This is a genomic window from Pseudomonas sp. RGM2987 (genome assembly GCF_022952855.1).
Taxonomy (GTDB): domain Bacteria; phylum Pseudomonadota; class Gammaproteobacteria; order Pseudomonadales; family Pseudomonadaceae; genus Aquipseudomonas.
The window spans coordinates 115,343-157,945 of sequence record NZ_JALJDX010000218.1 but is presented as its reverse complement, the minus strand read 5'-3'; the positions used below and the strand labels follow the sequence as shown (position 1 = coordinate 157,945).

The following is a 42,603-nucleotide window of genomic DNA, read 5'->3' as shown; positions in this document are numbered from 1 at the left end:
CGAAAGCGGTTTGTCAGACCCCGATTCGTCACTGACACACTGCTTTCGCGAGCAAGCCCGCTCCCACAGGTTTTTCAGTCGTGATGCACACCCGCGCGCTTGAGCATCTGCTTGCAGCGTTCCGACAGGTGGAACACCCGCAGATGCTTGCCGGCCTTGCCGTAGCGTTCACGCAAAGTCATGAGCGCGGCGATGGCCGAGTAGTCGACGAAGCTCAGGTGGCGGCAGTCCAGGGTCACCACGGGCGGGTCGTCGGCCGGGTCGAACTGGTTGAGGAACGGCGTCGTCGAGGCGAAGAACAAGGTGCCGTGCAGGCGATAGAGTTTGCTCCCATCGTTTTCAAGGTGCGTGTCGGCGTACAGCTCCCGAGCCTGTTGCCAGGCGAAGTTGAGGGCCGCGATGACGATACCGCAGAGCACGGCAATCGCCAGGTCGGTGAATACCGTGATGACCGTCACTGCGATGATCACCAAAACGTCATTGGCCGGCACCTTGTTGATCACCCGCAACGAGGCCCAGGCAAACGTCTGCTGCGCCACCACGAACATCACGCCCACCAGCGCCGCTAGCGGGATGCGCTCGATCAGCGGCGACAGGAACAACACGAACAGCAGCACCATGATCCCGGCCACCACGCCGGACAATCGCCCGCGCCCGCCAGAGCTCAAGTTGATCATCGTCTGGCCGATCATCGCGCAACCACCCATGCCGCCCAGTAGCCCGGAGGCCATGTTGGCGGCGCCCAGGGCCACGCATTCACGGTCCGGATAGCCGCGGCTCTCGGTGATTTCATCGGTCAGGTTCAGGGTCAGCAGGGTTTCCAGCAAACCCACCAACGCCATGATCACGGCATAAGGCGCGACGATCCGCAGGGTCTCCAGATTCCACGGGATGTCCGGCCAGGCAAGGCTCGGCAAGCCGCCGGCGATGTGGGCCATGTCCCCCAGTGTCCGGGTTGGCAAACCGAGCAGATACACCGCAAGGCCAACCCCGAGGATCGCCACCAGGGCCGGCGGCACGCTGCGGGTCAGGCGCGGCAACAGATAGACGATGGCCATGGTCAGCACCACCAGCCCGGCCATCAGGTACAACGGGCCGCCGCTCAGCCAGGTCTCGCCGTTCTTGAAATGCTCCAACTGCGCCAGCGCGATGACGATCGCCAGGCCGTTGACGAAACCGAGCATCACCGGATGCGGCACCATGCGTATCAGTTTGCCCAGCCGCAACAGCCCGAACGCCATCATGATCAGTCCGCCCAGCAGTACCGTGGCCAGCAGGTATTGCACGCCGTGCTGCACCACCAACGCCACGATCACCACCGCCATCGATCCTGCCGCGCCCGATACCATGCCCGGACGGCCGCCGAACAGGGCGGTCAGCGTGCAGATAATGAAGGCGCCATACAGCCCCATCAGCGGGTTGAGGTGGGCGACCAGGGCGAAGGCGATGCATTCGGGGAGCAAGGCGAAAGACGTGGTGAGGCCGGCGAGGACGTCGGCGCGAAGACGTGCTGGTTTCATGGTTTACCTGACTGGGCGCCGGTGGAGTGTCGGCTGCCGGGGAGTGGTGCAAAAGCAGAGGGCAATGGTACGGAAATTCCCCTGTGGGAGCGAGCTTGCTCGCGATAGCGGAGTGTCAGTCGACATCCGCGGTGAACGTCAGGCCGCAATCGCGAGCAGGCTCGCTCCCACAGGGGGTTGTGCCTGGAGACGAAAATTCAGTGGTGGATTTTCATCGGCGCTGTGTCGCGATGTCTGGCAGCGACAATTCTTGTCTGGGCACGAAAATAACTTTCAATGAGTTTGAGGATTTTCCGTGGAAATGTTTTATGAGTTTCACAACTCATAGATGTGACCCTGTTCGAGGAGTCCCGCATGGCACCTGCTTTCGGTTATTGGCTATTGGTCTACGCGGCCATTGCCATCATTGCCCTGATCGTTCTGATCGCCCGTTACCGACTCAATCCGTTCATCGTGATTACCCTGGTGTCCATTGGCCTGGCGCTATTGGCCGGCATGCCGCCGTCGGGTGTCGTAGGGGCTTACGAGGCGGGGGTGGGCAAGACGCTTGGGCACATCGCGCTGGTGGTGGCCTTGGGTACCATGCTCGGCAAGATGATGGCCGAGTCCGGCGGAGCCGAGCGCATGGCGCAGACGCTGATCGAACGCTTCGGCGAGCGCAACGCTCATTGGGCCATGGTCTGCATTGCGTTCCTGGTGGGGCTGCCGCTGTTTTTTGAAGTCGGTTTCGTGCTGCTGGTGCCCATCGCTTTCACGGTGGCCCGGCGGGTCGGGGTATCGATCCTCATGGTCGGGCTGCCGATGGTCGCCGGGCTGTCTGTGGTCCATGCCCTGGTGCCGCCGCATCCGGCGGCCATGTTGGCGGTGCAGGCGTTCCAGGCTTCGGTGGGGCAAACCTTGCTCTACGCGATCCTGATCGGAATTCCCACGGCAATCATCGCCGGTCCCCTGTATGCCAAGTTCATCGTGCCATGCATCCAGCTACCGGCCGATAACCCCCTGGAGCGGCAGTTTCTCGACCGCGAGCCGCGTGCGCGGTTGCCGGGTTTCGGCGTGACCCTGGGGACGATCCTGCTGCCCGTGGTGCTGATGCTGATCGGTGGCTGGGCCAACCTGATCTCCACGCCCGGCAGCGGTTTGAACCAGTTCCTGTTGTTTATCGGCAACTCGGTGATCGCCTTGCTGCTGGCGACCATCCTCAGTTTCTGGACCCTCGGTCTGGCCCAGGGTTTCAACCGCGAGTCGATCCTCAAGTTCACCAATGAATGTCTGGCCCCCACAGCCAGCATTACTTTGCTGGTGGGGGCCGGTGGCGGCTTGAACCGGATCCTGGTGGACGCCGGGGTCACGCAGCAAATCGTCGGGCTGGCCCAGGAATTCCAATTGTCGCCGCTGGTCATGGGCTGGCTGTTCGCCGCCTTGATGCGCGTTGCCACGGGCTCGGCCACGGTGGCGATGACCACGGCCTCGGGCATCGTCGCCCCCGTGGCAATCGGTCTGGGCTACCCGCACCCCGAACTGTTGGTGCTGGCCACCGGGGCCGGGTCGGTTATCTTTTCCCACGTCAACGACGGCGGCTTCTGGCTGATCAAGGAATACTTCAATATGACCGTTGCGCAAACCTTCAAGACCTGGACGGTGCTCGAAACGCTGATTTCCGTGGTCGCGTTCGGCCTGACCCTTGGGCTCGCGCGTTTGCTCTGAGCACAAGGCAACCAAACAGGAGCCGTCATGGACATCCTCTACCAGATCCGATCCCGCCAGGATTCCTTCAGCGCAGGCGAAGGAAGAATCGCCCGGCTGATGCTCGACGACGTAGGATTTGCCGCCTCCGCCAGCCTCGAAGACCTGGCCCAGCGCGCCGAAGTCAGCAGTGCTACGTTGTCGCGCTTTGCCCGGACCGTCGGCTGTCGCGACCTGCGGGACTTGCGTCTGCAACTGGCCCAGGCCAGCGGCGTCGGCCGCCGTTTTCTCGACCCGACGGGTGCCCCTGAACAGTCGGCGTTTTATGGGCAGATCGTCGGTGATATCGAGTCCACCCTGCGTCGGCATCTGTCGGCGTTCGAAGAGACACGGTTCGCCGATGCCGTGCGGATGCTCGGCAAGGCGCGGATGATCCATGCGTTCGGGCTCGGTGGCTGGTCGGCCTTGTGCAGCGAGGAGTTGCAGGTGCGCCTGGTGCGTTTCGGCTATCCGATTGCCGCATGCCGCGACCCGGTGATGATGCGCATCACTGCCACGTCGCTGAGCGAGCAGCATCTGGTCATCGCCTGCTCACTCACCGGCATTACCCCGGAACTGCTCGGCGCTGTCGAACTGGCCCGCAGTTACGGTGCGCCAATCCTGGCGATTACCCGCGCCGACTCACCGCTCGCCCGAATGGCCGATGTGGTGCTGCCCCTGCAAGGCGCCGAAACCTCGTTCATCTACAAACCCACGGCAGCGCGCTACGGCATGTTGCTGGCCATCGACGTGCTCGCCACCGAGCTGGCACTGGCGCACCCCGAAGACAATCAAGAGCGCCTGCGGCGGGTCAAACTCGCCCTGGACGACTACCGCGGCGGCGATGATGAGCTGCCGCTGGGAGACTGACATGCAGTACGACACTTTGATCCGCAACGCGCTGCTCATCGATGGCAGCGACACCCCCGGCTACCCTGCCGATGTCGCGATTCGCGCTGGCCGCATCGAGCGCATTGGCGATCTGAGCGACGCCCGCGCCGTTGAGGAAATCGACGCCGCCGGCCGTGTGCTGGCGCCGGGGTTCATCGATGTGCACACCCATGACGACACGGTGGTGATCCGCCAGCCGCAGATGCTGCCCAAGCTCAGCCAGGGCGTGACCACGGTGATTGTTGGCAATTGCGGCATCAGCGCCGCGCCGGTCAGCCTGCGGGGCGATCCGCCGGACCCGATGAACCTGCTCGGCCCTTCCCAGGCGTTCGCCTATCCGCGCTTCGACGACTATCGCGCGGCGGTGGAAACGGCCAGGCCAGCAGTCAATGTCGCCGCCTTGGTGGGCCATACGGCGTTGCGCAGTAACCACATGGACGATCTGTTGCGCACTGCCAGCGTGGGAGAAATCGCCGCCATGCGTCAGCAATTGCGCGAAAGCCTGGAAGCCGGAGCGCTGGGCTTGTCCACCGGCCTGGCCTACGCCAACGCGTTTTCAGCGTCCACCGATGAAGTCATGCAGTTGACCGAAGAGCTAAGTGCGTTCGGCGCGATCTACACCACCCACCTGCGCAGTGAATTCGAGCCGGTGCTCGAAGCCATGGACGAAGCGTTCCAGATTGGTCGGCACGCCCGAAGCCCAGTGATCATTTCCCACCTCAAGTGTGCGGGCGTCGGCAATTGGGGGCGTAGTCCTCAAGTACTCGCGGCGCTGGAAAACGCTGCAAGAAATCATCCGGTCGGCTGTGACTGCTATCCCTACGCGGCCAGCTCCTCGACCCTGGACCTCAAGCAGGTGACTGATGCCCATCCCATCACCATCACCTGGTCGAAGCCGCATCCGCAGATGGGCGGGCGCGACCTGATCGATATTGCCGCTCAATGGAACGTGTCACTGCTGGACGCGGCGCAGCGCCTGCAACCGGCCGGCGCGGTTTACTACGGTATGGATGAGGCCGACGTGCGAAAGATCCTCGCCCATCCGTTATCCATGGTCGGTTCCGACGGCCTGCCCGAAGATCCGTTTCCCCATCCTCGTTTGTGGGGGGCTTTCCCACGGGTGCTGGGCCATTTCAGCCGTGACGTCGGGCTTTTTCCGTTGCATACAGCCGTACACAAGATGACCGGGTTGTCCGCATCACGCTTCGGTCTGAAGGAACGTGGTGAAATTCGTGAAGGGCATTGGGCCGACCTGGTGCTGTTCAATCCACAGACCATTCGCGACGTCGCCGATTTCATCGAGCCGCAACGGGCTGCCGAAGGCATTGATGGCGTGTGGGTCAACGGCGTCCTGAGTTATGGCGAAGGCCAGGCGAATGGACGCAGGGGAGGGCGGTTCCTGGCGCGGGGAAGTCACGCGGGGTTATGAGTCAGTGTGGGGAGGGAGCTTGCTCCCGCTGGGGTGCGAAGCAGCCCCTGTGTTTACATCATCACACGGCAGGGGACGCTGGCGCGTCCAGCGGGAGCAAGCTCCCTCGCCACGGGTTCGTCGGAGTCTTCAAATGTGTTCCAGGCACAACTGCTCGCCAAGTCGTACACCTTTGCACGGCCACAGATCCAGGCCATGCCCTGGGGAAGCCAGGACATGACGGTGGTCGATCCGTTTGGGAATCGGTTGGTGTTTACTGATGCGATCAGTGCCTGAACCCGTGCTGCGCAGCAGATGCCCGGACAGCGATCCCCCATTGTCGTGAATGCTAGGCGGCCGCGTATCGACCCATTGACTGGTTGTATTGGTTCAGCCTGAACAGCAGTTCCCGTCCGTGTTGGATAGTTGCCCGAGTGGCGTGGATCTGCTGCTGCATCTGCGTACGGCGCAATGTCCGGGCGCCTGCCGTGTCGGTTCGATCGGTCATCTGGTCCAGGGTCCGGTTCAGCAGCCCTTTCGCGCCCGGGCCGTAAAACTCCTCCACCCCAAGCCGATCGAACGCAGCATTGATGGCGTTGGCGTCATGCTCCAGGTATCCGTCGAGCTCAAGCAGCGCATCGTTCAAGCGTTGGATTTTTTGTCCGGGAATTCCATTCGAGGTCTTGGTGGCTTGGGTAGAGGCTTCAAAGTTGGCGATCCATGCGCCCGGAACCCGAAGTACTTTGGTCAAGATGAAATTGGTCACCATCAACGATATTTTCTTTTGTCCGGTCGCTTCGCGCGGGTCCAGGTCTTTGATGGCCTTGCGGGACTTTGCGTTCAGGTCATAAAAGGCTGTCCGGCCTTCATGCTCGATATCGTCGGGGTCCAGTCGGCTGACTTGTGGGTAGACAGACTCAGGCAGATGTCGCGTCGCATCCAGTTTTCCGGCGAGGCTGTCGATGCCTGCTGCGGTGCCGCTCATGGCCGACCATGAGGCAATCAGCCCTGCCGGCGCCGCCAAGGCCCCTGCACCCAGCGATGCCGCGTTCTTGAAGGCGTTGTAGGCGTAACGCTGAAAGACACTTTTGGTGATGTCTTTTGTACTCATGCTGTTGTACAGCTGCTGGTTCAGCGTGCTGACCCGGTTGTTGACCTGGGACAGAATATTCGGATAAGCCGCTATCTCTTTCCTGATGTTGAACTCTTCTTTGTCATGGCCGTTCGGGTCGTTGTACCGCACGGGGTTATTACCCACCATGCAATATAAGTTCAGCCCGTCAATTGCCCCCGCCGGATCGGCACTGATCCAGCGTTGCAACCACGGCGCGTAGTAGCGCTGCCCGTAGTAATACAGTCCGCTGGCGTCGCGCTCCTTGCCGGAGTAACGAATGGTTCGATAGTCGGCTTCCACGGCTGAGCGGGACGCCGCCCACGCAGTGCCACCGTACGGCAGGTAACTTTCCTGGCTGATCAGCCAACCCTCGTCGTCGAGTTCCATCGTGCTGGACCCCAGGTGGTCGTCGAGGCTGTAGCGAAACGGGCTGGTCGCAATACCGGCCGGGCGGCCTTCAGTCCAGTGCAAATAGCGAACACTGCAACGACCGGCTTGCACGGTTATGACTTCCAGGCGCTCGTTAGGACGGGTGCGAATTTCCAGGCCCGGCAGAGAACGGGCTTCCCGGGTGTGCGTCACCGTCGCGGCCCGGGTGGTTTGTATCTTGCGAACCCGTTGCCCATCGCTGTCGTAGCAGTAACGTTCGGTGTCGTCGTGTCCGTCCTCACGGCGGACTAACGTCACCTTGGCCAGTTGATTGCGGGTATTCCACTCTAGCGCCCGGCCTGGACCGAGCGTCTGCTGGTTGCCGTTGTCGTCGAAACCAACCGTCACGTCGGGCGCTGAGTGGCCGGTATTCCAGGACGTGAGTCGATTACTTGTCGCGGCAACGTTGTAGGTCCGGGTGTAGTGATTGCGGTCGCGGACATGGCGCAGTTCGATCAGGTTACCGCCGGCGTCGTATTCGTAGTGTTCGGTAAACCTGAACAGCTGCCGGGCATCGAACGGTGCTCGGCTGAGCTTGGCAAGGCTGGGGTTGCCGGTCAGACCCGAGGATTCGCGCCCCGTCGCGCTGATCAGCTGATAGAGGCTGTCGTAGCTGAAAGTACTGATGGCGTCGACCCGCTGATTGCTGCCGAACTGCACCGGTTGGGCCCTGTCTTCAATTTGGGTGACGTTACCCACCGCGTCGTAGGTGTAGCGCAGATCCTGCAAGGTGCTGCCGGACACCGCCGCGCTGAGGGCGACCAGGCGACCACTGGCCGGGTCGAACGCGGCGCGACTGATGACGCCATTGCCCGCAGCCTGAGATTCGACCTGGCCAGATGCGTTGTAGACCAGGTCTTGTACTACGACTTTCTCAGCCGTAGCGCCTTTTAATTTCAAGCTCACGGCTTTGAGTTGGCCGGCGACATCAAACGCATAGCGCTGTTGGTGCTGCGCCGCATCCGCCTGCAGGATAGGCTGCCCCAACGCATCGTAGCGCCAGCTGGTGGCGTAGCCATTACCCGGTTCCAGCAGCCCGTCGCGGTCCTTTTCATCGGCCGGCCAATTGGGCGATGCGCAATCGACCAGGAAGTACCTGACCTGGCCAAGCGGTTTGCCACACAGCCCATAGTTGCTGATGGACAGGCAGCCCGCGCTGTCATCGTGACGGGTCAAGGCACCACAGAGATTGTAGGCCGCCGAGGTGGGCGAGCTGTCGCCGTAGCGCAGGCATTCGATCCGGCGCAGACCCTCTTGCGTCCCTTGTTCCTGGACCTCGATCGGCCGCAATTGATCGTCGTAGTGGGTGCGCCAGCGGTGCCCTCGCTGGTCCCAGCAACGCAGGATCTGGCCGGCATCACCCGGCAGGTTCAGGCGCCAGCCGGCGTCGAGGCTGTCTACCCGTAGGGGCTTGCCGGAGAAGCTGTAGACGGTGGTCAGGTTGGCTTGCGGTGCTTCGCCGGAGAGTCGGGGATCCCATTGCGCAACGGGGCGCCCGGCGAGGTCAAAGGCCTGACGGGTGATGCGCGCCTGGGTGGGGTCGTCCACGTGGCGCCGGCAGTAAGCGACTTGTCGCACGGACAATCCCCGGCTGTCGACGACATTGATTGTCGGCGCTTTACGATGCAGGCGTGGGGTCATGCCGCACCTCCGGTGGTCGGGTCATGTTCGGCCATGGTCTCTTCCAGGGTGTCGTTCTCGTCTTCGTCCAGGGTGTACCAGGCGTGACGGGTGTGCCGGCGCATGGGGGAGATGCCACTTTGACTGGCAAGCCGCGTGTGGGAGGGGCGGCCCAGCGGATCGTAGAACTGTCGGTCGCAATAACCGAACTGACGCAAGGACACGTCGTTTATGTAGCGATGCTGGTCGGCGAAGTAAGGACGGTAGAGGCGAATCGGTAAGCCGAGATTGTTGTATTCCACCCGCTCGCTGACACGCCAGCGCCTCGCAGCGGTTTGCTCCAGAGGTCGCTTGTCATTGAGCGTCAGCGCGCCTTGGGCGTCGACGACGTAGGCCATGCCTGGCTCGACCTGCTGCTTGCTTTGCAACGTACGCCCGAAGCCGTCGAAGCAGGTCAGGCTGATGCGGATCTGTTGTTGCGGGTCGCCGGGATAACGGTCGGCCACCAACGCTGCAATGTGCATCGGCTCACGTGCCGAGGCCTCTACTTCTTTTTGCAGTTTCAGGTCGTCGGCAGAGGGTGCTTGAAGCGCCATCAGGCGGATTCGGGCCGATGCACAGATGTGCCCGCTGGGCAGCAGGTCACCGTTGAGCACGCAGCGCGCCAACCAGTCGGTATCTGCCATGGCCGTACTGGACACGTGACCCATCCAGCTGAAGGGGGCGTAGTAGAGGGCGGTGGCGGCGTCCTGAAGGGCCTCTCTGCTTTGTTCAATCGCTTCGGTGGGACTGGTGAAGCGCGGCCGCTTGAACTGCGCGAGCGGCTTGAAACCTGCGGCGCTGTTGTACTCACTGCCGTAGAAGGTGCTGGCCAGCACCTGACCAAAGGCATCGACCAGACTTTCCTGGGTATTGCCATTGGGATCGGTAATGCGCCACGGCTGAAGTGAGCGGTAGTCGTGGTGCGCCCGGGTGACACAGCCGTCGGGCAGCTTGAGCGCGGTGATGAAGCAGCGATAGCGGTCGTAGCTGTACTCGGTCACGCCGTGGCTCTGGCTCGCTTGCGAAGTCTGGATCCTGTAGAAGCCCTGCAGCGGGGCGTAGGTCGCGAAGTCAGTTTTGACTGACCAGATTTTTTTGCCGGGAGGAGGCTCGGGAAGAAACAGGTCCATGGGGTGATAGCCGCTTCTTTCGAGTAGCTTGCCTTTTGGACGTTGGGCCTGCGGTAACAGGTGGAAGGCTTGCAATGCGGTTTCGTCCAGTTCGGCGGTTTCCCGATGATCGGCCAGAGCCTCGAAGTGGGCGACACCGTCTGGCAGGGTTTCTGCGCTTGAGGTGTGTTTGTAGCGTTGAATGGACAGGCCGGTCAGCACGCTGGTGGACGTCCAACGGGTGCTTCGGGCGAGTTCGCTGAGTTTTTCATGGGTCATGTCCGCTGTGCTCATTGCGTCAGCTTCAGGTGCCTTGGCTTTTCTCAAGGCGTTGGTGCGCTGGCGATAAGGCAGGCCTAGGCGCCAGGCTTGCGGGCCTTGCAAATGGATGTACTCGGCGCGGGTTTCGGTCAGGTAATGAAACTGTTGCGCCGGATCATGCGCATCGCGCCACCAGCGCTGCTGGTCGGGGTCATTGAACGGGGGCAAGTCATTGACGGTTTTACGCCGGGCGTAATGGACGTCGACGCTGTGGGTCAGTGAGCCATACCCGTCATGCTGCAAATTGAAGGTATGCCGGCATTGCGGGTCGTCGCTCAAGCCTTCGTACTGATAATGGTTCGACTCCAGCAGCAGCGGCAGCATCCGCCCATGACCCCGTTTGCCCTCGGGTGCCTGGAGCAGACGCACCCCATAGCGGTTCTCCCGGGTCGAATACAGGGTCGTGCCGCCGCCGAATACCTCGCTGCGCAACAACAGGCCACTCAGGGCGCGAGACATTTCATCAAGCGTGGCCGGGCTAGGGGCAGCGACGAATGTGTCGTTGCCGGTATCCGGCTGGTATTGGCAGAGTACTGTCTTGCCCAGAGCGACGGCCTGCGGGTCGGCGTGGCTATAAGCGTTACGCGACAGGTCGGGTGCCTGCCCGGTGTGAAACCAGCTCTTCTTCAGGCAGGCCGCAGTGAAACCCTGGGGATCGGTATCGGCAGGGTGGGTTTCATGGTCGGTTTGCAGCAGCAGGCCGAAGCCGCGAAATTCCCGCTCCTTGCCGTCGTAGTAACCCTGGCGGTAAGCGTAGCGGCGGGACAGTTGGTTGCCGGTTATTTCATCCACTTGGGTATGACTCGAAACCACATGCAGAACCAGAGGCACGTGGCAGGTCAGGGGCTGGCCGGCTGCCATCCTCTGCGCTTTCTCATCCAGCCATTCCTGCGCCGAGCTTCGGTAACGGATGCGGTTGGCCGCGCCGGCGTTGTTATTCGTGCCCGTGAGCAGGTAGGGCTTTGCGCTGACGAAATCGCAGCGCCAGTGTCGGCCCCCACTGTGGGGCGCGCTCAGGATCAGGCTGGAGCAGCCCAGCCCCTGTAAGTCGACGATGTTCACCTGGCATAAGCTGTCGTAGCGCATGCCTCCCGGCCATGGCAGGGCAACGGGTGGGTTGAAGCCGTTGCCGCCACGGTTCATGAAGATCAGCGCCTGATGCGCTTGCAGGTAGATCAGGTCGACGGCGCCGGAGCCATCCAGGTCCGCCAGGCGGATCCGCGAGGCGTCGAAATTTTCGTGCGCGAGGTCAGGCGAGCCCAGCACGATGCCTTGGCCGAAACGCCCACGGCCCAGGTTCGGCCAGCACTTCACTTCGTTGTGGCGAATGCGCACCAGGTGCTGCTGGCCGCTGCCCAGGACGTCGCTGAACGCCACCAGTTCGCTGGGGCAGTGGCTGATGATCGGGAGGGTATCGTCCTCGACGTCACGGGCTGCTTCACGGGCGGGGGCAAAACCGTCTTCCCGCAGGTTGGCGTACAGACGAACGCTGCGCGGGCCGATCAACGCCAGGTCGCTGAGGCCGGCGCCCATCAGGTCGGCCAACTGCCCCTGCGAGCTGAAGAACGCAGGGGGGAACGCCTTGAAGGTAGCGAAATCCGTCCAGTCTCGATCCGGGCCCAGGGAGAAAAAACCGCTCAGTCCCGGTTGGGCGACGACCCAGTCCAGTCGACCATCGCCGGTGAGGTCGATCAGTGCTTGCTGCACGGGGCTGGCCGGATCCGCCACGGGAAGCCGCGGCAGCGCTCGCCATTGACCGTAGGCGACGTCATCGCTGTCGGCCTTGGCTCGCAGGGGCTCACGGTAGTACCAGCACGCCTCGCCCCGATAGAGCAGACCGGGGAGGCCTTCGCCGTACAGATCCACCCATTGATAACCCGTGGCTTCGTCGAGCCCCGGCATGTCTTGCCAAGGTTGCCAGGCGCTGGATTCCCCAGGAAGGGTGAACACGCTGTAGCTGAACTCGACCGGCGGACGGTTATCGATGGTTTGCGCCTCCCCGAACCCCTGGTCGTGAGCCGTGACCAACTGGTGATAACCCTGGGGCGTCTGGCGGTAGCCGAGCAGCAGGCGGCGCACCAGTACGGGATCGGGGCCCCATTCCCCGGCAAAGCGGTGAAACATCAGCACCTGGCGACACAGTCGTTCGGTGCGTAATTCAAAGCCGTAGGCGAAGCCGGAAAAACCATCGCCCCGGGCCAGCCATTGCTGGCTTTCATAGCGCGGTACGTGTTCGTACTCGGTGCTCCGCTCGCCGTAGTCGACCACCAGTTCGAAATGCCATTGCGCAGACGCCAGCCGGTCGGCGTGCCACAGGTAAAGGTCGGCATCGGCCTGGAAATTGCCATAGCTCACGCGGCTCAGATAACGCTGGGCGCTCGTGTCGGTCTTGTAGTGGTAAAGAATATGCTCACCGTGGGCGTTCAGGCTCTCCTCCAGCAGCCACTCGCCGACACGGCTCGCATCCCGGGGATCGGCTCGACGCGCATAGAGGGTTTTTCCGAAGACATGCAGGCAGCCATCGGCACCGTGTACGAGCCAGAATCCCGGTTTGTCATCCGCCGACGACCAATGCTCGATCCGATCGAAGCGGCTTTCGACTCTCGGGTGATGACGGACCACCGTGTAGCGCTTGCCCAGTTCCAGATTGTTGTAGCGGTGGACATGCGTAGCATGGACAGCGCCCCGTGCATCGCGCTCGGGCAACCACGCCACTGTGTCGGGGCCGATGATCTCGTCATCGTCATCATAGGCTGGCACACCGTGGCGGGTGCTTCGCGCCACGCTCGGCATTGACAGGCCCCAACCGATGCCGAACACGCCGTTGCCGGCCGAGCTGGAATAAGCCAGCGATAAAGGCGGGGCAAAGCCACGGCCCGGCGAAATCGGCAGGGCAATTTCATAGGTCGCCGTGCCGTGGACGCCGACAGTGCCCAGGCCTTTGCCGATGCTCTGGATCGCGCCGCCACCTTTGGGCAATGACGGCGCGGACACGGGCAGCGCGCTGTGTTCATTCATGGGAACCTCCGCCGACCCGGGCCGTATAGCTGACATGCACGATGATGTCGGTCAGCGATTCAAGCAGGTCCTGTTGTTTTTCCGGATTCGGGAAGGTCAGCTGCCATTTGGAAATGGCGCCGGTGTATTCGAAGGGCAGGTAGCGTTCATCGTTGAAGTTCAGGGTGAACAGACCGTTGTCATCGACGCCGGTTGAGAGGGCAACTTGTTGGTGGGCGCGCCGGCTCTCAATGGCTTCGCCTCGATCACCTGCAGCCAAGAACACTTTGCTGGCGGTCTGGGTCAGTGTGGCTCGAATGTTTTCATAGGGGCCCACAACAGCCGGCAGGGAGACGCTGATGGTCTTGATGCGCCGCAGATAATGTTGCTGGTCCTTGTAGTCGTCTTCGAAGAGTTCGTGGGTCAACTCGAATTTGCACTGGCCTTCCTTCAAGGCGGTATGAATGTGCGCCCAATCCTGGTTGATAGGGCTGCTTGGCGCCTGATCCTTCAGATGCCGCAACGACACCGTTTTGCGAATTTCCAGCTCCCGCTCGTGACGTCGCAGGTATTGGGCCTGCATATTCAACAGGTTCAGTTTCAACTGCTCGCCCGCGCCGAGTCCTCGATAGGTGGTATTCCAGGCCTCGGGTTGGATGAACCGCGTGCTGAAATCCGCCAGCTCATATTGCCAACAGGCTTCAGCTTCCAGGCACAGGGCCGAGGTTGCGTCGTAGGCCTGGCGGTAGAGCGCGGCGAACTGGCTGTTCAGCCATTGGTACAACTGCGCTTTGGTAAAGCGCTTGCTAAGCAAGTCGTAGTTGGCCTTGGCTTGGCTCAGGCTCGACTCTGCCAGGCGCAGTTGCAGGCGTGTGGCGGTTTCCTGCGCGGCGCAAGATCCCAGCTGGGCGTCGATCTGAGCCAATTCAAGCCGCGCCTGATCGTGGGCCAGGGTCCAGTCCTCCCGACGACGCGTGAATTGTGCCGTACGGTCGAGGTTCTGGGCGCAGGTGCGATCCCTGATGGCGCCGCCTTGGGCCAAGGCAGCGGCAGCGTGCAGCGCTCCTTCCCAACGGCTGCCTCCCACGCTGAAACCAAAAATGTTCGGCATCATCATCAGGCTGCCCGCCACGACCTGTGCGTTCGATGCATCGAGTTCCGAGGAGCCGCTGCTCAAGTACAACTCACTGGCCTCGGTCTCGATTTCACTGAGGCCGTTATCCAGCAACTGCTGATAATGGTGCAGCCGACCCTGGACGACAGCCTGGCTGGCCAGCAGTGCCTGGCGGTTATGCCGGTCGATGTTGAGCGCCTGGTGATGCAGGTCGACGGACCGTTTCGCCAGGTCCCAGGCTTGCTGTTGCTGGAGTTCCTGCAACTGCGCCTGCTCCTTGCGTTCGATCAGCGAGAGCAAGGCGGCGCCAAACTGGCACAGGCTTTCCACTGCCGCCTGGGCCTGGTTGTACACAGCGGTGAAGCGATAGGGTGGGATCGGGGTGTTCGGTAACCTCGTTGCTGCGCTGCGCGAAAGGTCCAGGCCGCTGGCGCTGGTCAATGCGTGTGGGTCCAGGGGAGGCGCAAACATCGGTAGATGCAGCGGCTTGCCGGCGATGTCGAGGTTGTGCCGCAAGTTGTACAGGCGACTTTCAGTAATGTCCCAGCGCTTGCGCAGTTCGGGATGGAAGGGGACGCGCAGATACGGCGTATCGATGGCGGGCAGGGACGGCGGCGAGCTGCTTTCGCCCAACAGGTGGAGTGCGTGGTTGGCGGTGGAGTTTGTCAGCGCGTACTCGAACCGGCGCAGGTGTTCATTGCTGGTTTCGCTCAACGTTTGCAGGCTGATACGTGGCCATTGAACAAGTGGTTGAACCTCGGCCCGAGGCCCTAGCAGGTGCAGTGCCCGCGCATACCAGAGCTTCGCCTCGCTGAGACTGTCGGGTGTCAGCTCGCGGTACGCGGCGTCGCCTCGGTTGAGCAGGATATCGAGGTACAGAAAATACAACGCCTTGCGAAAGTGCACCGGGTGACTGAGGGCAATCTGGTGGGGGGCATGGGGCGTTTGGCTGGCGTACGAAGGCCTGCCGTTATCGATCAACGGCATGCTTCTCCAGTGGTCGCCGTTGTTGCGACCCGGATCGAAGATATGGCGCAGCCAGCGTTCAGCGTCCTCGTATCGCTGCTCGGTATTCAACCGCTGGGCGACCAGCCAGGGTACGTAGAGGAACAGCTCGGTGAAGTAGCGGCCATAAGGTCCGTGAAAATCCATCCAGTTGCTAGAGTCACCGGGCACGAAGGGCTCCGGCAGGTGTTGGGTCGCCAAGTCGAACAGCGCATCCAGGCTGTTCTCGGCTCGACGGACCAGTTCGGCGGCGAACACCGTGTTCAATCGGATTGGCGGGCGTAATCGGTCGTTGGGATCACTGTTCTGGATCGCGGATCTGGAGAAATCGATGAACTGGGTGGTCCCGAGCCCAGGCGTCGTGACTTGGGTGATGCCCGGAGGTTGTTGGCGCTTGAGGGGGCGCTTCAGGGTGATGGCTTTGAGGATGGAATAGAGCTTCTTTGTCGGTTCTCGGGGATGCACGAACGCCACCCCGAGAAAGAGGGTGGCACCGTCCGCATTGAGCTCGGTGCTGGGCCATGGGAACTCAAAGGCATCCGGCAGAAGCTCTGCGGGGGTGGACTCGGCCACAACCGTCAGGTCCTCGTAGGTCAGGGGGCGGGGGGGCGGCGCCTCGGGTTGCCGGAAGACCACATACTGTTTGTCCAGCGGCTCATCACAGAGAACCATGACGCCCTCCACGTCGATGGCTTTGGAGTGCTCTGCTTGTAGCGTTACGGTTTCCGAGTATCGGGTTTGGGAGCTGTTATTACGAAGCCGGCTCACCTTGATCAAGTTTCGTATGGCGGCTGTAGAAACGAATTTCCCTTCAAGGTTCATGTGACTGGACTGCAGCGTGATACCCGGCGACTGCTCACTGTCTCTAAGCGCATCAGCCATGTGTGTGAAGGAAAACCTGTAGCTGCGGTCCAAGGGAGCCTGGGTGTCGGTGAGATAGAGGCCCGAGAACTCACTGAGCGGCATATAAGGTGTTTGTGGCAGGCTTCGGGCAGGCACCACCAGATACATTGTCATTTGCGGTTCACGATGAGGGGCGTTATGGACTCTCAATCGCATCTCGTCCCTTGACCGGGTTGGAACCGACCCAGCCTGGGTAAAGGCGATGCTTGCCGTCATACGCAGCGTGAGCGTGGAAGCGCTCTTGATGTGGCTGATGTGTATCCGATCTCGATAGCCTCCTTCGACGTTACCTTCGAAATCGGACATGGTGACGTCCATGTTGCTGGGTAGGTCGGTTTCTGCGAACCCGACTTCCAGAGACGTCGCTGTTTGAATGCGCTGGACGGCGGCCTCTGTGAGGGTTTTCTCGGCAGCAGTAGAGGATGAGCTATCCGGCTCGGGGGTGAGGTGCTTATCGATGCAAGTCGACTTGATGAAGGTCAGGACACTGCCATTGGTGATGCGCGAATCCGTCTTCGGCGCATAGCCACACAAGGCCAGAAACAACGTTTCGTGCGAGCCTTGGCGGTGATGCACAGCCACCGTGCTGATCGATGCCTTGATTGCCTCCACGTCCTTGCTGCCAAGTGTCGTGTTCTCGAAATAGCCTTGCAGGCCGACCCGCGGAGTACTCCAGCTACCATCCGATTTTTTGAAGCAATAGCTCATGCGCAAGAGCGGGCGGTGGCTGCCGGGTAGCGCTGCGTTGGCACTCGTGGGGTCGCTGCTGAAGGCTGACGGGTCCTGATGAATGCATTCTGCCCAGACGACAAACAGACGGTTGTTGAACCAGACGGGACGAATCGTGTGCTCGGCGGCGTTCTCGGGGATAGGGACGTTGGCCTTTTCCCAGTCCGACCAGGCAGACGGATCCGGCTGGTCCAGTTTTAGTGCGGGAGCCGGCGGGGGCGGTGGTGGGCCATCGAGCGGGCGCTGCGCCATGTTCAACGAACGCCAGAAGTAGCTGTTCTCCGTACGGGATTTGGCAATGAAATAGTAGGTGCTGTTGGCAAAGTCCTCGCCATCGATGTAACCGTTGAGGATATTCAGGTTGGCGACTTCTTCGAACCGGGTCAGGTACGCCATGACGGCTGACTGCACGGCATCGGGTTGAAGCCGGTTCTGGCTGAGGTCGTTTTCCAGTTGTCGGAAGTTGTCGCTCTTATCGGCCCTCAGTAACGGGTCCAGGTAAAGCGCTGGAAAATAGAGCAGCTTCTGATGGGCGGCCCAGCTGGCGTACTGATGCAGTTGGTTGCGCCAGGTCGGCAGGTGCTCGGCAGCCAGGCTTGCCGAGTCGTAGCCGGGTTCCATATTCATCAGGATGCGGTGGATGTACTGCTGCAGGCTGGCGATGGCACACGCCACCGGGGTAGTGGGCACGTCCTGGCCCACCAGCACATCGAGCAACCAGTATTCGTAGAGATCTTCGGCGGTCTTGAGCGTCAGGTTACGTGTCACGGCGTTATCGGGCACGACCTTGTTCAGGTACAGCGCCAGCAACGCATCGCGCAGGCTTTCATCCAACTGCTTTTTAATCGCAACGGTCATATTCAATCCTTGAATGTTGAAGAAGGGCGGGTCAGTGACAGGTCGCGATCAGCGCCTCGCCGACGGTGCGCCAATCCGCTGTTTCGCTGTCCGCATTCAGTGCGCAGGCCTTGAGCAGGAGGCTTGCTGACAGGCCGGTGCGCTGGCAGCACGCCTGGCAGCGTATGACCCAATCCACGGTTTCCATTGACTGGGCGCGTTGGTGGGCTAGTTGGGCGGTCAGGTCGCTTACTTCGGTTGTGTCCCAATTCAGTAGCTTGGCCAGCAGGCGATTGGTGTCCGCCGCCGAACCGGGTTGGTTGGCGAGCTGCAAATAATGCAGCAGCGGTTCTTCCGACCGGACCTGATGGCGGGCGCAATCGCTGAAGCGTTCGAGCAGGTACAGTGTCTGGGGCGTGAGGGTGCCTTGGTTGCTGGACGCCAGCCACGTGGGATGGCTGATCAGCCGTTGCAGCGCGCTGCTACTCAGATGCAGGCCATGGCACGCTTGGGCGGTACGCAGTAGCGAGGCCAAGGGCGGGGGCATTTTCCCCGGCGACGCCTGGATGGCAGAGACGATCTCGGCGGCGGTGGTGCCGGCCATTTGCAACACGCCAGGGATGTACTCGGCGGACAAGTCGACGAGGTCGTGCAACAGGGTTTCCACCAGGCGCTGTTCATCACCGGGATCGATAGGCTCTGCCAGCAGTATCGCCAGGCGTTCTTCCAGGTTCTGATTCAGCGGCAAGTCATCTTCGGTTGTGTCGAACAGCCGACACCACTGGGTCACGTCACGGTTGTTCTGCCTGAGCCAGTCGACTGCCCAATCCAGGGCCATCAGCACGTCGAGAATGTCGGAGGATGTGGACGGTGTGGCGTTCAGTGCACCGGTGACTAATATTTCGCAAAAATATGACCCTCCCAACACGCGTGCCAGCATCGTGCATTCAGCGGGGGACAGCCCGAACATCCGCGCAACGCGGGCCTGGCGATAGAGTGACGAGACCGTGGGCAGGTCGTACTTGAACGAGTAATGGTACTTCTCGGTCTGCTTCGCCAGCAGCAACAGCGCATCCTGGGTAATGCCAAGCCCGAGGCCGGCGCCGAGGTAGCTGAAGGTCTTGAGATCCGTCATGACCAGCACTTCTGTCCGGGGGCGTTCGAGCAACTGGGTGCGATTGAACACCTGGTCGAACAACGGAACCTGCTGGCCGCAAGCGGAAATCGGCATGTCGTGCAGCAGAGAAGCGAACTCTTGAGGCGCGATGCCGTGGCGACGGTTCAGATACCGATAGACGCCCAGCGTGCGCAAGGTGTTGGTGTTGAGCGTCATGTCGTCGTTGTATTCCGAGCGCAACGCGTTGACGAGCAGCGTGTCCAATTCTGCCACGGACATGCCGGTCCAGCGCTGCAACCGGATCATTCGCTGCATGCGGGCGAAACGTTCGCGGGACGTGCCGCCAAGGGTATTCGCGGGCTGGACAATCGCCAGGGCCGGTGTCCCTTCGGGCCCGTTGATGTAGCCGCTCCCATAATTGGAATGAGAGGCGGGAGGGCTGTTGGTCGAGGTGCGCGGAAGGTAGGTGCCTTGCGCCAGCAACTGCTCGACCTGTTCGGTGCTCAACCCGGTGCGTTCCTTGAAGAAGGTCAGCTCATGCAGGCGCCGGGTGTCTTTAGTGCCATAGCTTTTCTCCAGGACTCGCAGGTCACCGTCTGAGCTGACCGGTGCGAGGAGCAGTTTCTGTTGCTCGGCGCTGAGCCCGGACAGCAGTTTTTGCGCCTCGACTCGCGATTGTGAAACGTGCCCGTAGGTTGCGTCGCCGGGTGAGAACGGCAGCGTCAGGCTTATCCGATAATTCAACTCACCCAGCGCCGGTTTATCTGCGCCCAGCCCGAGCAGGCATTGGTGATGATGCAGGTCGTAGGGCAGGGAGAAGGGATAATGTTCGCTCGACAAGACTTGGTGGACGGTCTTGCCGGCGTTGGCGATATGAGCCTCGATCGCGCTGAGCAGGGTGTTATTGACGATGCCCAGCATCGGTTGCGCGACGAAGGCACTCTGGTGATCGAGCATCAGCGCCTTGAGGTCCGGGCGCCGTTGCGCCAGCGTGATCTTGTGGGGCGATGACGATGCGTTTTCCAGTTGCCCGGCAAACAGATACAGCGCCCGCAGGTAAGCCACGGGTGAGTCGATGGAGGCGATGTCGCCGTCCTTGCAGAACTGCTCCCAGTTCTCTTTGAACAGCGACTGATAGCTGACGGAGTCCGACGTTGAGTCCGCCTTAAGGCCGCGTCCAATGCGACGTCGGGTATCGCCGGACGATAATTGCTGTTGCTGGTAAAGACGGCCGATCTGCTGGGCGTAACTCGCTGCGCTGTCATAGGCCTGCCCGACATCCGCGTCGGTATGCTTGCCCAGCTCAACAGCGAACTGCGTTTTGCCCATGCGCACGATGTCGAATACCGACTTCAACCCCATTCGCTGCAAGGCTGCTATGAAGCTGGCTTTTGCGCTGCCATCGTCGTCGGGAAAGGTGACGAGCCTGTGCAGCAGCGAGTCGTTGCTGACGTCCATGTGTGGTTTAACTCCTGTTCGAACGAAGGTACTTGTTCAGGAGAGACCGTACAGGAGAGGTTGAAAAAAGGCGGTAGGACGAAGAGGGAGGGGTCGTACGAAAGGGAGACACGTAGAGCGGTGGCTTTGATCGACCGGTGGTGACGGTTGAGAAGTGCTCCCATTGATTTAGTAAGTAGCGGCTGGACAATGTAAGCGCTTTTAACTAGTTTGAGATCAATGATTTCATTGATCGCATGGAGGTACCATGGCCAGCATCACTATTCGTAACCTGGACGATCAGATAAAGGAGCAACTGCGTATCGCGGCAGCCCACAACGGTCATTCCATGGAGGAAGAAGCCCGGCTGATTCTCGGGCGCGCACTGGCAAGAGTGAGCTCGGAAGGAGGATTAGGGAGCCGTATCCGAAACAGATTCAGTGCCATGGGAGGTGTAGAGCTGGATTTGCCATCGCGTGACGAAAAAGCTACTGCGGTGGATCTCTCTGAATGATAGTGCTCGATACAAATGTCATTTCAGAGTTCATGCGGGCGCAGCCGAGCGCCGAAGTCCTGGGATGGGTCGATTCGCAGCCCGCGATGGACCTGGTCATTTGCGCTGTTACGGTGGCGGAGATTCTTCATGGGATCGCTCGTCTCTCCTTTGGCAAGCGCAAGCAAAAGCTTGAGTCCCATGCAATGGCAATGTTTGAAGAGGATTTTGCTGGCAGGATCCTGCCCTTTGATGCTCATGCAGCGGTTGAGTACGCGACCCTCGTTGCGTCATGTGAGGCCAAGGGGAGGGCAGCTGGCATGGCCGACGCGCAAATCGCAGCGATTTGCCGGACTCACGGGGCGCTGATTGCCACTCGCAATATCAGAGATTTCGAGTTCTCAGGGGTTGAAATCATCAACCCCTGGAACGCTTGAGTCATACCTCACACAAAACGCCCATCCCCGGGGACGGGCGTTTTTTAAGATCAAACCCTGAAATGACTCACCATCATCTGCAACTGATTCCCCAACCGCGCCAGTTCAACACTGGAGGCGGCGGTTTCTTCGCTGGCGGCGGCGGTCTGTTCGGACACGTCGCGCACGTTGATGATGCTGCGGCTGATTTCCTCGGCGACGGCGCTTTGCTGTTCGGCAGCGGCGGCGATCTGTTGGTTCATCGACTGGATGTTCGACACCGTGCGGGTGATGTTTTCCAGGGATGCGCCGGCCTTGCGGGTCAGGGCCACGCTGCTGTCGGTGAGGCTGCGGCTGTTGTTCATCACGGCGGCCACTTGCTGGGTGCCGTTCTGCAGGCCGGCCACCAGGCCTTCGATCTCTTCGGTGGACTTCTGCGTGCGTTGGGCCAGGCCGCGGACTTCATCGGCGACGACCGCGAAGCCACGCCCTGCCTCCCCGGCGCGTGCCGCTTCGATCGCGGCGTTGAGGGCCAGCAGGTTGGTCTGTTCGGCCACAGCCTTGATCACGTCCATGACGCTGCCGATCTTGTCGCTTTCCTGTTGCAACACGGTCATGGCGTCGGTGGAACGAGCCACTTCGCTCGCCAGGCGTTCGATCTGGGCGATAGCCTCGCTGACCACCTGGTCGCCGGCACGGGCTTCGCCGTCTGCGGCGGCCGCTGCTTGAGAAGCTTCTTCGGCGTTACGGGCAACTTCCTGCACTGTGGCAGTCATTTCGTGCATGGCGGTCGCGACCTGGTCGGTCTCGACTTTCTGGCTGTTGACCCCGGCGCTGGTCTGTTCGGTGACGGCGGACAGTTCTTCGGCGGCGCTGGCGATCTGGGTCACGCCATCGCGGATGCCGCTGATCAAGTCGCGCAGGGTCACGCCCATGCGTGCGATGCCTTGTTGCAGCACGCCCAGTTCATCGCGACGGGTAACGATGACATTGTGGGAAAGATCGCCACCGGCAATGCGCTCGACCACAGCCAGGGTGTCACGCAGCGGGCCGGTGATCTGACGGGTGATGATGATCGCGGCCACGATACCGACCAGCAAGGCGAGCAACGTACTGACCAGTTGCAGGGTCCGTGCCTGGGCGCTTTCGGCGTCCCGGCGGTCAAGTTGAATCTGGTACAGCTGTTCGCTCAAGGTCACGATGGTGGTGCCCTGGTCGGTCATTTCCTTGCGTGCCTGCACCACATCGGCGGTGGCCAGCTTGAAGGCCTGCAAGGCGCTGCGGTATTGGGTCAGGGCATTTTCCAGTTGACGCATTTCATCCTGGCGGGTGCTGGAGAAATGTTCGTTCAGCGGCTTGAGCGAAGCGATGGCAGCGTCCAGCTGGGTGACGGCCTTGCGTTCGGTATCGGCGTTGCTGTTGGCGGTGTAGCCGCGCACTTCATAGCGGGCCAGCATGAACTCCTGCTTGGCCTGGGTGATGGCCTTGAACTGTTCGAAGCGCTCGTCGCTCAGGGCCATTTGCTGTACGTCGGTGTTGATTGCCTCGATCAGTTTGTAGGCAATGTCGGCGTTCGCACCCATGGCGTCACGGGCCGTGTTGCCGGTGCGGTAGGCACTGCGCATTTTGTTCAGGGAAACCTGATAGGCACTGATGATCGCGCTCTGCTCCTTGAGCAGCTTGAGGTTTTCCGGGCTCTTGAAGGTGCTGAGCAAGTTGTTCTGTTGCGCCACGAAACCATCGAGGGTGGTCTGCACGTTTTGCGCGGCGGTCTCGTCGCCATTGGCCAGCATGTATTGCAGGCGCGTGACGCGAAGCTTGGTCAGGCCGGCGTTGAGCTGGGTAATGTCGCTCATCCAGTTGCTGCGGTTGATCAACCCGCCCAGGCTGGTCCAGCTGGTCAGGGCCAGCAGGCAGGTGAGGACCAGCACCAGGCCGAAACCCAGGCCCAATTTCATGTTGACGCTTATGTTGCCAAACCAGCTATTCATTCAATTCCTCCAGGAACGTTGTGCTGCTTGTCGTCGGTTGGCTGGAAGATTGTTGTTTTAAGAACCAGCAGAAATGTGTAGCAGGCCTGTATCGGCCGCAGGTTCAGGATCTGAAAGATTTTTTCGGAGGGCGGGGGGTTACTGACGGTCGGTCGGGCGGGCCTACGGCCTATCAGCCGGGGAGATCACACGCAGCACTTCGTGGCGAGGGAGCTTGCTCCCGCTGGGCTGCGTAGCAGCCCCCAAACAAGGGCCGCTACGCCCTGGAGCGCCAGCCCGGCCCAGCGGGAGCAAGCTCCCTCGCCACAGGGGTTAGCGCAATAGTTGTAGGCCACTGATCGACATCGAGCCCACGCTCCAAGCTTTTTTTCACATCCCCTTCACCGCTTGCCTACGTCACCCCCTCTACTGTTGCGCCACTCAATGACTAGGTGGGATGCCGTCGGGGCGGCTTGATGTGGAACTGAGACTGAGCCTTTTCGGCCTGACCCGCTCGATCGGTATGCGCCGGCTTGCCCGCTACCGAAACGCTGCCGTCGTACTGGCCTCGACGCTGTTGGCGATCCCGCTGGTCCTGTGGCTGCTAAGCCCTGCTGCGGTGCCGGACCTGGCCCATGGCAACGTGGCGGGCGCCCGCGCCTTGGCCGAGGGCTGGGCCAAGGGCGAGATGATCGTGCTGGTACGCCACGTCGAACGCTGCGACCACGCCAAGGCTGCGTGCCTGAATAACCCTGAAGGCATCACCGACCGCGCCCGTGCCGTTGCGGTGGGCGTCGGTGCCCGGTTCGAGCAACTGGGCCTGGACAAGGCTGACATCTATAACAGCCCGCTGGTGCGCACTGCCCAGACGGCGGGGTATATGTTTAACAAGGTCGACACTGGCGAGGACTGGCTGATGAACTGTCGGCACGACCTGCTGCGCAATGCCCTGGCCCACAAGGTACCAGGCCGCAACCTGATCCTGGTCACCCACAGCGAGTGCATGCAGGCCATGGAGACGTCGCTGCAGCGTCCGGCCTCGACATTCGGCTACGGCGCTTCTTTGTTCGTTTCCACCGCCCAGCCACAAGCGCCACGCCTGCTCGGTTTTATCGAAGCGTCTGACTGGCGTTCGGTGACGTTTCAGTAACTTTTCCCACGATTAGGATCGCCCATGCTGACGTCTGCTCGTGCCCGTTTCTACGGGCTCAATCTCGGAATTCCCCTGGTCTGCGCCGCCGTGGTGTTCCTGCTGTTCGACATGACCCGCATCGATATCGCGTTCAGCGATCTGTTCTACGACCCGGTGCAGCAACTGTTCCCGCTGGAACACGTCAAGCTGTTCGAGAAAATTACCCACAAGTGGGCGCGGATCATTCCGAACTGGACCGGCGAGGCGGCGATCATCGGTGCGCTGTTGTCGTTATTCTGGCCGATCTTCAAACCGGAAAAGCGCCCAGGGCTGCTGCGTTTGCTGGAAAAAGCCCGGCTGGCCGCACCACTGCGTTTTGCCCACAAGCATCGTCGTGATTTTCTCTATGTAGTTTTCGCCTTTTCCCTCAGCACCGGGGTGATCCATTACCTCAAGGGCCATACCAGCGTGTATTGCCCGGTGGAGACCACCCAATATGCGGGCAAGATCGAGCACAAGGAGTGGTACCAGAACTTCGACCTGTTGAAAGTCGCCGGTGATGGCCGTTGCTGGCCCGGCGGCCACGCTTCGGGTGGCTTCACCATGCTGGCGCTGTATTTCGTTGCGCGTCGTTACCGCTGGCGTCATTCCAAAGCGCTGATGTACGGGGCGCTGGGCCTGGGATTTGTCTACGGCACGACGCGCGTCCTACAGGGCTGGCACTACATGTCGCACACGTTCTGGGCGGGAATCTTCGTCTGGTTGAGTTGCTGGTTGATGGCGTTGGCGTTCTATGGACGAACGGTCCTGGAGCAACCGCTGTTGCAGAAACAACCCGCCACCACGGCGCCAGCCTTGGCTGAGCTGGGCAACGCTCAATCGTCTGCCTGAACGACAGGCAAAAAAAAGCCCGCAGGGGAGCGGGCTAAAACCTTAGTTTCTTGAATGAGCGAGGGGACTTTACCGAATCACACGGGGGCGTGGGGTGAAGAAAAGTTCATGCGGGATATGGCAGCAAGCTTGGCTCCCATAGATGTAGTTTGCGACGCGTACTGTGAGACGTTTCTCTTTTTTGAGCAGAAATTTCCCCCTCCCTTGAACCGAAAGCGATGCGCAGGGTCTTGTTTGCGTGCAGTTTTGCGCATCAGCAGCGTGAGTGGTCTACGAGGCCGGCCTTTGGTCTTCTGCCCGCTCAAGAACCTGCTGTGGATTTCGTATCGAGGGATCGAACATGTTCTCACCCGCCCGTGGGGCGCGGTTATGCCTGGCTTTACTGTGCCTTTCTGCGCTGACGCCCGCTTTCGCTGCGCCCACCCCCGGTGACACGGACCTGATCCGCGAACGCCAGGACCGCCTGCTCGAAGAGCAGCGCCGGCGCCTGGAAGAGCTCAAGGACCTGCCCGGCAAGGAGGCCAAGCCCGCCGAGCCGACCGCGCCGATCGATACGCGCTGCTTCCCGATCAAGACCATCGAACTCAAGGGCGCCGAGGCGCTGTCCGAGGGCGAACGCGAGCGCCTGCTCAAACCGTATCTGAACCAGTGCCTGGGCGTGCCGCAGCTTAACCAGCTGCTCAAGGTCATCACCGATGCCTACCTGGAAAAAGGCCTGGTCACCAGTCGCGCCTATCTGCCGCAACAGGACCTGTCCAGTGGTCACCTGCAAGTGCTGGTGGTCGAGGGACGGCTTGAAGGTTTGAAGGGCGCCGAGGGCAGCAAACTCTCGGATCGCGAGCTGACGATGGCGTTTCCGGGAAAGACCGGCGAGCTGCTCAACCTGCGGGAAATCGAGCAGATGGTCGATCAGCTCAACCGCCTGCCGTCGAATCAGGCGCAGATGGAGCTGACACCCGGGCAGAACGTCGGGGGCAGCGAGGTACGGGTCAAGAACACCCCGCAAAAGCCGTGGCGCGTCGGCCTGTCGCGGCATAACGACGGCCAGAAGAGCACCGGCGAACAGCAATGGGGCAGCTCTCTGGATTGGGACAGCCCGCTGGGCCTGGCCGATCAACTGGCCTTGCGCGGCGGCCACGATGCCGTCAGCGATCACCAGAAAACCTCCAACAACGCCATGCTCTATTACAACCTGCCGTTTGGCTGGTGGAACCTGAGCTACACCTACAGCCAGAGCGAGTACCGCGCCCTCGGCCAGGCCAACGGGTTCAATTTCAAGCAGAGCGGCGACAGCCAGAACCATCAAGTGCGCCTGGAGCGGGTGATCCATCGCGACGCCCTGAGCAAGACCTCGCTCAACGCCGGCTTGGCCTACCTGCGCACCAACAATTTCATCGAAGACAGCAAGCTCAAGGAGAGCAGCAATCGCATCAGCGAGGCGCAGTTCGGTATCAACCATGGTCGGCGGATCGGCAATGCCTATGTCAACCTCGACCTGGGTTTGCAGAACGGCATCGGCGCCCTCGATGCCCAGGGCGACCACGAACCGGGCCCCGGTGTGCCGGACGCGCGCTATCGCAAATACACCGCCACCCTGAGCTATCTGCAACCGTTCCAGATAGCGGGCGAGTCCTTCAGCTTCAGCAGCCTGATGACCGGCCAGCGCAGCGAAGACGTGCTGTTCAGCCCGCAGCGCATGAGCCTGGGCGGGCTGTCGTCGATTCGCGGCTACAAGGACCAGACGCTGTCCGGTGACAGTGGCGGCTACTGGCGCAACGACCTGCGCTGGAGCCGCCCGATATCGCTGGCCTGGCTACGCCCGGTGTTCGCCGAATACGGCACCAGCCTTGGCTACGACCAAGGCGTGATTCGTGGCGATCGCTACAACGGCGACCAGCACGGGCGCATGTCGAGCAACTCGCTGGAGATGTTCGCCCGGGGTGAGCACCTCAGCGCCAGCGTCACCTTCGCCCACTCCCTGGAACGCCCGGATGCCCTGGCCGAGCGCGAAGCGCCGATCTACTTCCGCGTGGATGCCTCTTTCTAAATTCTGCCCCTTTAAATGTTGCTGCAACGAGACTTGATCATGGACGACCGCCGATACGCACCTTCCGCCGCTTTGCAAACCCGCGACCTGTTCTGGGGCATGCCCAAGCGCGGCCTGGCGTTCCTGTTGGCCAACGTCATGTTCTGGCAACCGATGTGGGCCCAGGCCGACGGCATCGTCGTCAGTGCGCCGGGCACCAGCCTCGGCCAGGCGGGCAATGGCGTGCCGGTGGTCAACATCGCCAGGCCCAACGGCAGCGGCCTGTCCCATAACCAGTTCAAGGACTACAACGTCGGCAGCAACGGCGTGATCCTCAACAACGCCACCAACTCCGCGCAATCCACGCAACTGGGCGGAGTCATCCTCGGCAACCCGAACCTCAACGGCACGGCCGCCAAGGTCATCCTCAACGAAGTCAACGGCGGCAACCCCAGCCAGTTGCGCGGCTACACCGAAGTGGCGGGGCAGTCGGCCCATGTCATCGTCGCCAACCCCTATGGCATCAGCTGCAATGGCTGCGGGTTCATCAATACTCCGCAGGCAACGCTGACCACCGGCAAGCCGATTATTGAAAACGGTCAGCTCAGCCGCTATCAGGTGGACCAGGGCAGTGTTGCAATCGAAGGCGCTGGCCTGAACGCCAACAACGTCGACCGCTTCGAAATCATCACCCGCAGCGCCAAGATCAACGCCGAGATCCAGGCGAAAAACCTGACCATCGTCGCCGGGCGCAACGACGTCAACGCCGCCACCCTCAACGCCACCGCACGCGCCGACGACGGCAGTGCCAAACCGGAACTCGCCATCGACTCCTCGGCCCTGGGCGGGATGTACGCCGGCGCCATCAAACTGGTGGGCACCGAGGCCGGTGTCGGGGTGAAGCTGGATGGCAAACTGATCGCCAGCGGCGGCGACATCCAGCTCGATGCCAATGGGCATTTGAGCTTGGCCCAGACCGCTGCTGCCGGTGCTGTCAACGTCAATGCCGCCAGCGTCGACGCCCAGGGACCGGTCTACGCCGGCACCGCGTTGACCGTGAAAACTCCGGGCAACCTGACCAGCCAGAACAACCTGGTGGCCCGCGACAGCATTCACCTGGACAGCGGTGGCACCCTCAGCAACAACGGGATCATCGAAGCCGGGGTCAATGCGGATAACAGCCGCAATGCTTCGGGTGACGTCACCCTCACCGCCAAGCAACTGAACAACGCAGGCAAAACGGTCGCTGCCAGCCGCGACCTGACGGTCACCACGACGCAGGCGTTGAACAACCAGGGTGGTACGCTCAGTGGGCAGCGCAAGGCCACGGTCACCGCCAAGGTTGTGGATAACCGCAACAAAGGTCGGATCCTAGCCGACAGCGAACTGCAACTGAACGCGGACCAAGTGCTGAATGCCCAAGGCGGACTGGTCAACAGCCAGGGCACTCTGAATGCCCGTTTGGGCCGGCTGGACAACACCGCCGGCGAACTGTCGAGCCTGGACAGCGCGACGCTGATCCTCGGCAGCCTGGACAACCTCACCGGCCTGGTGATGGCCGGCAAAACCCTCGACATCACCAACACCGGCGCCCTCGATAACCGGGGCGGCGAGTTATCCAGCCAAGGCGTCATGACCGTGCGCACCGGCAGCCTGGATAACCGCAGCAAAGGCACCGTAGCCGCCAATGGCAAGCTGCTGGTCAGCGCCTCCGGCCAGGTCAACAACGCCGACCAGGGTTTGATTGCCAGTCGCAATGACGAACTGACGCTCACTGCCGCCAGCCTGACCAACGCCAAGGGCACGCTGCAAGGCAAGGGCCTGGTCAAGGTGGATATCGCCGGCGACCTCGATAACCAGGGCGGCAACATCATCGCCCAGGACGCCAACCTGCAGGTCTTCGCCAATAACCTGGATAACCGTGGCGGCGTGCTGTCCAGCGTCAAGGCCGCGCTGGAGGCGCGCGCTACGGGCGTGCTGAGAAACGGCGAAGACCCGGATCACCAGGGCGGCACGATCCAGGCCAAGGGCCTGACGATCAAGGCCCTCGCCGGGCTGTTCAACGACGGCGGGCGCATTGCGGCGCAAGCTGGCGATGCCGTGCTCGATACCGGCAGCGCGAGCTTCGACAATACTCGCGGCGGCCTTTATGCCAGCGGCAAGGTGAAGGTCGATGCACTCAATCTGGACAACAGCAGTGGCCAGATCAGCGCGGGACAGATCGACCTCAACCTCAACGGCGCGCTGAACAACACCCTGGGCATCATCGAGGGCGACAGCAGCCTGGACGTCCTCGCGGCGAGTCTCGTCAACCACAACGGCCAATTGCGCACCCTGGACCAGGACAGCACCACCGTCTTCTCCATCGGCGGCCTGTTCGACAACAGCAACGGCACCCTGGAAACCGCCAGCCGCGACGTTGGCTTCACCCTCGGCGGCCTGAACAATCAGCACGGCAACCTGCTGCACGCGGGGGCGGGCGCGTTTGGCCTGAACCTGACCCAACTGGGCGACGCCGGTGGTCGCTTGATCACCAACGGCTCCCTCACGCTCGACGCCGACCGCTGGACCAACAGCACGTCGATCCAGGCTGGGCACCTGACCGTCAACGTTGATCACTTCACCCAGACCGCCACCGGCCAATTGCTCAGCGCCAACAGTTTTACCGGCCGCGGCGTCGACTGGCGCAATGACGGCCTGATCGGCAGTGACGGCCTGATCGATGTCCAACTCACTGGCCAATACGAGAGCAATGGGCGCCTGAGCAGCCTGGGCGCGCTGGGCCTCAAGGCCGCGCTGATCAATCTGGAACAAAACGCCAGCGTTGCCGGCGGCGCGGCCACGACCGTGCATGCCGATGGCCTGCTCAACAACTACGGCCGCCTGACGTCAGCGACTGGTATGAGCGTCACGGCACAAGGCATCAACAACCTGGGCACGTTGGGCAGCGGCGAAGCGCTGTCCGTGACGACCGGCGCGCTGCGCAACGAGCAAGGCCTGATCGTCAGCGGCGCCGACATGGCCCTGAAAGTCGATAGCCTGACCAACGTTGACGCCGACATCTACAGCCTGGGCAACCTGCGTATCGACCGTGACGGCCTCGGCGGCTTCGCCTCGCGTATCGTCAACAGCTCGGGCACGCTGCAAAGCGATGGCAACATGAGCGTGGCCGCCAGCACCATCGAGAACGTGCGAAGCGTACTCACCACTAACGATGCTGGCATCTACACCGCCTCGATCAGGGAAGTTGCCTGCATCGAAGGGGTCAACGCTGGCGATTGCAGCGGCGGCAAGGAGAACCACGTCTGGCAGATCGTCCAGCGCGAAAAGCTTGAGGTGACCGACGCCAGCGCCGCTTCCAGCATCACCACCGGCGGCAACCTGAATATCCAGGCCGGCGACCTGACCAACCGAAGCAGCAGCATCGGCGCGGGCGGTACACTCACCGCGAATCTCGTCAGCCTCAACAACATCGGCATCGAAACCCACGACACCGAAACCTCGCGCACCTTTGTGTCCGAGCGCACGCGCAGCCCCGGTGGCTGGCGTACCCTCGCCAACAACTTCACCAACAAGTACTGGCTCCAAAGCCCGGGCTACAACGCCAACGACCTCGGCGGCCTGGAAGCGGCCATGAGTCGCTTCATCGGCACCACCGAACGCGAACTGACTCAGTTCGGCAGCAGCCGGGCCCTGTCCAGCGACACTCAGACCTACGCGGCCATCATCCAGTCCGGTGGGGCGGTCGACATCCGCACCTCGGGCACCGCCAACAACGGCGTGGTCCGTGGCGGCTACCACTACGTCGGCGCCGGCCCGCGCACCGACACCAACGCCGATGGGAAATTCTCGACCCTCGTCACCGTCAACCGCCAGCTCCCACCGGACCTCGCCCAGCAACAAGTCAACCCGGTGACCCTGCCCGGCTTCGACCTGCCCACCGGCCAGAACGGCCTGTTCCGCCTGAACGAAGGCACCGGCACCCCGACCTCAAGCAGCGGCCTGAGCCAAGTGCGCGGCCTGCCAGACCGCTCGTTCCAGACCAACCCGCAGAAATACCTGATCGAAACCAACCCGGCCCTGACCGACATCCGCCGGTTCATGAGCTCGGATTACCTGCTGAGCAACCTCGGCTACGACCCGGACATCGCCGCCAAACGCCTGGGCGACGGCTTCTACGAACAACGCCTGATCCAACAGGCCGTGATCGCCCGCACCGGCCAACGCTTCCTCGACGGCCAGACCTCCGACGACGGCATGTTCAAGTACCTGATGAACAACGCCATCGCCAGCAAGGACACACTCAACCTGGCCTTGGGCGTCAGCCTGACCAGCGAACAAGTCGCCGCCCTGACCCACGACATCGTCTGGATGGAAACCCAGACGGTGAAGGGGCAACAGGTGCTGGTGCCGGTGTTGTACCTGGCGAATGCCAATCATCGGTTGGCGGCGAATGGGGCGTTGATCCAGGGCAGCGACGTCAGCCTCATCGCCGGTAAAAATCTCAACAACGCCGGCACCTTGCGCGCCTCCAGCAACCTGACGGCGCGGGCTAATGACAGCCTGGTCAACAGCGGTCTGCTGGAAGCAGGGAATCGACTGGATGCGCTGGCGAGCAACAACCTGACCAACCGGGCCGGCGGGGTGATGGCTGGGCGGGATGTGAGTGTGGTTGCGGTGGCTGGGGATGTGACGAATGAACGGACGGTGACCCGTCACGCCAGCAGCACCGGCTACATGACGGAGCAACGGGGTTTTGCTGATAGCGCGGCGCGGATTGAGGCGGGTCGCGATCTCAGCGTTGGGGCTGGGCGGGATGTGGCCAATGTCGGTGGTGTGCTCAAAAGTGGCAACGACGCTACGTTGCGTGCAGCCCGAAACCTGACGATCAGCGCCGCCGAGCAATCGGACAGCCACACGCGCGGCGCTAATCATCGCGACTCGAACATTACTCAACTCGGCTCCACGGTCACCGTCGGGCGCGACCTTCAAGCCAACGCAGGCGGCGATCTCAGCGTTGTCGCCAGCCAGATCGACGCCAAGCGGAATCTGGTGATGGCGGCCACGCACAACTTGACCCTGGCGCCTGCTGCGAATGAACAGCATGCCTTCGGCCAGAGCAAGAAGGTCAGGAGCGTAGAGGACCATGTCCAACAAGTTTCCACCACACTCAAGGCGGGCGGGGATGCCACGTTGAGCGCGGGCCGGGACCTGACATTGGTGGGGAGTACCGTCAACGCGGACAATGAGGCTTACTTGGTGGCGGGCAGCAACCTTGCCCTGAAGTCCGCCGAAAACCAGGACTACAGCTTCTACAGCAAGACCAAGAAGACCTCGACGAGCAAGAAGTTCCGCCTCGATGAAACGCAGAGCACCACCAACGTCGGCAGCCTGGTCAGCTCCGGCGGCAACAACACGTTGGTCGCGGGCGAAAATCTGTTGCTGGCGGGTAGCGCCGTAACGGCCGACAAAGGCGCGGCGAAACTGGTCGCCGGCAACGATATACAAGTGCTCGCCGCAACCGACTCCGACGGCGCCCGCCATGAGCGCAAGCAAAGCAAAAGCAGTTGGGGTGGATTCAAGTCGAGCAAAGTCCAGGACAAGGTCGACGAGAAACGCACCACTGCGGTGGGCAGCATTGTCTCGGGCGAGACCGTTACCGTCGCGGGCGGGCAGGATGTGAAGGTCACGGGCTCGTCGCTGGTCAGTACCGGCGACCTGGCCGTGCAGGCCGGGCGGGACCTGACCATCGATGCCGCGCAGAACACTTTCTCGCGCACCGATATGCACAAGGAAAAGAATCGTGACCTGACGGGGGTGTTGACGGGCAACAAGCTGGGCGTGGATGACATGACTGGCAATCAGCATTTGTTTATCAACAGTCAGAAGCACAATGGCACGGCTGACGAAACCACCTTGACGGGCAGTACGGTGGGTTCCAGCGCTGGAAACGTGACGTTGACGGCTGGGCGTGAGTTGAGTGTGGTGGCCAGTGATCTGGTCAGTACCAAAAACATGGCCCTTACCGGCTCCAATGTGACTATCAAGGCAGGCGCTGAAACAGCGCGGCAAACCACCGAGGACAGCTCTAAAAGCTTGGCGGTAGGACGTGTGATCGGTGGTGCGGTGGTTGACACTGCAAGAAGCATTCGAGACTCGTACAACGCCGCCGAGAATGCAGATGACCCTCGGCTCAAGGCGGTAAAAATCGCCCAGGCCGCTCTCGCGTTTTACAACCTGGGTGGTCAGGCTTCGGATGCAAATGGGCAGAGCACCGGGTTTAAAAACAAGCAAGGTGGCACCCCTAGCAACGGCTCATTGATCAAAATTGGTACTGAACTGGCCAATACGCGTAGCAAAAGCAGCAGCGAGTACAGCAGCCTGACGGCGAAGCAGAGCACGCTTAACGCGGGTCAGGAGCTATCAATTGTCGCCACTGGGGAAGCGGCGGGGACCCTGGGTGATGTCCAGATAACCGGTAGTAGCCTGAAGGCTGCTAACACGTTGTTGCTGGCAAAAAATGATGTGCTGCTGCAAAGCGCCCAGGACACCGTCGACCGCAAAAACGACGGTTCCAGCAACAAAACGGCCATTGGTGCCAGCTTCAACATTGGTGAGCAGAACGGTTTTACCTTGGACCTGGGGGCCCAAGGTGCCAAAAACATGGGTAATGGCAAATCAGTTACCCAGGTCAATACCACGCTGGATACCGGATTACTGTTGTTGCAAAGCGGTCGCGACACCACTCTAGAGGGTGCGCAGGTCCGGGCGGATACCATCAAGGCGTCGATTGGCGGCAATTTGAATATCCTTTCTCGTCAGGACACTGAGTCGTCGAAGAGCAAGCAAAGCAGTGGCGGGTTCGGTGCGAGCATCTGCGTTCCGCCATTCTGCTACGGCTCCATGGTGGCGGGATCGGTAAATGCTGCCGCCGCCAAAATGAACAGCAATTACCAAGCCGTGACCGACCAGAGCGGGCTGTTTGCCGGCGCTGGCGGCTACGACATCAATGTGGGCAAAACCACGACCTTGCAGGGCGCTGTGATTGCCAGCGAAGCGTCAGCGGACAAAAACCGTCTCAGCACGGATCGTTTGAGTGTCAGTGACATCAAGAACACCAGTGAGATCAAGAGTCAGTCTGCGGGTATAGCCATCTCGGGCAGTACCGGTGGCGGTCCTTCATTGGGTGGCAGTATTCCAGTCGCGCTCAAGGAGGATGACCATAGCTACACCCGTAGTGCTGTCAGCGAAGGCACGATCGTTGTTCGTAACCCCGAGGGCGCTAACGACCTGGTGGGGCTCAATCGTGATACGGCCAATGCCAATCAGAAGCTGGACAAGCCCGATGAAGAAGCCATGCAGGAGCGTATCGACCTGATTCAAAGCTCGGCGCAACTGGCCAGTGGCGTTATCAGCACGGTGGCGAAGGCTAAGGCCGATGAGGCTAAAAAGCTCGGACAGGAGGCAAAAGCACAAGCAGACGCTGGCTCGCCGGGTGCCGAATCAGCAGCTCGGGCGGCTGAGGTTGCCAGTGTAGAAGCGGCGCGTTGGCAGGTTGGCGGTGACAAGAAACTGATGGCAGACATTGCTTCAGGATTGATTGCCGCGGGGCTGGGTGGCGCTACGGGGGCGACTGCGGTTGGTATCGTTGCAAATACCGCCTCCAGCGATATCTTCCACAAAATTGGTGATTACGCCCAAGCGCGTGCGACCGACCCGAAATCGGATGCAGCTACCAGAGCCGCTTGGGCGGAGGGTGGCGCGGCGCGGGTGATGCTGCATGCATTGGCTGGGGCTGCGATAGGGCTTTCCAGTGGCAATGTGCAAAGCGGTGCGCTTGGGGCTGGCACGTCAGCAGCGCTGATGCCCTACATTGGCAAAGCCCTAAGCGGCACGGCAATGACGGATGCCGACCAAGATACCCTTGCTTCGCTGATTGCGGCGGGGGTCGGGGCGACGGTTGGATCGAATAAGGGCACTAGCGGCTCGGTCGTGGCGGGAGGCACGGCTAATGGCGTTGAGGCCTTTAACCGACAGTTGCACAAGCAGCAAGAAATCCCTGTTCTGGAGAAAAAAGCTGAGGAACTGGAGAAAACCTTAGGCCAATCAGGTTCGAGTTCTCGCTGGATAGATCTGTTGATGATCGCGGCGGGTGGCAGCGTCGATGCGGCTGACGCTGCACGATTGGAGGCATTGTTTCAGCAGTCTCAAGGAAATGACCCGGAATCCCAGCGTTTCACTGAGGATCTAAATATCGCCAAAGGCGTTGTCGCTCAATTGGCGGCACAGAAAATCCCGCTGACGTGGAGCAACGGAAGTCAAATTATCGCGAATGGCGAAAAAGTTTTTGCATTCGCCGCAACCGAGAAGCAATTCAATGACTCAACACTGTTCAACGCGGCGGGGTTGTATGGTCCCGGAGCTGTGTACGAGCAATGGCGTCAGTACGGGCAGGAACAGACAAGTCAGCATTCAGGTGAACTTACAAAGCTGTCGAGCTATGACTCGAATGTAGAGGCAGCTGCGCAGAGACTGTCGGTTTTGGCCGGGAAAGGAATCGTAACCATTTCGCCGGAACTGGATGCGGCGATGCTGGTTATGCCTGGTGCCAGGGCTGCGAAGACGGTGCTTGAGACAGTCTTGGAGAGAATGGCTGTTAAAAAAGCGGCAGGATTGGAGGCGGAGGCGGGTGTTGATGTTGGGGCAAAAGGCTTAACGCCTAGTCGTGGGTCATTTAATGAGCAGAACTTTACGCTTAATGGCCAAGCGCAGTTTGTTGAAAGCCGATTTATCCAACTGAATACTACTGTGCGTCTTTCGGAGGACTTTACGCTTAACACAGGTGTTATCGTTCCTAAGGGAAGTGTAGTTACGGTTAGTGATGATGTCATGAAAATAGTTGAGCCTAGTGGTGCTAGCTCAATTAAATCGTACAATAAAAATATCGCTCAGCCATTAATGTTAACCGACAGCGGGGCGAAAACCTTTACACTGGACGATGTTCGCAATCTGAGTGGTCGGGAGAAATGGGAGGCCGGAGAAACTTACGTTCAAGAGCTTTACGGGTCGACAGGTCAACGATACTATCCGGTCCCAGGTACCGGCGGGCGCTATGTCGATGCTCCTGTAGATATGCCCAATGGCACTATTGCCGCAAATGAGGTTAAGACGTACCAGCGGGTTATAAGCTCTACGGGAAACCTGAATGAAGTACCGCTCTCTGAAAAAATCTACGCCCAGATCGAGAAAGATCTTTATCTTCGAGATGCCGTTAAGGGTTATGAGCCAAAATGGATATTTTTAGAAGCACCACCCGCGAAAGAACTCTCGAGAATTCTGCAGCTGAACAAAATTGATATAATTATTCACAAGTGATTGTTGAGGTGTGTGATGGTTAAAGCTGGCGAAACACCGGGAAGTCTACTAGCACGACGTGTCGCTGGATTTGATTTGTTCAAAGCGGAACGCATGCCGGTACTTCATGATTTTTGTAAGAGCTTGGGGTTTGATGAACCACACGAAGTGCTGAATCGGCCTGAAAAATTTCTGTCTACGTTGGATAGTGGCTTTATGAACGCTGTTATCAGTGAAGAGAATAGGGTTTGGCTCATCACTCGCATGGGGTATTACATTGGGGAATACCTAGTGTGTCTCTACGACGGCCTCTGGTTGGTTGATAAAGATCCATCGTCACCAACATTTGCTAAGTATGTGGTTGGAGATTTTTCGTTTGATGGAGTTGTTGCCCGGGTTGTTGATCCATTTGAAATGGCTCAGTGCTATGTGGATACACCTGTACCGCGTTTCTTGAAACAAGAAATCGAAAAGAAGCTGGTAAGAAAATAGATGGGAGCATAAATTGTGTTTCTTGAGCGTATTTTTTTACAAGAAAAAATTGGCATGTTAACCCTGTTGCATAAGTTGGTATTTTGTTGTTTTTTTGCGCAAAGAAGACTTTAAGGAGAAAACGGTCAGATCACGATTTTTTCGAATGGCTAGTTAATTTGGAATTCGCAGATAAAATGAGGGCATTCGCAAGTAGTAAATTTCTTAGATGGATGAAAGGGGGTGAATTTGAATGGCGCTTGCTCAATGTGTTTGGCATGCCTTGTTTCCTGATATCTGCCCTTGCTGATCGACGTGATTTGGTCAGTAAGGGGAGGCCTGAGGTCTTCGTTTTATCGTTCGTAGTTCGACACAGTCAGGTAGGTCAGGCTAGGCTCTGCTTTCATTAATAACAAGATTTTGAAAACTTGCACCTTGTTCTAGCATCGCTGTACATATTCCACGGTCCTCTGATTTTCAAGTTTTGCAGGGAAGTAATCATGAAGAAAATCATATTTATAGTTCTAGCCGTGGCTCTGGCAGGCTGTCATTCAAACGTCAGAGACTCTTCACCAAGCCTGCTCAAGGACGGTGTCCAGTTGCAGCAAACCAAGGTCGTGGCTGACGCGGATCATGCCAAGGTCATCATGAAGTCGACAGGGTTCCCTCACCCCGTGCAGTTTTCCGTGCGGCGCAGTTCTGACACTGATCAGCGTGCCGAGATATTGGGGACAGTAGTTGACTCCGGCCGTGGCAAGGTATTCGGCTGGATCGCCAAAATGAACGAGGTGACCAACAGCGCAGCCGTCAAACGCTTCCCCCAGTTGGAAATGCAGGTTGATCCTGGGCAGACAGTTGAAGTGATCGGTGAGTCGCGGGTCTACGATTCGAACTACTATCGCTATACCGAGCGGGTTGTTTATGCGTGTGGCCCGATGATTTCTACCTTCAAGCCGGAGAAGCAAAAGGTTTACCTGGTGGAGTTCGTGATCATCGGGGCAGGTTGTGAGCAGCATGTCTACGATGTCACGCAGCCGCAGGAGCGTATTCCCGTCCCGAGCGCATCTGGCCTCTGATTCGATTTGTGAGCGCGAAACGGGCGGCCCACAAGCCGCCCGTTTTCTTCACTCCGCTGCCTGCGCCCGCAAGCGTCTCCCAAGCACATCCATCACATCACACCCATCGCGTAGCGATATCGTGAGCAATTTGCAAAAGTCGGAAAGCACCAAGGTATCGGAGCTCATATCCGAGCGGAAGGCGATGTTTTCCAGTAGCTGCGTCACGGTGCGGATGCGGTAGTCGGCGGTTTCGAAGAGGACGTCGAGTGGGGCTTCGGTGTCGATCAGCAGGGTTGCTGGGGTAATGTCGATGCCGGTGATGGGCATATATCGGTTCATGTTTTGGCTCTCTATTTAAGTGGATGCCGTCACTCAAACGTCGCCAAACGATGGGGTGACAGCTGTACGCAGGTTGGCGAACCGGCAATAGAGAACCGGCAGACCCTAGGGTCTCCCGCGCACAGCCGCCATAGAACGACTTTGCGGGTGCACAAGCGACTGCAAAAAAGCCATCAGCTTGCGCATTCTCTAGTGTCAGGTCGCCAAACCTGAATCGCCATTTGGGCGACGGGCGGACTATAGACTCCATCCTTCGGATGCTGCAAGGCGCTTGTCTCTGAGGGGCGCGTAGGATTTCTATGAGGATCGCGGGTAGTCGTCCGCCATGGCCTTGGGCATAAACCCTATCGGCTGATGTCGGCACCGGCCCGCGCACCGACACCGATGGGAAATTCTCGACCCTCGTCACCGTCAACCGCCAGCTCCCACCGGACCTCGCCCAGCAACAAGTCAACCCGGTGACCCTGCCCGGCTTCGACCTGCCCACCGGCCAGAACGGCCTGTTCCGCCTGAACGAAGGCACCGGCACCCCGACCTCAAGCAGCGGCCTGAGCCAAGTGCGCGGCCTGCCAGACCGCTCGTTCCAGGCCAACCCGCAGAAATACCTGATCGAAACCAACCCGGCCCTGACCGACATCCGCCGGTTCATGAGCTCGGATTACCTGCTGAGCAACCTCGGCTACGACCCGGACATCGCCGCCAAACGCCTGGGCGACGGCTTCTACGAACAACGCCTGATCCAACAGGCCGTGATCGCCCGCACCGGCCAACGCTTCCTCGACGGCCAGACCTCCGACGACGGCATGTTCAAGTACCTGATGAACAACGCCATCGCCAGCAAGGACACACTCAACCTGGCCTTGGGCGTCAGCCTGACCAGCGAACAAGTCGCCGCCCTGACCCACGACATCGTCTGGATGGAAACCCAGACGGTGAAGGGGCAACAAGTGCTGGTGCCGGTGTTGTACCTGGCGAATGCCAATCATCGGTTGGCGGCGAATGGGGCGTTGATCCAGGGCAGTGACGTCAGCTTGATTGCCGGTAAGAACCTGACGAATGCCGGGACGCTGCGAGCGTCCAGCAATCTGGTTGCTACGGCGAACGACAGCCTGGTCAACAGTGGGTTGATGGAGGCGGGGAATCGGCTGGATGCGTTGGCGGGGAATGACCTGAGCAACCGGGCGGGTGGGGTTATTGCCGGGCGGGATGTCAGTGTTGTTGCCCGTGCCGGAGATGTGACCAACGAACGGAGCATCACCCGCCATGCCAGCAGCACCGGTTACAAGACCGAGCAGCGGGATTTTGCTGATAGCGCAGCGCGGATCGAGGCGAGTCATGACCTGAGCGTGGGCGCTGGGCGGGATATTGCCAATGTCGGCGGGGTGCTGAAGAGCGGTAACGACACGGCCTTGCGCGCTGTTCGGGATCTGAAGATCACTGCTGCGGAGCAGTCGGATGGCAATGTGCTGGGCAGCAAGTACCGGGATCAGACTATTACGCAGAATGGCTCTAGTGTAACGGTGGGCCGCGAACTGAAGGCGGCCGCAGGGCAAGACCTGAGGGTCGTTGCAAGCAATGTCATCGCCCAGACCAGCCTGGCACTGAGCGCCGGACGCGATATCGCCATCGAATCCGCGGCCAACGAAAGCCATCGCTTGTCCCAGAGCAAACGGGTCAAAAGCAGCAACGACCTGGTTCGCCAGCAGTCGTCGGTTGTTCAGTCGGGCGGCGATCTCAGCGCCACGGCGGGGCAGGACCTGAGCCTGGTCGCCAGCCAGTTGAAAAGCGCCGGGAACGTTGCTCTCGATGCCAGTCGCGACATCAGTCTCTTGTCGGCAAAGGACGAAACAGCCGAGTTCTATTCGAAGAAAAGCAAAGGCTCCTTTGGCCGCAGCAAAAGTGAGCAGCGGGAAAGCTACGCCAGCACCAACGTAGCGTCGGTGGTGGATGCCGGACACGACCTGACCGTCAACACCCACAAGAGCGCCAATGGCGGCATGAGCATCAACGGTGGGCGCGATGTGACAGTCGTGGGCAGCCAGCTCAAGGCCCAGGGCGACCTGATGCTGGGCGGCACGGGCGACATCGCCGTGCTGTCGGGCGTTGAAGAACACGGCGCCTACAGCAAGAAAACCAAATCAGGCTTCCTCGGCTTGTCGAAAAGCGGCAAGAGCGAGCTGAAGACCACCGCTTCCCAGGTCGCCAGCGAACTGGAAGCAGGCAACGACGTGGTAATCGCCGCCGGCAATGACCTGCGTGTGCGGGCCAGTGAAACCACTGCCGGCAATGATGTTGAGTTGCGGGCGGGGTTGGTCAATAAAAACGGCGACATCAATCTCGTTTCTGCCAATGACACGGCCTACAGCAGAACCGAGGAGTACAAGAAGAAAACCGGGCTCTCGGTTTCGGGTGGGTTCTTGTCGTTTGCTTCGGCTAAGGAGGCTGGACGCGAAGCCCAAAGCAGCACCAGCGTGGGCAGCCAGGTGAGCGCCGAGCGAGATGCCGCTTTGCAGGCCGAGCGCGATATCAACGTCATTGGTAGCAGCATCAAGGCCGGTGGCAACGTCAGCTTGGATGCCGGGCGTGATGTGAATGTCCTGGCCGCACAGAACAGCCGTTCCGAGCGTGACTGGGAAAAGAACAAGCAGGCTGGAATCGGTGTGTCTTCGGATGCCAACGGCATCAATTTTTTCGCGGGTGTGGACCGTACCAAAGAGAAAAACCGGCTCGAGCAACAAACCGCTGCCGCCAGCCAGATCAATGCCGGTCAGGATCTGGCCGTCAATGCCAAGCGAGATATCAACCAGACCGGTTCGGACCTTGAGGCTTTTAACGACGTTGACCTCACGGCAGGACGGAACATCAAGATTGACGCTGCACGTGAAACACTGCTGCTTGAGCATCAACGCGAGAGTGAGCGAAACGGTGCGAGCCTGAGCGTCAATCACAACTATGGCCGAACCCGCGATGCCGTCAATGGAGCCGGTCAGGGAGAAGACAACGTCAGTAAGGCGTCAAGCACACTGAGGGCAGTGGACGGCATCTCGCAATTCGTTTCAGGACCTACGTTCGACGCCAAAATCGGCAATAGCAAGCAGAGCTCCAGCCAGCAGATCATCGAACAGACTCGTCGCGCTTCGACATTGAACGCGGGCAACGATTTGAACATTGCGGCCAACAATGACGTTCAAGTCAGCGGCGGACAATTGATCGCCGGTCGCGATATCAATATCGAGGGACGTGACGTCACCCTTGATGCAGCCAAGGGCAGTTATGCCGAAGAGACACGTGAGCGGCAAAGTTGGGGCGGCGTTCATGGCGGAACCAGCGGCGGCTTCAAGATTGGCGTTGGCGGTAGCAACGGAATTGCCAGTGGTGACAGCGAGCAGCAAACGTCTACGGTCACTTCCCTGGATGCTGCGCGTGACGTCAACCTGCGGGCGAGCAACGACCTGAACTTGATTGGCGCCCAGGTCAAGGCTCAGCGTGATATCGACCTGCGAGCCGCCAACAACTTGAACATCCGCGCCGCACAGAACGACAGCGCGAACGACAGCAGCCGCAAGAGCGGTGGCGGGGAAGTGGGCCTCAGCGTCGGTTCTGAAGGCGTCGGCATCTACGCCAGCGTCAATCTGGGTAAAGGCAACCTGGAGCGGGATGCCCAACGGCAACAACAGGCCTATCTGTACGCGGGTAATCGGCTTGGTTTCACCAGTGGCAAAGATACGAATATTGCTGGTGCAGACCTGCGTGGCGATGAAGTCATCGGTCGTGTAGGTCGCGACCTCAATGTTTCGTCATTGCCCGATACGGGCAAGGTCGAAGGCAAGGAATTCGACCTCAGTGTGACGGTAACCGTGGGGCCGGGTGCTGGTGTGAGTGGTTCGGTCGGCTACGGCCAGACCACTGGATCGACCGAATGGGTTGAGCAACAGACCCGCATCACTGGGCAGAACAATGTCGATATTCGTACCGAAAATCACACTCAGCTCGACGGGGCGCTTATCGCTTCGGATACCGGCAAGCTCAAACTCGACACCGGCACGCTGGGCTTCAGCGACATCGCTGGCAAGGACAAGGAGCATGGCTATTACCTGAACGTCGGTGGCAGCTATTCCAAGGGTGGCGGCGGAGCCCA

At 60.4% G+C, this 42,603-nt stretch carries 18 protein-coding genes and 2 pseudogenes (1 of these 20 running past the window's edge); 13 read left to right on the top strand and 7 right to left on the bottom strand.

Annotated elements, in window-relative coordinates; all coding sequences use genetic code 11:
• Window positions 1–74: 74 nt before the first annotated feature.
• On the bottom strand, window positions 75–1,520 hold the full coding sequence (locus RGM2987_RS23695) for a SulP family inorganic anion transporter (RefSeq protein ID WP_245145227.1): 1,446 nt from the start codon (window positions 1,518–1,520) through the stop codon (window positions 75–77).
• A gap of 354 nt (window positions 1,521–1,874) precedes the next feature.
• On the opposite strand from RGM2987_RS23695, the gene RGM2987_RS23690 reads away from it, so the two are divergent.
• From RGM2987_RS23690 to RGM2987_RS23675, 4 genes and pseudogenes are all read left to right on the top strand, one after another.
• Entirely contained in the window at window positions 1,875–3,224 is a 1,350-nt protein-coding gene (locus RGM2987_RS23690) for a gluconate:H+ symporter (protein WP_245145226.1), read from the top strand.
• A gap of 27 nt (window positions 3,225–3,251) precedes the next feature.
• Window positions 3,252–4,112, top strand: coding sequence for a MurR/RpiR family transcriptional regulator (locus RGM2987_RS23685; protein WP_245145225.1), 861 nt, complete (start codon window positions 3,252–3,254; stop codon window positions 4,110–4,112).
• A gap of 1 nt (window position 4,113) precedes the next feature.
• The gene (locus tag RGM2987_RS23680) at window positions 4,114–5,562 is read left to right on the top strand and encodes a D-aminoacylase (RefSeq protein ID WP_245145224.1); all 1,449 of its coding nucleotides are present in this window, start codon (window positions 4,114–4,116) and stop codon (window positions 5,560–5,562) included.
• Window positions 5,563–5,700: 138 nt separating this feature from the next.
• Window positions 5,701–5,838 (top strand): annotated as a pseudogene (locus RGM2987_RS23675) (glyoxalase superfamily protein); the annotation flags it as partial.
• Between the two features lie 52 nt (window positions 5,839–5,890).
• On the opposite strand, the gene RGM2987_RS23670 reads toward RGM2987_RS23675, so the two are convergent.
• The 4 genes from RGM2987_RS23670 to RGM2987_RS23655 are packed head-to-tail and all read right to left on the bottom strand — an operon-like array spanning window position 5,891 to window position 20,336.
• A complete protein-coding gene (locus RGM2987_RS23670) occupies window positions 5,891–8,725 on the bottom strand; it encodes an RHS repeat-associated core domain-containing protein (RefSeq protein ID WP_245145223.1) in 2,835 nt (944 codons plus the stop codon).
• Complete coding sequence (locus tag RGM2987_RS23665) at window positions 8,722–13,194, bottom strand: SpvB/TcaC N-terminal domain-containing protein (RefSeq protein ID WP_245145222.1); 4,473 nt, start codon at window positions 13,192–13,194, stop codon at window positions 8,722–8,724. The genes RGM2987_RS23670 and RGM2987_RS23665 overlap by 4 nt, the downstream gene beginning before the upstream one ends.
• Window positions 13,187–17,782: a neuraminidase-like domain-containing protein gene (locus RGM2987_RS23660; RefSeq protein WP_245145221.1), complete on the bottom strand. Its 4,596-nt coding sequence runs from the start codon at window positions 17,780–17,782 to the stop codon at window positions 13,187–13,189. The genes RGM2987_RS23665 and RGM2987_RS23660 overlap by 8 nt, the downstream gene beginning before the upstream one ends.
• 31 nt (window positions 17,783–17,813) lie before the next feature.
• Complete coding sequence (locus tag RGM2987_RS23655; protein WP_245145220.1) at window positions 17,814–20,336, bottom strand: Tc toxin subunit A; 2,523 nt, start codon at window positions 20,334–20,336, stop codon at window positions 17,814–17,816.
• A gap of 247 nt (window positions 20,337–20,583) precedes the next feature.
• Between RGM2987_RS23655 and RGM2987_RS23650 the strand changes: the two genes are divergently transcribed.
• Window positions 20,584–20,829 (top strand): plasmid stabilization protein, encoded by a 246-nt coding sequence (locus RGM2987_RS23650; RefSeq protein ID WP_245145219.1) that lies wholly within the window; start codon window positions 20,584–20,586, stop codon window positions 20,827–20,829.
• Window positions 20,826–21,245 (top strand): type II toxin-antitoxin system VapC family toxin, encoded by a 420-nt coding sequence (locus tag RGM2987_RS23645; RefSeq protein WP_245145218.1) that lies wholly within the window; start codon window positions 20,826–20,828, stop codon window positions 21,243–21,245. Before RGM2987_RS23650 ends, RGM2987_RS23645 begins: the two co-directional genes overlap by 4 nt.
• A gap of 50 nt (window positions 21,246–21,295) precedes the next feature.
• On the opposite strand, the gene RGM2987_RS23640 is transcribed toward RGM2987_RS23645, so the two are convergent.
• Window positions 21,296–23,215 (bottom strand): methyl-accepting chemotaxis protein, encoded by a 1,920-nt coding sequence (locus RGM2987_RS23640; RefSeq protein WP_245145217.1) that lies wholly within the window; start codon window positions 23,213–23,215, stop codon window positions 21,296–21,298.
• A 457-nt stretch (window positions 23,216–23,672) separates the two neighbouring features.
• Between RGM2987_RS23640 and RGM2987_RS23635 the strand changes: the two genes are divergently transcribed.
• The 6 genes from RGM2987_RS23635 (at window position 23,673) to RGM2987_RS23610 (ending at window position 38,144) form a co-directional block, all read left to right on the top strand.
• Window positions 23,673–24,344 (top strand): histidine phosphatase family protein, encoded by a 672-nt coding sequence (locus RGM2987_RS23635; protein ID WP_245145216.1) that lies wholly within the window; start codon window positions 23,673–23,675, stop codon window positions 24,342–24,344.
• A 24-nt stretch (window positions 24,345–24,368) separates the two neighbouring features.
• Window positions 24,369–25,217, top strand: a complete 849-nt coding sequence (locus tag RGM2987_RS23630) for a phosphatase PAP2 family protein (RefSeq protein WP_245145215.1) — start codon at window positions 24,369–24,371, stop codon at window positions 25,215–25,217.
• Between the two features lie 340 nt (window positions 25,218–25,557).
• Window positions 25,558–27,264 (top strand): ShlB/FhaC/HecB family hemolysin secretion/activation protein, encoded by a 1,707-nt coding sequence (locus tag RGM2987_RS23625; RefSeq protein ID WP_245145214.1) that lies wholly within the window; start codon window positions 25,558–25,560, stop codon window positions 27,262–27,264.
• Between the two features lie 39 nt (window positions 27,265–27,303).
• Entirely contained in the window at window positions 27,304–36,618 is a 9,315-nt protein-coding gene (locus RGM2987_RS23620) for a hemagglutinin repeat-containing protein (protein WP_245145213.1), read from the top strand.
• 15 nt (window positions 36,619–36,633) lie between these two features.
• On the top strand, window positions 36,634–37,089 hold the full coding sequence (locus tag RGM2987_RS23615; RefSeq protein WP_245145212.1) for a hypothetical protein: 456 nt from the start codon (window positions 36,634–36,636) through the stop codon (window positions 37,087–37,089).
• 479 nt (window positions 37,090–37,568) lie between these two features.
• A complete protein-coding gene (locus RGM2987_RS23610) occupies window positions 37,569–38,144 on the top strand; it encodes a hypothetical protein (RefSeq protein WP_245145211.1) in 576 nt (191 codons plus the stop codon).
• A 48-nt stretch (window positions 38,145–38,192) separates the two neighbouring features.
• On the opposite strand, the gene RGM2987_RS23605 is transcribed toward RGM2987_RS23610, so the two are convergent.
• Complete coding sequence (locus tag RGM2987_RS23605; protein ID WP_245145207.1) at window positions 38,193–38,465, bottom strand: hypothetical protein; 273 nt, start codon at window positions 38,463–38,465, stop codon at window positions 38,193–38,195.
• Between the two features lie 356 nt (window positions 38,466–38,821).
• Between RGM2987_RS23605 and RGM2987_RS23600 the strand changes: the two are divergent.
• Window positions 38,822–42,603: pseudogene (locus RGM2987_RS23600) on the top strand (hemagglutinin repeat-containing protein) (its annotated part continues 2,008 nt past the right edge of the window); the annotation flags it as partial.

Excerpts from the sequence above, each read along its gene's own strand:
- RGM2987_RS23605 (WP_245145207.1), bottom strand. The coding sequence starts at position 38,465 with ATGAACCGATATATGCCCATCACCGGCATCGACATTACCCCAGCAACC.
- RGM2987_RS23695 (WP_245145227.1), bottom strand. The coding sequence starts at position 1,520 with ATGAAACCAGCACGTCTTCGCGCCGACGTCCTCGCCGGCCTCACCACG.
- RGM2987_RS23660 (WP_245145221.1), bottom strand. The coding sequence starts at position 17,782 with ATGACCGTTGCGATTAAAAAGCAGTTGGATGAAAGCCTGCGCGATGCG.
- RGM2987_RS23615 (WP_245145212.1), top strand. The coding sequence starts at position 36,634 with ATGGTTAAAGCTGGCGAAACACCGGGAAGTCTACTAGCACGACGTGTC.
- RGM2987_RS23655 (WP_245145220.1), bottom strand. The coding sequence starts at position 20,336 with ATGGACGTCAGCAACGACTCGCTGCTGCACAGGCTCGTCACCTTTCCC.
- RGM2987_RS23665 (WP_245145222.1), bottom strand. The coding sequence starts at position 13,194 with ATGAATGAACACAGCGCGCTGCCCGTGTCCGCGCCGTCATTGCCCAAA.
- RGM2987_RS23690 (WP_245145226.1), top strand. The coding sequence starts at position 1,875 with ATGGCACCTGCTTTCGGTTATTGGCTATTGGTCTACGCGGCCATTGCC.
- RGM2987_RS23650 (WP_245145219.1), top strand. The coding sequence starts at position 20,584 with ATGGCCAGCATCACTATTCGTAACCTGGACGATCAGATAAAGGAGCAA.
- RGM2987_RS23670 (WP_245145223.1), bottom strand. The coding sequence starts at position 8,725 with ATGACCCCACGCCTGCATCGTAAAGCGCCGACAATCAATGTCGTCGAC.
- RGM2987_RS23625 (WP_245145214.1), top strand. The coding sequence starts at position 25,558 with ATGTTCTCACCCGCCCGTGGGGCGCGGTTATGCCTGGCTTTACTGTGC.
- RGM2987_RS23610 (WP_245145211.1), top strand. The coding sequence starts at position 37,569 with ATGAAGAAAATCATATTTATAGTTCTAGCCGTGGCTCTGGCAGGCTGT.
- RGM2987_RS23645 (WP_245145218.1), top strand. The coding sequence starts at position 20,826 with ATGATAGTGCTCGATACAAATGTCATTTCAGAGTTCATGCGGGCGCAG.
- RGM2987_RS23630 (WP_245145215.1), top strand. The coding sequence starts at position 24,369 with ATGCTGACGTCTGCTCGTGCCCGTTTCTACGGGCTCAATCTCGGAATT.
- RGM2987_RS23685 (WP_245145225.1), top strand. The coding sequence starts at position 3,252 with ATGGACATCCTCTACCAGATCCGATCCCGCCAGGATTCCTTCAGCGCA.
- RGM2987_RS23680 (WP_245145224.1), top strand. The coding sequence starts at position 4,114 with ATGCAGTACGACACTTTGATCCGCAACGCGCTGCTCATCGATGGCAGC.
- RGM2987_RS23640 (WP_245145217.1), bottom strand. The coding sequence starts at position 23,215 with ATGAATAGCTGGTTTGGCAACATAAGCGTCAACATGAAATTGGGCCTG.
- RGM2987_RS23620 (WP_245145213.1), top strand. The coding sequence starts at position 27,304 with ATGGACGACCGCCGATACGCACCTTCCGCCGCTTTGCAAACCCGCGAC.